This is a genomic window from Lelliottia wanjuensis (assembly GCF_030238365.1).
GTDB lineage: Bacteria > Pseudomonadota > Gammaproteobacteria > Enterobacterales > Enterobacteriaceae > Enterobacter > Enterobacter wanjuensis.
In genome coordinates this window covers 57672-115342 of sequence record NZ_JASSOT010000051.1, presented here as the reverse complement: position 1 = coordinate 115342, position 57671 = coordinate 57672, and the positions used below count along the sequence as shown (strand labels likewise).

Here is a 57671-nt window from a genome sequence, read left to right as displayed (position 1 = left end):
GCGTCTGCATCGTCATTACGGTCTGGCCACCCACATCGATGAGAGCCTGTTTGACGCGCTTACCTCAGCTTGCCTGCTGCCGGATACCGGGGCGCGCAACGTCGATAGCCTGCTCAACCAGCAGATTTTGCCGGTGCTGAGTCAGCAGTTGCTGAGTCACATGGCGGTGAAACAGAAGCCGAAAACACTTCGGCTCGAATGGAGTGAAGAAGAGGGTATTGTGATGGATTTTGAGGATAACATCTGATGAACAGCGGACTGATATTCAACCACAGCCACCACCTGTTAAAGGTGCGCGGCAGTACGTCACTACTTGATGTGCTGAGCTTTGAAGGCGAGGAAGCGCTGAGCACCCCGTTCCGCTATGCCATCCGCTTCACCAGTACTGACAGGGCTATCCGGCCGGAGTCGATGCTGATGCAGGACGGCTCGCTGACGTTACAGGCCCCGGCAGACCAGGGGTTCGGCATTAAAGTCCAGCAGCCAGTGCGGGTGATACAGGGTGTGGTGACGGGCTTTAAACAGCTCTCGACCTCGAAGGATGAAAGCCGCTACGAACTGACGCTGCAGCCCCGGCTGGCACTGCTGTCACGCAGCCATCAGAACGCGATTTACCAGGACATGTCGGTTCAGCAGATAGTGGACAAAATCCTGCGCGAGCGGCACAGCATGCGCGGGCAGGATTTTGTGTTCCGGCTGGCGAAAGAGTACCCGCGCCGTGAGCAGGTGATGCAGTACGGTGAAGATGACCTGACGTTCATTTCACGTCTGCTGTCGGAGGTGGGTATCTGGTACCGGGTGACGACGGACTCGCGGCTGAATATTGATGTGGTGGAGTTTTACGACGACCAGCAGTTTTATCAGCAGGGGCTGACGCTGCCGGCGGTGCCGCCTTCGGGGATGCATGACTCGGCGCGGGAATCGGTGTGGGAGATGAGCGGCTATCATCAGGTGGTGGAGCAGACGGTGAGCGTGCAGGACTATAACTACCGCACGGCGACGGAGGACCTGAGTGCCAGCGCCGATATCACACGCGGGGCGGCCACGACCTACGGTGAAGCGTATCACTATGCCGACAACTATCTGACGGCAGGGAGCGCAGGGCGCAGCCCGGCCGCGGAGAGCGGGGCGTTCTATGCGCGTATCCGCCATGAACGCTACCTGAACGGTCAGACGCAGCTGACGGGTATGACCAACTGCGCCACGCTGACGCCGGGCCAGGAGATGAAGGTGACCGGTGGCGGAGAAGGTATCCCGGAGGCGTTCGTCCGGGGGGCGGTGATTACAGCGCTCACCAGTTCAGCGCGGCGCGACAGCAGCTTTGAAATCCGTTTCAGTGCCATTCCGTATTCGGAGGACTACAGCTTCCGGCCGGTGGAGGTGGAGAGGCCAGTGATGGCGGGGACGATACCGGCGCGTGTGACCAGCACGCAGAAAAGCGATATCTACGGGCATATCGACAAAGACGGGCGCTACCGGGTAAACCTGCTGTTTGACCGTGACAACTGGGACACGGGGTATGAAAGTCTGTGGGTCCGCCAGGCAAGGGCGTATGCCGGAGACACCTACGGGCTGCACCTGCCGCTGCTGGCGGGAACGGAAGTGGCGATAGCCTTTGAAGACGGCAACCCGGACAGGCCGTATATCGCCCATGTGCTGCACGACTCGGCGCACGGGGACCACGTCACGATACAGAACTACAAACGCAACGTGCTGAGGACTCCGGCGAACAACAAACTGAGGCTGAACGACGAGCGGGGCAAAGAGCATATCAAGCTGAGCACGGAGTACGGCGGGAAGAGCCAGCTGAACCTGGGGCATGTGGTGGACGCCGGGAAGCAAAAGCGGGGCGAGGGATTTGAGCTGCGCAGTGACAGCTACGGGGCAATACGTGCGGGTCGTGGGATATTTATCAGCGCCGATGGTCAGACAGAGGCTCAGGGCCAGGTACTGGAGATGAAGTCTGCCCTCAGCACTCTACAACAGGCACAGGGACTGGCAAAAGCATTAAGTGATGCCGTAAAAACAGGGCAGGCCGAACTGGCGCAAATTGAAGATCAAAAGGCATTGCTTGAAGCGTCGCTAAAAGATCTCAAAGACTCCGTTTTACTGATGAGTGCGCCAGCGGGTATTGCTCAGGTGTCACCACAAAGCATTCAAATCAGTACCGGTAATAACTTCATCCAGACCTCAGCTGAAAACAGTGATTTTACGGTATTTAAAAAATTCACCGTCGCGGCGGGGGAAATTATCAGCCTGTTTGCTAAAGCGCTGGGAATTAAAATTTTCGCAAACCAGGGGAAGGTGGAGATTCAGGCGCAGAGTGATGCCATGGCGCTGACCTCATTAAAAGATATGAAAATTATCAGCAAAGATGATGAGGTCTATATCCAGGCGGGCAAAAAAATCACCCTGGCTTGCGATAAAACAGCGCTGGTTATTGAAAGCTCTGGTGTGACAGTAATGACACCCGGTGAGTTCAATCTCAAATGCATGACCTTTAATCGTCAAATGGCACAGTCCTTTAAGTCTTCACCGGTCAAACTTCCGCCTAATGCAATCTGTGTGGAGATGGCAAAATAATGGTGAGTGATATGTCCAACCTGGTACCAGTAAACACCATGAAAGCCAATACGCTGGCGGATATTATGGAGCTGAAGCGCGATGAGTACCGCTACTTACTTATCGATCCCCTTAAAGCCGTCTGCGATGTGCGCCCGATTCATTTAAGCCATCTGCAAAAAACATTGGGCGACCAGGCAATACGTCCCGTACTGCGTCAGGATCTGGCTTACTCGCCACAGCATTGCCCACAACTGGTATTGCTGGCAACTCCTGGTTGCGGGTGTGATGCTGCACTGCTTGAGTGTCTGGTGGATTATGCGGCTGAAGAGGCTCTGCATGAGAAGCGTTATCTTTGTGCATGGCTGAGCAGCCCTCAACCGCTTGAACAACTCGTCGTCACATTGGCTGACTGGTGTAACCACCTTGATAACAGTGCATTTTTCCCCTTTTTTGAGCCGCATCGGTTTGAATTACTACAGGCTACCAGTCCGGCGAAAAAACTGGGCGGCAGTATCTGGCCGGTAAGCCACTGGTGGTACATGAGTGCGGCAGGAAATATCACCGTTGTTGACGGAAATGAAGCAACGGATAAATGGCAGTTAACCTGGGGTGTTCAGCACGCCCAGCAGGCAGCCAGAATGATCTGGCAGCTTCTGTTTGCCTGGCAGCAGGTTTGCCCGACGTTACCGTCCGATGCGGTAAAGCTGGCTGCTGCTGCATGGCGAGAGGTCGAAAAAACTGAACTGACTCATGTTGAAGATCGCCTCTTTCTGGCGCTGAACCGTCTGACACTTCTGGTAAATATTGAGCTACATCCGCAGATTAATGCGCTATTGCAACAGGCTATAGCCAGTCCAGCTCTGCGTTTCACTCAGTTGCTAAATAGTTTGCCCGAATCGGTCTGGTTTGAACTGGACAACCTGTCATCCTCGTCATAATGGAAACCGCCATCATGAGACTCAAACAACAGATCACGCGGAATATTGCGGCCTCCAGGCAGACGAGTGAGATGCCCTCAGGGTGCAAAGCCTGTCATCGCAAAGGATTGCCGATACTGCCATTACGTGTTGCAGCAGTTCCTTTGCGGGTCGTGAGTTCATTCTGGCAACCCGAAGTGCCGCCTCAGGATGTGGTTCTGACCGGTGGAGAGTATAAATATGCCCTGCGCACTTTACGTGCAGGTTATCTGTATGTGCTGCTGGACAGGACAATCTGGCAAAGCTATCAGGTCATGAAAGAAGGCTACCTGCGGCAATTTAATCCGCTGGTGATGCCGGAAGATCAACAGATCGCGTCGTTAGGTGAAGAGTGCCTGGCACTGGGCCATGATATTCCCGCCAGTTTTATCAATGTTGATGATGAGAAATACAGCGAGGCCTGGCTGGCCTTCAGCAGCGATCCGTGGAGTGAAAGGGTGTTACGTGAATATGCCAGTGGGCAGCGTTCTGCCGCCCGGTTCACGCAAATCACCTTGTCAGCGCTGCGAGCGGCCCCGGATAAGATCCCGGAAGGGCTGGCTCTTGAACCCTCATTGCTCACATTACAGACTCAGGTTGTGGAATATGCGACTAGTCATTTTCCAGATCTGGAAAGAGTCATGGAGGAGCCGGGAGGCGGGGCGCATGGATTTTATTCGCGCACTGAAAGGGGGGCGGCATTGAGCAGTTATATTGCTCAGCTTACCGCGCAATATGGCTGTCAACCCGGTGCGATTGCAGTGAATGACCTGACGGGGGTGGTACAGGAACTGAATGCGGGTCGCCTGCAAATTGCCCGATCCCGGCAGGCTTATCTCACACAACCTGCCATAAAACATCAGCATCTGATTTCTGATGCGATAGAAAATTATCTCCTTGAACTGCAAAAAATGGTCGCTCAAACGACTCTGCCTGCGGGTGCAGGGATGGCACATTTCACCCGCCTACAGACCTGTTATAACGAGCCGGCGCGAGCTGAGTTTGCACAGACATATCAGCGTAAACGAGGGGAATACCAGCAGCGGATCTCGGCGACAGGATGCGATTTGGCAGCCTGGTATCAATCAGCAACATGGCTGGCTGAGTGTCAACAGGACTATGCGGCTGAAAGCAGCCCAATGAATCGGTTTTTCCAGTTGCGCACGCTAAACGCCTGCATTGAAGGTGGGGGTATGGATGAGGCCACTGAAGCCGTATGGCTGGCATGGTTGCAAAGTGAAAAAGGTCTGGTGTTTGACGGAATACTGAACTCTTCGGATGTGATGCAAAAGTCAGTGGTGAAGTCTGATGGCATGAGTGAATGGCTTACTGCTCAGCCGATCCGAATGGCGATTATCCAACGGACACAGCTATTACGTAAGGTTGTACGCCACCTCCAGACACGACTCACGCCATCCGCCCAGGAGAGGGTTATGCGTGCGATGCAGGAAGCAATTGATTTGGTAACCGACAAGAACTTGGCCCAGGTTTCACAGGACAGCGGGCTGGAGACTTTTTTGGTGAATTACCAGACATTGCTGGAGACACACTTCGATGATGTTGTCAGCAATCGTGAGCCAAAGGCCGACATCCCGCTTCAGGTAGTGCGAATATCTCCCGTTATGCTGGCCGAAAATACCCCGAATGCCGCATTTGAAGTGTGGCTGCGTTGTTGCTGCTTTGGCATCGCTATTAAGCGTAGCAGTGAGGATCCGGTATGGAATGCATCCAGCCAGGATGACCTGAATAAGGCGCTGACTGCCTACAACGCAATAATGAACGACACTGCCACTGTTTAACCCGGTTGCCCATTTAAAGGACTTTTCAGCTATGGGAATTAAAGACCAGGTCGGCCAGAATACGGCCGCAACTCAACAGGCTGCCAGCACCCCATCAGGATGTAAGGTGTGCCAGCGGCAGGGTATTCCGGTTTTTCCGCTGCGGGTAGCGGCAGTGCCGAAAGCGGTGGTAAGTACGGGCTGGAAGTCTAGGGTTCCAGAGCAGGATGTTGCCCTCACGGGGGGAGAATTTAAATACGCGCTACGTACCCTGCGCATGGGTTATCTGTATGTGCTGCTGGATAAAACAGTCTGGCAGGGTTACATGGTGACAGCGGAAGGTTACCTGCGGTATTTCAATCCGCTGGAGAAGCCGGAAGGTGAAACGGTAGAGCCGATAACGGAGGCGTGCCGGCAGCAGGGGCACTGTATCAACGCCAGTTTTATCAACATTGATGTGAACCCGGCCACGGGCCAGGATTACGAGCAGGCCTGGCTGGCCTTCAGCGGTGATGCGTGGAGCAAAGAGGTACTGAATGAATACCAGAGTGGCAAACGGCCCGCCTCGCGGTTCACGCAGATTTCACTGAGTACGCTGAAAAAAAGCCCGGCAAGCATACCCGAAGCACGGGTACTGGATATGTCACTGTCAGCCCTGACGCCAGATGTGGCGGAGTTTGCGACAGAACTTTTCGGCAACGTGCAAACTATCACGGGGGAGCCGAACGGTGGTGCACACGGTTTTTACCCGCGTCAGGGTGACAAAGCGGCGCTGGGTGCACGGGTTGTGACCCTGACGGCCCAGTATGGGTGTCCGATATCGGCGCTGATACTGGAAGATGCTGTAGGGGTGGTGCAGGAGCTGAATATCGGGCGCCTGCAGGTGGTAGAGGCCCGGCAGATATACAATGAATTGCCCGTTATCAGGCATAAACACATGATTTCGGAGGCAATAAAGCAGTATCTTGATTCACTGAAAAAGACGATAGACGCTAACAGCAAGCCCCGCCACCATGAGGCAACCCCCAGCGGCTATCCTGCAGCAGGGGGAGTAACGATTTCTGCTGAGCAGGTAGCATTCGAGACTTACGCTGAAAAAGTAGCCCGTCTTTCTGAATATTATAAAGAGCCGGAGCGCGCTGAGTTTGCCCAACAATATCAACAGCAGCAGGAAGACTACCAGAAGCGGATAGCCGCCATCGGTAAAGATTTGGCCGTCTGGTATCAGTCTCAAAAATGGCTGGCACTACTCACCGATGACTACGCCCCGGAACCCTGCCCGCAGAGCTGGGCGGCCCGCTTATCGACGGTGGCATCCTGCATCCAAGGGGGATGCACTGATGATGAGACGGAGAAAGTCTGGCTGGACTGGTTGCAGGACCCGACCAGCCCGGCATACCAGGGGATCCTGGGCAACATCCCGTCAGTCTCTGAAGCGATCTACAGTGGTACAGCCGGATATACCAATCTGAAGGTCGTACTGGGCTCGAAGGAAGTGAGTGATCTGATTGATTCAAAAAGAGTTCAGCAGGCAACGGCCCATATTGCGCTGGCGATGAGCGGAGGCGTCTCAAGGCTGACAACCAGACTGGCGCGGTCTGCCCAGGACGGTTACAGCCGGGTGGTTCAGGGAGTGATTTATCTGGCCTCCAGACAGAAGGTGACGGTTTTTACGCTGGATATGACGGTGCATCAGTATCAGACGCTGAGCCGAAATATTGCCCGCGCACAGCTTACCGCCACGGGAAAACCTGCTCAGTTCAGCGGTGAGTTGCAGAACGGTAAACGGCTGAAGCGGAGTCTGTCAGGCGGGAGCTTTTTACAAATAACCGATCCGAAAATACTCGAACAGCGGATAGCGGTCACGCTGGTGAGCGAGATGGACCCTGAAAAATTCGCTTCACACTGGGAAGCTGGACCGATAAAGGGTGTTCCGGATTTCTCCAGCTTTGCTGAGCTACGCATTTCAGCGGTCACCCTGGAAGGGGCCGCTAGTAAATCCATCAGGCTGCTACCAAAGCAGGTGCAGCAGGTGCTTGACGAGCAGGTTCAGCTGTCTCGGCGGCTGGTGAGCAGCAACACTATGGGCGGTCTGCTGGGTGGCGGGATGCTGTTTCTGCAGGTCGGGGCGCTGGCAGGTAACATGCAGGCCGTGATGGATGCGATAGGACATGAAGTGGATGCACAAATCGTGTTGCTCTCCAATATGACCATGGTGGCCAGTTCAGCGGTGGAGACCAGCGGTTTTGTTCATATGCTGGTGCGGGCGAACCCCTGGGATTTAGCGCCTAATGTTATTGTGAAAGGTGTACCTGAGTATGTACATCCGCTGATACGTATGGGCGGTGTGCTGGCCGGGGTTTCGGCGATTTTTGATGGGGTTGGGATGATTGTTAAGGCTTACACTTCCAGCAAAAAAGGGGATACTGAAGCCTCTATATGGTATTCGACAGCGGGGGTCGCCACTGGTATAGGTGGGGGAGTTGCCATTTATGCCGCTTTAGCCTGCCAATTTGCCTTGTTAGGTCCCGCAGGAATAGCAGCTGTGCTGATTGTGGCCGGTGCGATGATGGCTATCCAGGCCGCCAATGCCGTCAGCAGCGCGTTTGAAGTCTGGCTGCGCTGTGGCTGTTTTGGTGTGGAGAGTAAGCGGGGAGATAATGACCGGATATGGAATGTCTCAGTCCTGGAAGACCTGAGCGATGCCCTGATGGCGTATGAAGTGATCGTCAGCGGGATGGAGGCCGAGGTGGACTACCAAGATATTATCGGTGAAATCGCGAACGATGAGGATGTGATAAAAATGCGCGTGCGGTTGCCGTGCTGTAATGGCACGTTGTCCGCATGGGATCTGAAGCTCACTGCAAAGGGCAGTGGCGGCAGCGTTCAGCTGTTGAGCAGTCGCTACCCGATTTCCGGCAGTGCCGATACACCGGTGTCCCCGGGGGATGGATCTTCATTGCCGCGCCACCCGCGCCATCCCAATTACCCACTGAATAACACCCTGACGGAGCGCTGGGACGGCAACAGTCTGGTGCTGGAAGGCGAGGCGTGGGTTACCCCTTCCCGTTACAATTTCGCCTCATTGTCAGTGGATTACTGGACAGACCGTGACGATCCTGAATGTCAGATGATATTAAACCTGACTGTCGCAGATTAGCCCTTTAAGGAATGGAAACAAGAATGAAAGAACAGGAAAAACAACCCGGTGCTCCGTGGCCCGCGGATGCGCAAACCGTGCGGGATGCGGTGAATGCGTGCTTTTCACGCAAACCTCGCCTAACACCTCCCTTAAAGGGATGGCAGGAAGATTTACCCGGAAATCAGGAGTCACAAACGGCCATTGGCCAATTAATTCGCGTGACACAAATCAATGATACCTGGCTGGAAATACCTCGTTATGAAAATATACTGTGGGGGGGAGCATGGTTTGGGGGGGTATTTTCGTTGTTTTTCTTTCTTTGTGCTTCTTCTTTGATTTTTGTTCAGGGTTTTTTTCATAATACAGGTATGTTTTTTTTCCCATTCTATATTTTTTGCCTGTTTATTGCGTTTTCTGTGTGCTTGCTTCAGTTAAGAATGGCATTATTCGTCCCCCGCGATCAACCCATTCGATTAAATAGAAAACGACAAAAGATCTATCTATTCGACTACCACAGAAATCACTGGAACCCGTGGGGGAAATGGCCTGCGACGGTCCAGGTATTTGACTGGGCTGATATCCACGGCGAAATAGGCCACGAATCCGATCGTTACGATCAGGGCTTTCGTTTGTATTGTGCTGTTTGTAACCCCGGCACCCATGAAGTGATCGAGCGCTTTATCCTGAACCAGGCCATGAGCCACCCGGAACCTCAGCGCAGGTTGTGGAGCCACCTCTGTCAGTACATGCAGCACAAGCCGGTGGTGATGGATCCGGTCTATCCGGGAAGGCCGGATAACTGGAAACCCCGCAAAAATATGTGCTGGCCGGAAGACCTGGAACATGAATCAACCACGGCTCCATATAAAAATCAGCTGCTCAAGGAATGGAGGTCAGAATGAAAGAACAGGATAAACAGCCCGACAGCGTGTGGCCTGCGGATGCGCAAACCGTGCGGGCTGCGGTGAATGCACGCTTCTCCAGTAAGCCTCGTCTGACCCCGCCCTTAAAGGGTTGGGAGGAAGACTTAGCGGGAAATCAGGAACCGCAGGAAGTGATTGGGCAATTAGTTAGGGTGACAGAAATTAATGACACCTGGCTTGAAATGCCGCGCTATGAAAATATTATTTGGTGGGGTGGGGGGGTGTTGATTGTAATCATATTAATTATTGTTATTCCAATGAGCCTATTTATTCTCATCGATTTTTTTTGCGACTTTTTAAAAACAGGTGATGGCTGGGGTTTTTTGTTGGGTTTTGTTGCGTTTTTTTTCGTTTCATTGTCAATGCTAATTTTGAATTTAAGAATGGTTTTATTCGTCCCTCGAGACCAACCCATCCGCTTCAATCGCAAACGCCAGAAAATTTATATATTTGACTACCACAGAAACCAATGGAACCCATGGGGGAAATGGCCTGCAACGGTCAAGGTATTTGACTGGGCAGATATCCACGGCGAAATCGGTCATGAATCGGATCGTTACGATCAGGGCTTTCGTTTGTATTGTACTGTCTGTAAACCCGGCACCCATGAAGTGATCGAGCGCTTTATCTTAAACCAGGCAATGAGCCATCCGGAGCCTCAACGCAGGTTATGGAGCCACCTCTGCCAGTATATGCAGCACAAGCCGGTGGTGATGGATCCGGTCTATCCGGGAAGGCCGGATAACTGGAAACCCCGCAAAAATATGTGCTGGCCGGAAGACCTGGAACATGAATCAACCACGGCTCCATATAAAAATCATCTGCTCAAGGAATGGAGATCAGAATGAAAGCACAGGATAAACAGCCCGACAGCGTGTGGCCTGCGGATGCGCAAACCGTGCGGGCTGCGGTGAATGCACGCTTCTCCAGTAAGCCTCGTCTGACCCCGCCCTTAAAGGGATGGGAGGAAGATTTACCGGGAAATAAGGAACCACAAACGGTCATTGGGCAATTAATTCGCGTGACGGAAATTAATGATACCTGGCTTGAAATGCCTCGCTATGAAAACATAATGTGGGGAGGGGCATGGCTGGGGATAATGGCTTCATTGGTATCTATTATTTGTGCTTCCTTTTTTATTTTCGTTCCGGGATATTTGAACCACTTAGGGATATTATTTTCTATTTTCTATTTTCTATTTTCTATTTTTATTTTTTTTTGTTTCAATGCTTCTTCTGAATTTACGAATGGCATTGTTCGTCCCCCGCGACCAACCCATCCGATTAAATAGAAAACGCCAAAAGATCTATCTATTCGACTACCACAGAAATCACTGGAACCCGTGGGGGAAATGGCCTGCAACGGTCAAGGTATTTGACTGGGCAGATATCCACGGCGAAATAGGCCACGAATCCGATCGTTACGATCAGGGCTTCCGTTTGTATTGTGCTGTCTGTAAACCCGGCACCCATGAAGTGATCGAGCGTTTTATTCTGAACCAGGCGATGAGCCATCCGGAGCCTCAACGCAGGTTATGGAGCCACCTTTGCCAGTATATGCAGCACAAGCCGGTGGTGATGGATCCGGTCTATCCGGGAAGACCGGATAACTGGAAACCCCGCAAAAATATGTGCTGGCCGGAAGACCTGGAACATGAATCAACCACGGCTCCATATAAAAATCATCTGCTCAAGGAATGGAGATCAGAATGAAAGCACAGGATAAACAGCCCGACAGCGTGTGGCCTGCGGATGCGCAAACCGTGCGGGATGCGGTGAATGCGCGCTTCTCCAGTAAGCCTCGTCTGACCCCGCCCTTAAAGGGATGGGAGGAAGATTTACCGGGAAATAAGGAACCACAAACGGTCATTGGGCAATTAATTCGCGTGACGGAAATTAATGATACCTGGCTTGAAATGCCTCGCTATGAAAACATAATGTGGGGCGGAGCGTTGTTTAGTAGTGCAGCTTTGCTAGCACCACTGATGATGTTTTTTTACTCCATTTTTATAGTTAGTTCAAATTTACTCTTTTTGATTGTTTCTATTGTTGTATTTTTTATTGTTCTATCAATTTTTTGGTTAAATTTGCGAATGGCATTATTTGTTCCTCGAGACCAACCGATTCGCTTTAATCGAAAGCGGCAAAAAATCTATATATTTGACTACCACAGAAATCACTGGAACCCGTGGGGGAAATGGCCTGCAACGGTCAAGGTATTTGACTGGGCAGATATCCACGGCGAAATAGGCCACGAATCCGATCGTTACGTTCAGGGCTTCCGTTTGTATTGTGCTGTCTGTAAACCCGGCACGCATGAAGTGATCGAGCGTTTTATTCTGAACCAGGCAATGAGCCACCCGGAACCCCAGCGCAGGCTGTGGAGTCACCTTTGCCAGTATATGCAGCACAAGCCGGTAGTAATGGATCCAGTCTATCCAGGAAGGCCGGATAACTGGAAACCCCGCAAAAATATGTGCTGGCCGGAAGAGCTGGAGCGGGAATCCACAATGGCATTATAAATGCCATTAATTGTGAAATAGTAAAATTCAGGGTTTGACTATTTATTAAAAATTAATTTTTTGCTTCTGATTTATTTAAATACACATCACTGTTTTATTTCAATAGGGATTGGAATCCTCTATGCCTGTAAATCTGAATATTATACCTGGCCTGGCGGTGCGCCCTTCGCCACCCAGGAAAATACGCTGGTTAGGTGCATTGTTTTTCTTTATCGCAATAGGGTGGGGAGTTATTCGTTTTTCAGGATGGGCGTCAGAATGGACGGAATTCTGGCTCTTTGTCGCAGGTATCCCTTCCGTTGTCTGGTTAGTGCTGATGATTTGTCGTCAGGGGGTATACCTGCTGGAATGCATTCATGCCAGTGCATGGGATCAACGGCGTGAAGAAGTCATACTACAGGAAACACGGCGTGGACGCCGGGCGTTGCAGATACTCGGCGTTGAATGTTTTACCGCGCACTCAGCCATGATTAATGCACAGTTTTCTGCGTCGAGTCAGGAACTGTTTCGTGGTGAAAATAAATTAACTCCGCAAACTTCCTGGGAGGGACATCATCATATTCGCCATAGCCGCCTGCCTGTTACGCCCGGCCAGACGAGTGAGGATTTGCTGTTAAATTGTTTTACTGAAATTTTGAAAAAGATAGCGCCAAAATTTTCATCGCTTCCTCCCGGCAACCCGGTCGCAATTTTGCTGGAATATTCCTCGACTCTTTCTGGCGAAAAGATTCGAGATGTGTGGCGTTTTGCCTGGCAAAAAAGAGCGTTCCAACAGCCCGTTGAATTCGTAAAAGGAAAGGGGCTGGGGTATGTAGATGACTGGCTCGATTATCGAATTAAAGATAACGCAGTATTGCTGGTTATTGCTTTACAGATTGCACCTGAGCAGCCAGAAATGACGACAGAAACCGTCGTGGCGTTATTACTGGCAAACCGGCTCACTCAGAAAACATTGTCGCCCCTGGCATTACTGCATCGTCCCGAAAAAAGTGGCGCCGAGGACCTTGAACGCGGTGTATTGCAGGCGGGCGAATGGGTTCCCGTGCGTCCTGACACGTTAAAACACCTCTGGTTGACAGGGTTGCATGCCGAAGGGGCTCAGAACGCGATTACCTTGCCAGGCAAAGCCCCTTTCGTGGGAATTGACAATGTTTCCGCTATACACCACCCCGACATGACTCTGGGCCACGCAGGTTGTGCCTCGCCATGGCTGGCTGTCGCCGCTGCGGCTCAGGCCGTACAACTCAGGGATGAAGCGCACATGATTATCAGCAGTGAACAAGGACAGGATGACATCTGGAGCGTAGTCGTTGCGCCCTGTGTTATTCAACAGGAGAGCGTGACGTGAGGCTTTTTTCAATACCTTCAATTCCTTTTATCAGCTTCAAAAAACCAGAGAACCGGTTCCTGGCGGCGTTGCTGCTGTTGTTAATCGTCGGCGGAACGCTGTGCTGGTTGGTATGGCAACATCCCGAACGTCTCGGCCTTGTCGGTGGAACGCCGGCACGTGAGCACTGGCTGCTGGGACTGTGTACCGGTACCGGTATGCTGCTACTGGGCGGGCTGGTGATGTATTTTTCCCTGCGCTCGGCAGGCCGGAAAAGTTTTGATGCCACCCGGCATCAGGCCGCAGGAGATGATATTCCGGTTGCGGTGAGCACGGCAACAGATCATCAGCCACAACATACTGAGTTCACGCGCCTGAAACAGCACCTGCGTTCCCGCTATGGGTTTTTCTGGCGCTATAAAGTCCGGATGTTGCTGGTGGTGGGGGAGGACAGCCTGGTTTCATCGCTTGTTCCGACGCTGAAACAAAAGCAATGGCTGGAAGGGGAGCGCACGGTGCTTATCGACGGCGGGAGTCTGCACGGCAGTCTCGACGTGCCCCGTTTTGCGGCCCTGCGCCTGATCCGTCGCAGTCGCCCGTTTGATGCAGTGGTCTGGGCGCTGTCTCCGGAGCAAAGTCAGACGCCGGGCTGGATGGATAACGGCCTGCGCACGTTACAGCAAATGGGGGCGGTGCTGCGTTTTCAGCCCTCCGTCTGGCTCTGGCAGGTGTGCGACAGCCTCTGGTCACAGGATGAACGCGTGGTCCAGCCCGTTGGCGTGCAGTTTCCTCAGAATGTCACGTCGGAGAAAGTGGTACAGCAGTTACAGTTGCTGTTGCCTGCGCTGCGCGAACAGGGTTTACAGCAGGTATTTCAGTCACAGTCCCATGATTTTTTACTGCGTCTGGGACACGAACTGGCTCAGGGCGGTATTGCACAATGGCGTCAGCAATTGGCCCCATGGCTAGCGGAGTACGCCAGACGAATCCCACTGCGCGGCTTGATGTTCAGCCTGCCACTGGCAACCCCGACTCCGGCCGTTGCCGGGCTGCATGAGCACCGTCACGAACATTCTGTCCTCTGGCAGTGCGTAGCTGACGACAGCCCGCGGGCATACGGTAAACATATTGGCCTGCCGTGGGAGCAGGGTGTGTATCACGGCCTGCTGGTATTGATATTGCTGTGGGGGCTGGGGAGCGTGGTTGCGTTTACCACTAACCGTCACCAGATGGTGGCATCGGCCCTGCGGGCGCACTCCCTGGTCAACAGCCGTCAGGTGTCGGATGCACAACTGATGGCCTTGCAGGCTCTGCGCAACGATATCGGGCGGCTGCAACAACAGAACATTGAGGGGGCCCCCTGGTATCTGCGCTTTGGCCTGAATCATAATCCGCAACTGCTGGAAAGGCTGTGGATGTGGTACGGCCCGGCCAGCCAGCGCCTGATCCGCGATGCCGCCGCCCAAAGCCTGCACCAAAAACTGACCCAACTGGCGAATCTGCCCCCGGATAGTCTGCAACGCGCCACGATGGCAAAAACCGGCTACGACCAGCTCAAAGCCTACCTGATGATGGTACATCCGGAAAAAGCACAGGCTGATTTTTTCAGCCAGGTGATGAAGTCTGTTGCACCGCAGATCAAGGGGATTTCTCCAGGCCTGTGGCAAAGCCTGGCACCGGATTTATGGTCCTTTTACGCCGCTAATCTGCCCACCCGTCCCGACTGGAAAATCAGCCCAGATAACGCTCTGATTGCCCAGACTCGTCAGGTTCTGCTGGGGCAGATAGGCCGCCGGAACGCCGATAACACCGTTTACCAGGCTATCCTTACGCAGGCGCGACGCAACTATGCGGATATGACGCTTGAGGAGATGACCGGCGACACCGATGCCCGGCAGCTATTTACCACCGATGAGTATATTCCGGGCGTGTTTACCCGCAGGGCGTGGGAAGAGGCAGTTCAACCGGCGATTGAAAAAGCGGTAACCGCCCGACGGGATGAAATTGACTGGGTGCTGAGCGATAACCGTCAGCAGGTCAGTCAGGATGTGCTGCCTGAAGTGCTGCAACAGCGCCTCACTGAGCGCTATTTCTCGGATTTCTCGGCCACCTGGCTGCGGTTTCTGAACAGCGTACGCTGGAACAAAACGCAGAACCTGTCGGATGTGACCGACCAGCTCACCCTGATGAGCGACGTACGCCAGTCACCGCTGATAGCGCTGATGAACACGCTGGCAGAGCAAGGGCAGACCGGACGGCAACATGCCGCCTTATCGGACTCGCTGATAAAATCCGCCAAAGAGCTGCTTGCGGATAAACAAGAAGAGGCTCCGGTGATTGACCAGAAAAGCGCAGAGCTGACTGGCCCACTGGATAAAACCTTTGGTCCGCTGCTGATGCTGATGGGGAAAGCGCCATCCACGACGGCCTCCTCCGGCGATAATATACTTAGTTTGCAAACCTATCTGACCCGCGTGACGCGTGTGCGGCTGAAGCTTCAGCAGATTGCGGATGCCGCCGAACCGCAGGAAATGATGCAGCTACTGGCCCAAACAGTCTTTAGAGGCAAAAGCGTTGACCTCACAGACAGCCAGGAATACGGCAGCCTGGTTGCCGCCAGTCTCGGAGCGGAGTGGAGTGGCTTCGGCCAGACGATGTTTGTCCAGCCGCTGAAACAGTCCTGGCAGGCGGTGCTGGAGCCCGCTGCCGCGAGCCTGAACGACCAGTGGCGTGACAGCGTCGTGAACGAATGGGACGAAACTTTCGCCGGGCGATACCCGTTTGCCGACAGCGACAGCGATGTTTCCCTGCCCGCGCTGGCTGATTTTATCCGTCAGGACAGCGGACGGATTGACCAGTTCCTCACCCGCGAACTGGATGGTCTGTTGCATAAAGAAGGTCATCGCTGGGTGGTCAATACGCTGAACACCCAAGGGCTGACGGTCAATCCAGCCTTCCTGAAGGCGGTTAATCAGTTAGGTGAAATCTCCGGCATTTTATATCCAGCAGGCAGTCAGGGGATCCACTTTGAACTGCGGGCGCGTCCGGCTCCGGATGTGGTGGAAACGATGCTGACGATTGACGGGCAGAAACTGCATTACTTTAATCAGATGGAAAGCTGGCAGGGGTTCCGCTGGCCAGGAGACACCTACCAGCCGGGCACACAGCTGACATGGACCAGCATTGATGCAGGCGCACGGCTGCAGGGGAATTACCCCGGTTCGCTGGGGCTCATCCGCTGGCTGGCACATGCTGAAACAAAACAACTGGACGAAAGTCGCTGGCAGCTCACGCTCACCATGCCGGACACTCGAAAGATACGGTGGATATTACGTACTGAGCGCGGTAGCGGGCCGCTGGCGTTGCTGAAGTTACAGAACTTCCGCCTACCGGCGCAGATATTTGGTGCAGACACGTCATCACAAACCGAAGGCTCTGCTGACGAACCGGATGAGGTGAATAGCCTGCTCAGTGAGGAGGCGACTAAAAAATGACTAAGCAGACCCCTCCTCATCATGCCCAACGGGTGATGGCGCTTGTGAGTTCCCATAATTCTGGCGTATTCAAGAGTGTGGATACCTGCGTGAGCCCGATGCCGCGGCCCCGTGGCAGTTCTTATCGTTTTTACCGTGCAGGGAGTGGCTGAGCCATTATCTGACTCACCATCACGCCAGTATCCACGATGAAAGTTCGCTTTCCGCTCGGGCGCTAGCTCGACATCAGCCGTACATCGAGTTTATGACCCTGGCGGAATGGCGTACCGATTTGCTGGCGCTGGTGGTTTCTGAATGAGTGCAACGCAATGGTTAATCGCTCGTATGTTCTCTGACGCTGCCGCTTTATGACGCGCTGGAGCAGACGCTGAACGCGATAAACATCGACAGGCAGAAGGGCTTCTGGCTGGCCGTCCTGCCGGTGCTGTTTTATCTCTGCTCAGAAAATGCTGACTGGGGCACGCGGCAAGCCCCCGTCCGGCCGGTTCCCAAAAAAGTGCGTCACGAGGGATTGCGCCTGTTTGAACCCCCCGGTGGTGGATTACCAGGATGTGTGCCTGTGGGTGGGCTGTGCCCTACGCCAGCTTGAGCAACGGCGGCAGGCGTTATCTGATGAGCTGAACCGGTCTGGTTCCGGGGCCCGTCGGGTGTGCCCGCATATTCGCCGGGCGCACCGGCAGGGATACTGGCGGGGTAAACGGCAGCCGGAGACCGAGCGGCAGTGTGTAATGAAATGGATAGCGCCGGTGTTTGTCAATGCCGGCGATGATGAACTGCTTCAGGCGGTGGTTCGCAGCCTGAAATAACACCGACAGGGATAACGCTGAGATGGGCACATTATCAACGCTGCTGATGGCCGCAGGTTGTGAACAACAGGTATTACTGCAACAGGCCCAATGCCGGCTTGCACTCTGGGATAACTGGTTAATTCCTGTCACGGATGACCACCCAACGGGGAGCGACCCCGGTTACGATGACGACTTTCAGCGTATGCGCGAAGAGGTGAATAAACTCTCCGGCGTGGATACCGGGCTGGTGTGCCAGTCCGCAGAAAAACTGCTGACGGAGGTCTGCAAAGATACCCGGGTGGCGACGTATTACATCTGGGCACGCTTACACCGGGATGGCGAAGCGGGGCTGGCCGAAGGACTGGAACTACTGGCGGCGCTGCTGACCCGCTACGGTGACACGCTCCATCCACAACGTGCCAACAGCCGCAAGCTGGCGCTGGAATGGCTGGCTGGACAACGGATGCTGGACAGCCTGTTGCGCTACCCAGAGGTCACCCGCCCCGATTTTGAACGCATCGCCGGGGCGCTGGCGCTGACGGAGCAGTGTCTGAGCCTGTGGGATGAATCCGCCCGCCCGCATTTCACTGCCCTATACAGTGCGCTTGAAAACCGGCTGGCACAGTCGGGCGGGCTGAACGCGGTCGTGCCGCAAAACAGTACCACGGGCAGCCAGCCTGCGGCGGATCAGGGCTCCACTCCCCAGCTCCAGGCCGTACAGTCAGGGCGCGAACTGTTGGAACAAAGCAAGCTGCTCGCCCAATATCTCAATGACCAGCCTCAGGGCTGGCTCTCGGGTCACCACCTGATGAAATGCGTGCGCTGGGATACGGTGCATCAGTTACCCCCTCTGGATGCAGCCGGTCGTACCCGATTAATCGCGCCTCGCGGCGACTATCGCGCCCAGCTCAAGCGTTTGTATCTGCAACAGAACTGGCAGGAACTGCTGGAGCAGGCCGACAGCATGTTCAGTGAAAGTGTTAACCACTTCTGGCTGGACGTGCAGTGGTACCTGTATCAGGCGCTGACGAAACTGCCCTCACCCTGTGACCGCTGGGCAGAAATCATTAAGCAGGACTTACGCCTGCTGCTGATGCGCCTGCCGGGGCTGGAGGGGCTGGCGTACAACGACGGTATGCCGTTTGCCGATGAGGTGACGCAAAACTGGATAACTCAGGAGGTGCTGGATGCGCCAGCAGACTGGAACCAGAAGCAGAGCGGTACGGCGGTGCAGACCGGTGAGGACGATATTCTGCAACTGGAGCCTGAAGCCCTGCTGCTTGCCGACAGCGAAGGAACAGAAGCGGCGCTGAACTGGCTACAGCAGCGGCCCGGAATGACAACCCCTCGCCAGCAATGGTTGCTCAGGCTGCTGATGGCACGTGTGGCGGAACAGTACGGTAAAAATGAGATGGCACTGCATTTACTGGGTGAACTCAATGAACGGGCAGGTCAACTGACGCTGAACCAGTGGGAGCCTGGGCTGTTGTTTGAAGTAAAAGCACGCAGGCTGAAATTGCTGCGGATGAAGTCCGGGCGCAGCGAGGCGGATAAAGCACGATTAGGCCCGGAAATGGATGCGCTGCTGGCGGGGCTTATCGCCCTTGATCCGGCACGGGCGACGGTGTTGTGTGGCTAATCAATGGAGAGAAAAACATGCCAATGGGCTATTACCTGGTCATGGGTGACAAAACGACCTGCGGGGGAGTGATCCTCGAAGGTGACCCTACGCATCTGATTATGGGCAAACCAGTGGCGAGAGAACTGGATCGCGTGACATGCGGCAAGTTACCGCCCTATATACAATTTCCCATATCCGGGAGCATTCCCGGCGACGTGGTGAATATGCGCAATTTTGCCGGGACTTTGCACAGCAAAAGTACCTGCCCGTGTCAGTCAAGGTTTATTCCGTCGATGGTGAATGATTTTTATGAGATGGCCCCAGCAGGCGGCGGAGCTGGTAATAGTGCTAGTGCACAGGATGAGCCGGATCAACACGCACAATCTGCAAAAAAAGATCAGTTTGGCAATCGGAATGGCAGTGATAGTGAAGCCCCAAATGACGACGATTCAGATAACGACAATAAAAAATTATCCTACACCATAGAACTGTCCGGTAACAAAATTCTTACGCCTCTTAATATTCCTGATTTTGAGGAGATGATATCTGGAGGCGATACAAAGAATACAGAAAAAATTGATTTTGTAATCACAAATACTGGCGATGAACCCGGGGGGCTCGCTTTGGAAGTTGTGAACGGTAACACATTGTTATATTCAGAGTATAAACTCAGTGAGTTTTATGAGCCTGGTGCTCATCACTGGTCCTGGGATGGATACAGTAATAAAGGCATTCTTGATACTAAAATGCTAAAAAGCCCAGATCTATTAGTCAGATTGATTGCAGTGTCGGATGAACAGAAGATTAGGATTGATTATGTTCTGAATAATTCTGCTGAACAAGAAGACTGGGTGGATGTGAAGGTCAATAAGAATACGCAGTCAGTAGATATTGAATGGCGGGTAGGGTTCGAGGACGGTGGAATATCGGGTTCCAATACAACATTAAAACCCATTGGCTATGCGGGTTTACAGAGCCTAGCCAAAAGTGGCATTGAGTTTTATTGGTCAAGGAATGGCACAAGGGGAGGAGGGATAGGTGATGGTATTGTTACTGACAAGGGTAACTATAAGGCCTCAGTAGTCGCCATTATCAATGCCGAACCTATGATGTCAGAGTTCGATTTGATTGAAAATCTGGATAATGAATATGGGCGTTCTACGAGTCTCGTAGGATTAAGGAAAGTGAATCACAACTTGGGTTATTATTATGATAGATATCTTCAGGGGAAGGAGAAAGACGGTTATATCGCGACTGAAAATCAGTTTAAGCTAGACTCAGCTCATGAGATGGGGCATATAGTGCTTAATAAATATGCGCCGCATTCATCCCCTGATTATTCATGGAGTCATAAAGGGACTTCGACGGTGTTTACACAAGAATCTCTTTCGAATAATAAAATGCCAAGAACTGGAGAGGTTGATTTAATGAAATATTCTGATGATCATGCATCAGCTATGGTTCAGTATTTTAACTCGGTAGCGGCTAGTGAAGATGTTAATGGTTTAATATGGCTCAGTAGGGTGAAGTTTAATGCGTAAATTTTTGATGGTAATTATTTCTATTGGTATGATCTCTGGATGTACATCACAACGTTTATATGGAGGGGCGATTTATATCGTCAATTCTTGTGAGAAAACAATTCATGTTGTCGCAGATAGTTACACTTCAAGAATATCACCCGTTGGAGGGGGGGATGTAACTCAGTTTGAACTTGCTACATCAAATCGTGAAATTATTGCTGTTTTCATTCTTGCGAAATCTGACCAAAATATAGCGCATATTTTCTCCGAGGAAGGTGCTGATTTCAGGGTGATAATATCTGATGGAAAAAAAGAGAAAGTCTTTCACGGCCAGGAAGTCTACCGTCTTTCTGAGAATGTAACGAGTAGCAGGGATCGAAAGCATGACGATGTTAATTATGAAATACGCAGTAAAGAAATATGTCCATAGTTGATATTTAAAAAGCATGGACGTGCTTATTTCACTAAGATGCATATTAACGTAATTAAAATGTAATTCAGGATCCTCACCGTATCTATATCCTCTAAAGAAGAAACCATGGACGACTTAACCCTGCGTTATTTTGACGCCGAAATGCGTTACCTGCGTGAAGCCGGTGAAGAATTTGCTCGCGCGCATCCCGACCAGGCTGCCGGACTAAATCTGGATAAAACCGGTGCACGTGACCCCTATGTTGAGCGACTGTTTGAAGGGTTTGCTTTTCTGATGGGACGCCTGCGTGAAAAACTTGATGATGATCTGCCGGAACTCACTGAAGGGCTGGTCAGCCTGCTGTGGCCGCATTACCTGCGGACCATTCCTTCTCTGTCGATTGTGGAATTTATGCCAGAGTGGACAGGGATGAAAGAGTGTCTGCTGATGCCCCGGGGGTTTGAAGTACTCTCCCGGCCGATTGGTGAACGCAACACTCGGTGTCGTTACACGACGACTCAGGATATCACGCTGTTACCCCTGTCGATGCAGCGTGCTGAACTGGACACGGAATCGGATGGCCGCTCAGTGATTCGTCTGCGTTTTCAGTGCGGGGATCTGGCGGACTGGAGTCAGGTTGATTTACAGCGCCTGCCGCTTTATCTGGACGCTGATGCTCCGTTGGCCTGCGCGCTACATGAAGCGCTGACTCTCAATGCGACACGCCTGTGGATACGTCTGCCGGGGCAGCCCGATCGCCAGCCGTTCGATGGCCGTTTTGCCCCTCAGGGCTTTAGCGAACAGGATGGCCTGTGGCCGAAAGGTGACAGCAGTTTTAGCGGTTACCAACTGCTGCTGGAATACTTCACCTTCCGCGAAAAGTTTATGTTTGTCGCACTCCACGGCCTGCAAAACGTGGTTCTGCCAGCCCAGTTGCCGTGGTTTGAGATTGAAGTGGTGCTGGAAAAACGCTGGGAGTATGACTTCACCTTCTCGGAGCGAAATCTGCGGCTGCACAGTGTCCCGGTTATCAATTTGTTCTCGCTGGAATCCGATCCGCTGCGGCTGGATTCATTGCAAACCGACTATCTGCTGCGTCCGATGCGTATCCAGGACGGGCATACCGAAATTTACTCGGTCGATTCGGTCACCTCGTCGCGCCATTCAGGGCAGCAGGTGTATGTTCCCTTTAGCAGTTTCCGTCATAAGGGCGGCATGTTGCGGCATGAAGCGCCGGAGTATTACTACCACACGCGGGTCAAGCGTGGTCCATCAGGGTTGCACGATACCTGGCTGATACTGGGCGGTGAGGCGTTTGATGACCATAGCGTACCAGAGGATGAAAACCTGTCCCTGAGTCTGACCGGGACTAATGGTCAGCTCCCGCGCAAGGCGTTGCAGAGCACGGTGCTGGACACCGTCGTGAAAACGACGGCGGCCAACGTGCGGGTGCGTAATCTGTGCGCGCCGACGCAGCCTTGTTATCCACCGAATCGCGATCGCTTCCATTGGCGGGTGCTGAGTCATCTGGGCAGTAGTTTTCTGTGGATGATGGATAACCCGGAAGTACTGCGCGGCACGCTGGCGCTCTATGACTGGACGGACAATGAGATGAACCGCCGCAGGCTGGCGGCGATTGTTGATGTGAAACACCGTGAAATTGAGCGTTTTGAGCAGGGCTATCTGCTGCGCGGCGTAGAAATCGATATCACTCTCGACAGCCATGGTTTTGCCGGGACCGGAGATATCTGCCTGTTTGGCGAAATGCTCAACCACTTCTTTGCGCTATACACCGATATCCACCTGTTTAACCGCCTGATTTTAACACTGCAACCCACCGGAGAACGTCTCGAATGGAACGAGAATCACAACCGGCGCATACCCGGTTAACCCAGCGACTGAGCCACGATATCGGGCGTATCAATTTTTATCGCTTTTGCCAGTTGCTGGAGCGCGATGCGCCGGAAAGTCCCGCGCTGGGTAGTACTTCGGACCCTGCCGATGACCCGATACGTTTTCGTCCGCACCCTGGAATGGGGTTTCCGGTCAGTGAGCTGAAAGCGATTGAGCATGACCTTCAGCAGCCCGACGCCCGCCCGACGGTGCGCACAACGTTTATGGGACTGTACGGTGTCGATTCGCCTCTGCCCACCGGCTACCTCGACGACATTACGCAGCAGCGGGAAGGACACGAGTCGCTTGAAGCCTTTCTCGATATTTTTAATCACCGTATTCTGACGCAGTTCTATCGTATCTGGCGTAAATACTCGTATCCGGCGACGTTTGAGCCTGGTGGTCAGGATAAAACCTCGCAATGCCTGCTGGGGCTCATCGGGCTGGGGATCCCCGGAACGGCGAACCATGTTGCCACGCCGGTATCACGGTTCCTGGCCCTGCTGGGGATCATGCGACAGCCCGCCCGGACAGCCGAAGGGGTGCAGGCGCTGGTAAAACTGCTGGCCCCTTTTACTCAGGCGCAGGTCGTGCCGCATTGTCTTCGCCGGGTACCCATCGCCTCGCCAGCGGGGTTTTATGACGACATGCCGCTGTGGCTGGACGGGCGAACGGTTCTGGGGGATGAAGCGCTGGACGTGAACAGCCAACTGCTGATCACGTTATTTACCGAAAATCAGTCCGAGGCGCAGGGCTGGCTACCTGAAGGGCAGTGTTATCGCGATTTTTTGGTGCTGCTGCGGGTCTACCTCGGCTGGCGCTACAAAGCCCGGACAGAATTGACGCTACCAACCCGGCTACTGCCAACTCCACTACTGGGGAATGACACGCTCCTGCTGGGATTCAACGCTGTTCTGGGTTTATCCGGGGACGATGTTCCCGCATCGATGCCGTCATACTATACCGTTGAACTGGGCCATTACTGCGGCCTGTCACCCGCAAAGTCAACACAAGGAAACCGTCGTGTTAACTATTACCATCATCCGTCTCTGTAAATCTCTGCTTCCGGTGCTGGTTTTCTGTCTGGTAGGTTGCGGACTGACGCAGAGTGTATCGGATAGCGTCTCATCCACCACCAAATCGCTATTTTTCAAACAGATTAAGACCCTGCATCTGGATATTACGGCCCGCGCCGTGCTCAATACAGACAGCCAGGAAGCTGATCCTTCGCCGGAGGCGGTGATGGTCCGGGTTTATCAGCTCAAAGACCGGAGCAATTTTGATAAAGCCAGCTATGAGCAACTGGTTCATGAGGGTGAAACGTTACTGGCTGCCGATCTGCTGGCCAGTAACAGTCTGGTGGTGACACCGGGAAGCGCCAAACCGCTCGATGTTCCGATGAACAAAGACGCTAATTATGTGGCGGTTGTCGGCCTCTTCCGTGCCCCGGATATCGAGCAAAATAGCTGGCGTCTGGTTCTGAAACGAGACGAACTGGATGCCGATAAACCCTGCACCATTGAACTGAGCACTCATACCCTGAAATTGCTGTCTGAGGAGAAATAATGCCAGGTTCTTTTTCGCCTTCGCTTTACGAACAGTTGCTCGGCAGTTTTTCCGGTGGATTGGCGCTACAACAGGTCAGTGAAAAAAATCAGCTGATATTGTCGGTGCTCGACAATATGCAACGCATCCTGAACTGCCGGGCGGGTACGCTGGCGCATCTCCCGGATTATGGTCTGCCGGATATGAGTATCATCCTGCACGGGATGCCTGGCACCGCACATGAATTGATCACACAACTCTCGGCGGTATTACTGAAGTACGAACCGCGTCTGAAAGCCATTAACGTAGTGTTGCTGACTCAGGTCGAACCGGGAAAACTGGCTTATGGCATTGATGCGGAACTGAAGGGCGTCGGCCTGGTGCGCTACGGTACGGAGTTTATGCCGGAGGGCAAAATCCTGGTACGCCATCTGAAGCAGCAGCACTACCTCGATATGGAAATGATCTGACAGAAGGAGTCGCAATATGAATACGCTACCCAGGCAAAACCTGAAAACAGGGTCAGATCCCCGCTCGCTGGCGGACTTTATTGCTTTACGCGATGAAATCAGCAAGCTGACCCACCCGGCACGCCCGGATGTTGACTGGCACAGAGCTGAACAGCTTTCGCTGGCGCTGTTCCGGCAGAATGGTGTTGAGCTACAAACCTGTGCCTGGTACACCCTGGCTCGCACCCGTACCAGTGGGTTGCAGGGGCTCAATGAAGGGCTGTCTATACTAGCGGCACTGGTTCGCCATCAGTGGGGGGCAGTCTGGCCGCCGCAGGCCCATGCGCGGATGGATATCCTGAGTAACCTGGTTTCCAGGTTACAGCAGGTGCTGCGCGGTTTGCATTTTCAGTACGCTGACCTTGGTCTGCTGTATCAGATTGAGCAGCGATTGGGGCAGTTATGTGACACATTGCAACAGCTTGAGTTAAAGCACCTGAGCCAGTTTGACACGCTGCGCACGCTTATTCATGCCGCTGCGGCACGCCTGGAAAGCATGGACAGCCATGGCGATGCGGGAGGATTATCGTCACTTTCGCCCGCAATGAGCAATCCTCCCGTGCTGGAGACCACGCTGACCCCGTCCACACAGTTTGTCTATGTGGTCGATGGCAGCGATCATTCGTTACCTCCTGTACCTCATGGTCGTCGGAGATGGGGGGCTTTTATCACGGGTGCGCTGACAATGGCGCTGATCGGCGGCGGGGGACAGTGGGGTGTGAAGCAATGGCAGCAACGCTCACTCGATACTCGTCTGATGGCAACGGTGCAGGCGCTTCCTGTCGTATTGAGTGATGCAGAACAGAAGCAGCTTATCGCGCAACAACCCGACAAACTGACCTCGCTGGCAACGCCTGTGTTGACTGCCACCCGTCAGCAACTTGATCAGGTCTCACCTCTATGGGGTATCTATTACCGCCAGCAACTGGTGCAACAGGCGTTGACGCTATGGCCTGAATCAAAACAAACCAAAGCCCTGACTCAGGCGTGGCAACAGCAACTGACCAGTGAAGCGGCAAGCGAGGCGTCGCTCAATGACTGGCATCAGGCGCAAGAACGATTACAGCAACTGACGGCCCAGCTTAACGCCCTGGATGGTGTAAAAGGGCGCTATATCACCGGTTCGGAGCTGAAAACGCAGGTCTTTGCCATTCGTCAGTCGCTGGAGCGCACGCCACCTCTTGAGGAGTTGCTCCGTCAGTTAGAAGCACAACAGAAGGCCGGGGAGGTGCCCGCCGCACAGATGAAAGAAATTGAAAGGCGGCTGGAGCAGTTGGTCCAGCGCTATACGCTTATTCGGGGTGCTGGGGGGCAATAACTTCAGGAAGGGCGAAAAAAAGCGAAATGTCTCTGGATAGTGCTTTGAAAGGATGACGATTTGTAAGCTACGTTGTCAGGTTCGATTGTTAGCTTTGCTAATTGCTAAGCGTTTCCAAAATGGACTATGGTATGGCCCAGTGCGATAAGGGGGGATCTTGAATTCGATTAATTATCAGTTTGTTACAGATATGAAATAGAATTCCGTCCGTTCCGCCACTTATTAAGAGAGCCCTGAGCTAACGCTCAGGGCTTTTTCTTGTCTGCAGTTTAATTATTGCTGTAAACGCAAAAATCCTCTGCATTTTTCGCCCTTTTTCAACATACCGATAACACGCGATAATCATCCTCAGTTAACGAACACTATGATTAAAGAGGAATTATGACTATCCCTGCATTCGGTCTCGGCACCTTCCGCCTGAAAGACGACGTTGTCATCGCATCTGTCAAAACCGCGCTTGAGTTAGGCTATCGCGCCGTGGATACGGCTCAAATCTATGGCAACGAAGGTGCTGTAGGTCAGGCGATTGAGGAAAGCGGTGTGCCGCGCAAAGAATTATTCATCACGACAAAGATCTGGACTGAAAACCTCAGCAAAGACAAATTGATCCCAAGTCTGAAAGAGAGTCTGGAAAAGCTGCGTACTGACTATGTCGATCTGACGCTGATCCACTGGCCTTCTCCAGGTGATGCCGTGTCTGTTGAAGAGTTCATGCAGGCGCTGCTGGAAGCCAAAGAGCAAGGTTTGACGCGCGAAATCGGGATCTCCAACTTCACTATCCCATTGATGGAGAAGGCGATTGCCGCCGTTGGTGCAGAAAACATTGCGACCAATCAGATTGAGCTTTCCCCTTATCTGCAAAACCGCAAAGTGGTTGACTGGGCAAAAGATCACGGCATTCACATCACGTCTTACATGACGCTGGCTTACGGCAAGGCGCTGCAAGATGAGGTGATTGCGGGTATTGCTGACAAGCACAATGCAACGGCTGCGCAGGTCATCCTGGCGTGGGCAATGGGCGAAGGTTATGCCGTGATCCCATCTTCAACGAAACGTGAAAACCTGGCGAGTAATCTGCTGGCGCGGGATCTCCAGCTGGACGATGAAGATAAAAAAGCGATCGCCGCGCTGGATTGCAACGATCGCCTGGTGAGCCCGGAAGGCTTAGCGCCAGACTGGGATTAATTCAATCCACCCTCTGTAGCCTCAAAACCCTCTCACAGCTCCTTCGGGAGCTGTTTTATATGGTCGCTCAGAAAGTCGATAAACGCCCGAATCCGGGTACTGACGGCACGATCGCTGTAATACACCGCACTGAACGGCATCTCTACCGGCAGCCGTTTATCCTCCATCAACTCGACCAGTTCACCCCGCGCTATTTCTTTATTAATCATATAGTCAGACAGGCAGGCGATCCCATTCCCGCTGAGGCAAAGCTGTTTCAGTGTCTCTCCACTGTTAGAAGACAACCCACTGGTAACCTCATGAAGCTGACCGTCGCTGCAGGCAATCGGCCAGGTATTCAGCGATAACGGTTCGGTGAAGCCCAGGCAAAGATGGTTTTTCAGATCTTCTACCGTTTCCGGCTTTCCATACTGCGCAATGTAATCGGGAGAGGCGATGATTTTACGGTAGCTGGTAAAAAGCGGACGGGCACGCAGGCTGGAATCAGTCAGCGTTCCGGCGCGGATCGCCACGTCCACTTTACGCTCAATCAGATTGATGAAGGTTTCAGAAGAGACAAGCGACAGCGTCATCTCGGGATAGCGTTCCCGAAAGGGTTTCACCAGCGGCATCAGGAAATGCAATACGACGGGCGTCGCCGCATCGATACGCAAAAGTCCACGCGGTGTACTCCGCGTTTCCATGATCTCGGTTTCAGCTGCGGCCATCTCCTGCAAAATCGACTGCACGCGACGGAAATAGCGCTCTCCTTCCTCCGTCAGGCTGAGCTGGCGCGTTGTCCGGTTTAGCAAACTCACCCCAAGCTTCATTTCCAGCTTTTTGACGGAGCGGCTTATTGCCGAATTGGCCTGTCCCAGTTGCTCCGCAGCCCGGCTAAAACTCCCGCTTTCCACTACAGCCACGAAGATTGCCAGCTCTTCTGAGGTTGCTTTCATTGTTGCACCACCTGCAAAATTCTATTGAGATTTTGACCATTTTTGTTATTTAAACACTGGCGCATACTTCGTGTCATCTTAATCCTGATGACACGGAGTATTTTATGCCACTGGCGCTTCTGGCCCTGACGATCAGTGCCTTCGCAATCGGCACGACCGAATTTGTCATCGTAGGTCTGGTTCCTACGATTGCCGATCAACTTTCCATCTCTTTACCTTCTGCCGGTTTGCTGGTCTCTATTTATGCGCTGGGTGTTGCGATTGGCGCACCGGTTTTGACCGCACTGACCGGACGTTTTCCGCGCAAACAGCTGTTGATGGCGCTGATGGTGCTGTTCACTGCCGGTAATATTCTGGCCTGGCAGGCCCCGGACTACACCACGCTGGTGATTGCCCGCCTGCTGACCGGTCTCGCGCACGGCGTGTTCTTCTCGATTGGTTCAACCATCGCAACCAGTCTGGTACCTAAAGAGAAAGCGGCATCTGCCATCGCCATTATGTTCGGCGGTTTAACGGTTGCACTGGTGACGGGCGTTCCGCTGGGGACCTTTATCGGCCAGCATTTCGGCTGGCGTGAAACCTTCCTGGCCGTTTCGCTGTTGGGTGTGATCGCCCTGATTGCCAGCGCGATCCTTGTGCCGTCGAATATTCCGGGCCGTGCGAGTGCCAGTCTTCGCGATCAGGTGAAAGTCCTGACCCATCCTCGCCTGCTGATCATCTATGCCATCACGGCTCTGGGTTACGGCGGTGTGTTCACAGCGTTCACCTTCCTGGCCCCGATGATGCAGGACCTGGCAGGCTTCTCGCCGAGCGCGGTGAGCTGGATCTTGCTGGGATACGGCGTCTCAGTGGCGATCGGTAACATCTGGGGCGGGAAACTCGCCGATAAACACGGTGCTGTACCCGCGTTGAAATTCATCTTCGCGGCTCTGGTGGTGTTGCTGATGGTGTTCCAGTTTACCGCCTCCATGCAGTACGCGGCCCTGGGAACCATCCTGGTGATGGGTATCTTTGCCTTCGGTAACGTACCGGGTCTGCAGGTCTATGTCGTGCAGAAGGCCGAGCTGTACGCGCCTAACGCGGTAGACGTCGCCTCTGGTCTCAACATCGCAGCCTTTAATGTGGGCATCGCGCTGGGTTCCATTATCGGCGGGCAAACGGTTGAGCACTTTGGTTTAGCGCAGACGCCGTGGATTGGTGCGGTGATCGTTCTGGCTGCCTTCCTGCTGATTGGCCTGAGCGGTCGTCTGGATAAACCGGCTCGCATTGCCCTGGGATAAGCATGAGTTAGCGCTTGCTTACAAAACCAGACAGAGGTTTATGAGTAATTGCGTTGAAAGTGTGACCTAAAATCCCTATAACAGTAGAACCAGTCCGTTTTCCGGGCTGGTTCAATGCTATAGAGGTCGTTTCCAAAAGTGCGAAAAAATACCTATGCCATGCGCTATATTGCCGGACAGCCTGCGGAGAGAATTTTGCCTCCGGGTTCGTTTGCGAGTCTTGGCCAGGCATTGCCCGCTGGCGCACCCTTAAGCAGCGATGACAAAATTCGCGTGCTGGTGTGGAACATCTTCAAGCAGCAGCGCGCCGAATGGTTATCCGTCCTGAAGAATTTTGGTAAGGATGCGCATCTGGTGTTGTTGCAGGAGGCGCAAACCACGCCTGAACTGGTCCGGTTTGCGACCACTAACTATCTGGCCGCCGACCAGGTTCCCGCTTTCGTTTTACCCCAACATCCCTCTGGCGTCATGACGCTCTCCGCCGCGCACCCGGTTTATTGCTGCCCGCTGCGTGAACGCGAACCCATTTTGCGACTGGCTAAATCGGCTTTGGTGACCGTCTATCCGTTGCCGGATACTCGCCTGCTGATGGTGGTGAACATTCACGCCGTGAATTTCAGTCTGGGTGTAGATGTCTATAGTAAGCAGTTACTTCCCATTGGCGATCAGATCGCGCATCACAGTGGGCCGATTATTATGGCGGGGGATTTCAACGCCTGGAGTCGTCCGCGTATGAATGCCCTTTATCGCTTTGCGCGTGAGATGTCCCTGCGTGAAGTGCGCTTTACCGACGACCAGCGGCGTAAAGCCTTTGGTCGCCCGCTCGATTTTGTCTTCTACCGTGGTCTGAACGTGCACGAAGCTTCTGTGCTGGTCACGCGCGCCTCCGATCACAACCCACTACTAGTCGAATTCAGTCCCGGCAAACCTGATAAGTAATGGTGCGTCAGGTCTGCCGTCGGGCAGGCCTGCGCAGGTACTGCCCTTTATTTTTCTCACAACCAAAGGACAGTACGATGACAACACAATCCCATCATGACAACGTAGAAAAACAGTTCGGCTCTCAGGCAAACGCCTATCTGACCAGCGCGGTACACGCTTCTGGCCGCGATCTGGTGCGTCTTGGCGAGCGACTGGCCGCCTTCCCGCACGCGCAGGTCCTCGATTTAGGCTGTGGAGCAGGGCATGCCAGCTTTGTCGCCGCGCAGCATGTCGCGCAGGTCACGGCCTACGACCTGTCTGGTCAGATGCTGGATGTTGTCACCCAGGCCGCGAAAGACAAAGGGTTGAGTAATATTTCGACCCGACAGGGCTACGCCGAATCACTGCCGTTTGACGATGAATCCTTTGAGATTGTGATCAGCCGCTACTCGGCGCATCACTGGCATGACGTGGGCCAGGCATTACGCGAAATCAAGCGTGTGCTGAAGCCGGGCGGGATTTTTATCATCATGGATATCATGTCGCCGGGAAACCCGGTGCGCGATATCTGGCTGCAAACGGTCGAAGCCCTGCGCGATACGTCACACGTTCGCAATTATTCCAGTGGTGAATGGTTCGCGATGATCACCGAGGCAGGTTTAATCTCTCGCTCGCTGGTAACCGACCGCCTGCCGCTCGAATTCTCCTCGTGGATTGCGCGCATGCGCACGCCGGACGCGTTAAGCCAGGCCATTCGTTTGTATCAGGAGAGTGCCTCGGCGGAAGTGAAGGCGTATTTTGAATTGCAGGAAGAGGGATCTTTTACCAGCGATACGATTCTGGCCGAAGCGCAAAAAGCGGGATAAGCACAAACAAAAAAGGCACCGGGGGAATCGGTGCCTTTTTTTTATCGGACTGGCTGTCAGGAATCTGGCGTGATGCTGTTTTTCACAAACAGTGTCAGCTGATCGCCTGGCTGCAGATTGGCCGTATCGTCGTTCCAGCGCATCACATCTTTGATGTTCACGCCGTGCGTTTTCGCGATACTGGACAGCGAATCACCTTTGCGTACGCGATAGGTAATGCTATCGCTGTTGCGGGCGAGACGCTGCGCGCTGCTACCTGCGCCAACCGTCAGGTTCTGGCCCACTTTCAGGTTAGAACCGCGCAGATTGTTCCACTGCTGCAGATCTTTCGTGCTCACGCCGAGACGTGATGCAATGCCTGAAATGGTGTCGCCTGAGCGAACCTTATAGCTACGGCTGCTGACGGATGAAGCGTCTGCGATCAGCGTTGACTGAACGGCAGCGATTTCACCGGATGCCAGCGACTCACGTAGCTGCGCAGCATGCTTCTGCGGCACCAGTACGTACTGAGGCCCATTGGCACCCAGCGTTGAGCCTTTCACGCCTGCATTGAAGGTCTTCAGCTTCTGCACCGACATACCCGTCATATCAGCAACCTGTTTCATATCAACCGGGCTGCTGAGGCTCACTCTGGCCAGCGCACGACTTTCGTCGGACGTTGGCAGCTTGACGCCATAACGTTTGCTGTTCTTGAGAATATCGCTCAAAGCCAGCATCTTCGGTACGTAAAGCTTGGTTTCCTGTGGCAATGAGAGGGACCAAAAATCGGTGGGTTTACCACGCGCCTTGTTCGCTTTCATTGCCTTCAGTACACGACCTTCGCCGCTGTTATACGCTGCGACCGTTAATAACCAGTCACCGTCAAACATCTTATTCAGACGTTGCATCATGTCGAGAGCGGCAGTCGTTGAAGCGACCACATCCCGACGCGCATCGTAGCCGCGAGTCTGTTTCAATCCATAATTGCGCCCTGTGCTCGGTATGATCTGCCAAATGCCTGCGGCATTGGCGCCAGACGTCGCGTGCGGGTCAAAAGCGCTCTCCACTATGGGTAGTAGTACCAGTTCCATGGGCATGTTACGTTTCTTAACTTGCCCTGCTATCCAGTACATATACGGCTCTGCCCGTAAAGTTACATCGTGGAGATAGCTCTTATTACTTAAATACTTCTGTTTCTGATCGCGAATCCGGTTGTTTTCCGGAATTCCCATCTTCAGCTCGTCGCTAATGGAGGCCCACAAGTCCTGTTCCTGCGCGAATGATGTCCCATCGTCCATCCAGCGCGCCTGACTTGTAAACTTCCCTGCTTCCCCTTGACCAGCTGCAGAAAGGCTCTGTGCGTGCTGCTGAACGTTACCAGTATTCTGGCACCCCGCGAGCAGGACAGAGGCGAGTAATATCGCTTTTGCCTTCATGTGTGTGTCAATAGTTGCTTAAAAGACGAGCGATGATAACGGCGAATTTTTTAAAAGGCAACCCGCAATTGTCAGAAGTTATCTTTCTTTGACCGTAACCATGCAAAACGTTCTTCAGGTTGTTGCAAATTTGTTTCTTGGTTAATTTTATTAATTAAATCAACGTCATCGGTTCTTAAAAATAAATTTATTTTGCGCTCATTTTTCAGAATTACGGGCAGTGTATTTTGTTTTTTTACCCGTAACTCATTCACTTTGTGGTAATAATCCTGAATCGCAGGATCCTGTGGCAGGATGCTCAAAGCAAACTTCATATTTGCTAATGTATACTCATGCGCGCAACAAATAAGCGTCTCGTCAGGAAGGGCATTAATTTTCTGGAAGGATTGATACATCTGGGTTGGCGTGCCTTCGAACAGTCTTCCGCAGCCGCCGGAGAACATTGTGTCTCCGCAGAAAAGATAAGGGAAACTGAAGAAAGAAATGTGTCCGGAAGTGTGACCTGGTGTGGCAAATACAGAAAAATCGCATCCCAGTATGAGGATTTTTTCGCCATCTTCGACTACCCGCGTGGTTCCTTTATCTTGTGTCTCCTGGGGGCCGTATACCACTAAATGAGGAAATTTAGCCCGCAGAGCCGGAACGCCGCCAACGTGATCGTTATGATGGTGAGTCAGCAAAATGGCCTCAGGCTGCCAGCCGTTTTCCTCAATCGCCGTTAAAACCGGCGCAGCTTCACCCGGGTCGACAATAATGCAGCGCCGATCGTCGTCCACTAAAACCCAGATGTAGTTGTCCTGAAACGCGGGAATGCTGATAAGATTCATAAATTACCTCTCATAACGTAACGGGTGTGTTGATGAAGCCGGCAAGGATACCTCAGATTGTCTCAGCACCAGAACACTGGTCCCAGTTGCGATGGGGTGAATACTATCGCGAGGCGCTGGAGCGCCAGCTCAATCCCTGGTTTGCCAAAATGTATGGTTTTCATCTGCTTAAGATTGGCAACCTCAGCGCGGAAATCAACTCGGAAAGCTGCGCCATCTCTCATCAGGTGAATGTGTCGCTCAACGGCCATCCCCTTCAGGTTAAAGCCGATCCGCTCCATTTGCCATTCGCTGAGAAATCTGTCGATGCCTGTCTGATGGCCCACACCTTGCCCTGGTGCACCGATCCGCACCGTTTGCTGCGCGAAGCGGATCGCGTGTTGATCGATGACGGCTGGCTGGTGCTCAGCGGTTTCAACCCGATAAGCCTGATGGGGCTGCGCAAGCTGGTGCCAGTTTTACGCCGCACGCCACCTTATAATAGCCGCATGTTCACCTTCACCCGTCAACTCGACTGGCTGTCATTGCTGAATTTCGAAGTGATGTATTACAGCGGCTTCCAGGTTTTACCCTGGGCGGGGAAGGGCGGGAAAATGCTGACAACCCATCTGCCAGCACTCGGATGCATGCAGCTCATCGTGGCGCGTAAGCGAACGGTTCCTCTTACGCTCAACCCGATGAAGCAGAGCAAATCAAAAGCACACATTCGTCAGACCGTCGGCGCGACGCGACAGTACCGCAAACCCTGATCAGGATTCCGGCTGATAACCCACGTCGTCGTGGATCGGATTCATCGCCGCTTCGCGAGCCAGAACGTCACAACGTTCGTTTTCCGGATGTCCCGCGTGGCCTTTTACCCATTCCCACTTAATAGTGTGATGGCTCAGCGCCGCGTCCAGACGTTTCCAGAGATCGACATTCTTGACCGGTTTCTTATCGGCCGTTTTCCAGCCACGCTTTTTCCAGTTGTGGATCCACTGGGTGATGCCCTGACGCACATACTGACTGTCGGTGCTGATCACGATATCGCAATCTTCTTTTAATGCTTCCAGCGCAACGATGGCAGCCATTAGCTCCATGCGATTGTTGGTGGTCAGACGAAAGCCTTCATTAAAGGTCTTCTCATGCTCACGGTAACGCAAAATGGCGCCGTAGCCGCCCGGTCCTGGATTCCCGAGGCAAGATCCATCGGTGAAAATTTCTACCTGCTTAGTCATCTCTGGTAGACTTCCTGTATTTGAAAATGATCAGTAAAACGACGAGTCTGACATAAATGACCGATATGAGCACTGCAATTACACGACAGATCGTCCTCGATACCGAAACCACCGGTATGAACCAGATTGGCGCGCACTACGAAGGACACAAGATCATTGAGATCGGTGCCGTTGAAGTGATCAACCGCCGTCTCACCGGCAATAACTTCCACGTTTACCTGAAGCCCGATCGGCTGGTGGACCCGGAAGCGTTCGGCGTTCACGGAATTGCCGATGAGTTTTTGCTGGATAAACCGACCTTCGCCGAGGTTGCTGATGAATTCATGGACTACATTCGCGGGGCTGAGCTCGTCATCCATAACGCCTCGTTCGATATCGGCTTTATGGACTATGAGTTCAGCAAGCTCAACCGCGATATCCCGAAAACCAACACCTTCTGTAAAGTCACCGATAGCCTGGCGCTGGCGAGGAAAATGTTCCCCGGCAAGCGTAACAGCCTCGATGCCTTATGCTCGCGTTACGAAATAGATAACACCAAGCGTACGCTGCACGGCGCACTGCTCGATGCCCAGATTCTGGCGGATGTGTATCTGACCATGACGGGCGGTCAGACATCGATGGCCTTTAGCAATGAAAACGATACCCGCCAGGCGGGTGATACAAGTATTCAGCGCGTGGTGCGTCAGGCGAGCCGCCTGCGCGTCATTTTAGCCAGCGATGAAGAGGTTGCCGCGCACGAATCGCGTCTGGATATCGTGCAGAAGAAAGGCGGCAGCTGCCTCTGGCGCGCGTAATGCGCCCTGTTATGCTGCTAAAATCACCGTGTGGGCGAATTTTGCAGCAACTGATTCAAAAGTTGAGAAAAAGCGTTGACGGGATCGGAACCAAACCGTAATATTCGCCTCGTTCCCAAGGGAACAATGCGGAGCGGTAGTTCAGTCGGTTAGAATACCTGCCTGTCACGCAGGGGGTCGCGGGTTCGAGTCCCGTCCGTTCCGCCACATTAGAAAGCCTGAATCAGCAATGATTCAGGCTTTCGTCATTTAAGCCTCCTGCAATTCTTATCACGCCCTCATTCTTAGTTAACAAAAAGTTAATATTCGTAGTGCAATTAATTAACAATTGTTCAGTTTTGGTGCGTTTGTTGCACTTTCATTGTGCAAATTCAGTCTCTCCCTCCCCTTAAAACATTTCTGCTTGTAACAATCTTGTAAAAATAATCTCTCAAGAATCATTAGCTTACTTATCGTTTTCCAGAAAGTTCCTGAACCAATGATTTATTGGTTCAGGAATTGCTTAGCTCTATGTGCAATAAGACGTTATCTATATCAATAACTTATTGTTAATAAAAATAAAGCAATGATGAGAGCAGGCGAACCAATATGGAAAAACCGTCACGGTTTCTGGCTAATTCCAGCACCGCGCTTGAGCAGCTGCGCGGTCTAATCAATCAGCACGAGTCAACACCAGGCATTCCGCTGCCCACGGAACGTGAGCTGTCGGAAACACTCGGCGTAGGGCGACGCGAAGTCCGCCGTGCGCTGGACGTGCTGGAAGAAGAGGGACGCATCTGGCGTAAGCAGGGGAAAGGCACTTTTATTGGCCCCGCTGCACCGGTTGAACCTCTGGCGCTTCAGGGGCTGGTGCAACAGACCAACCTGCTGGAAGTGATGGAAGCCCGCCTGCAGCTCGAACCCGGCTTAGCCCGTCTTGCGGCACTGCGTGCCACCAGGGAAAACCTCGCGCTGATGCAGCGCATGCTGGAACGCATCGATAAGGTCAGCCCGGATGACCGCGATCTTAATGAACTGTGGGACAGCGCCTTTCACCGCGCTATTGCCGAAGCCGCAGGCAACCGCCTGATGCTGGGCTTGTTCGACGCCATTGATGCCGTCCGGCGCGAACCCGGCTGGCAGCATCTGCGTGAGCTGGCGCGAACGCCGGAGCGCGTCGACAGCTACAACGACCACCACCACAAAATCATGACGGCGATTATCCATCGTCAGCCCAATGAAGCAGCCGCCGCCATGCGCGAACACCTGCTCACCCTGCAAACTGCCCTGATTCAGGCCATCAACCTTGAGGATGATTCCCTGTTATGACGACGATCCCTTTTAAGGAGGCAGCGCCGGTCCTTCGCCTGCACAATCTGAATGTGAAATTCGCCGGATCGCCGGTGAGCGTGCTAGACGGCATCTCCCTGACCGTGAAATCCGGTGAAACGCTGGCGCTGGTGGGTGAATCCGGCTGTGGAAAAAGTATCACCTCGCTGGCACTGATGGGGCTGCTGCCCTCCAGCGCGCAAATCGTCAGCGGTGAAATGCAGTTCCGCCGTCACGACCTGCGCAAACTCTCTCCGCGGGAATACGCCGATCTGCGCGGCAGCGAGCTGGCGATGATTTTTCAGGAGCCGATGACGTCGCTTAATCCGGCGTTCACCCTGGGCGATCAGCTTAGCGAAGCGGTGATTCGCCACCAGAAAATGTCGAAAGCCGAGGCCATGAAGGTGGCGCTGCAGATTCTGGAAAAAGTGCAAATCCCGGCCCCGGAGATGCGTCTCAAATCTTATCCGCATCAGCTCTCCGGCGGGATGCGCCAGCGCGTGATGATTGCGATGGCGCTGATCAACCATCCGCGTCTGCTAATTGCCGACGAACCGACCACGGCGCTGGACGTCACCATTCAGGCGCAAATCCTGACGTTGCTGAATACCTTAAAAGCCGAAACCGGCACCGCCGTGCTGATGATCACCCACGATCTGGGCGTAGTGGCGGAAGTCGCCCAGCAGGTGGCGGTGATGTACGCCGGACAGGTGGTGGAGCAGGGCAGCGTCGAGAGTATCTTTGCCGATCCGCAGCATCCGTACACCATCGGCCTGATGGGATCTATCCCGTCCCTCGGCGCGCGGAAAGGCCAGCTGTCGACGATCCCCGGCAGCGTCCCGCTGCCTGAATCCATGCCGCAGGGTTGCCGTTTTGCCACCCGCTGTCCGTTCGCCCAGACGCGCTGCCACGATGAAAAACCGCAGCTTCACACCATGAGTGCGGGCCATCAGGTGGCCTGTTTCCGCGTACCGCTTGAGCAACACATTGCGCTGGGAGAAATCGCATGACCACCCCGATCCTTGAAGCTCGTGACCTGAGCAAACTCTTCCCCGGCCCGAAAAAGCTCTTTACTCCCGCCCGTTTTGTCACGGCCGTCGACCGGGTGTCACTTGCCGTGATGCCGGGCGAAACCCTGGCGATCGTCGGCGAGTCTGGTTCCGGGAAATCCACCCTCGGGCGGTTGCTGCTCCGCCTGCTGGCGGCCAGCGAAGGACGCGTATTTTATCAGGGCGAAGAGATCACCCACGCGTCCGGTTCGCGCCTGAACCAGCTCCGTCGTGAGCTGCAGATCATCTTCCAGGACCCCTTTGCCTCGCTAAACCCGCGCATGACCGTGGAGCAGATCGTCGGTGAACCCCTGTGGCTGCACCAGAATATGAAAAAAGCCGACCGCCAGTATCGCGTGGCGGAGCTGCTGAAAACCGTCGGCCTGCCAGCCGCCTGGGCCGGGCGCTATCCGCACGAATTTTCCGGCGGGCAGCGTCAGCGTATCGGCATCGCGCGCGCCCTGGCGTCCGGGCCAAAGCTTTTGCTGGGCGATGAACCGGTTTCGGCGCTGGACGTTTCCGTTCAGGCGCAGGTGGTGAACCTGCTGGAAAGCCTAAAGCATCAGCTGGGGCTGACGATGGTTATCGTCGCCCACGGCCTGGCGGTGATCCGCCACATGAGCGACCGCGTGGCGGTAATGTATCTCGGCCAGATTGTCGAGCTGGCGACCGTCGATGAAATCTTTGACGCGCCGCTGCACCCGTACACCCAGGCGCTGATTGCCTCTGCGCCGCAAATGCAGCCGGGCATGCAGCGTGAAACCCCGCTGCTGCAGGGCGATTTACCGAATCCGGCGAACCCGCCGTCTGGGTGCCGGTTCCACACCCGCTGCCCGTATGTCTCGGATGAATGCCGCCAGGTCGAGCCCATCGCTCAGGTTCTGGACGGCGGACGTCAGGTCTCATGCCACCGCTGGCAGGAGATCAACCGCGATCGCAGTGTTATCCAGATTGCACCGCCATCCGCCGCCTTTTTGCGCCGCCGCGCGCTGTTTGAACATGCGGCATCACTCTCGTCTCTTCCAGCAAGGAACTCATGATAATGACAATGCGTAATTCTCTTTTGACCGTACTGGGAAGTGTTATGTTGTTGGGCGCGGCGATCCCCGCGCACTCGGAAAGCGTTCTGCGAATCGGCCTCGGTGCGGATCCGGATATGCTCGATCCTCATCTGGCGCGCACCTATTACGGGCGTTTCGTCTTTGCCTCCCTGTGCGACAGGCTGGTGGACGTGGATGAAAACCTGAAAGTCGTGCCGGGCCTGGCAAAAGACTGGTCCTGGAGCGAAGACAACAAAACCCTGACCATGAATTTGCGTGAAGGGGTGACTTTCCACGACGGCGAAAAATTCGATGCCGAAGCGGCAAAATACAACCTCGAACGCGCCCTGACGCTGAAAGGCTCCCTGCGTAAAAGTGAAATCTCCTCCGTCGAATCGGTGGAAGTGAAAAGCCCGACGCAAATCGCCATCCACCTGAAAACCCCGGACGCCGCGCTGCTGATGCAGCTCACCGACCGCGCGGGCGCGATGATGGCCCCGGAAGCGGCTAAAAAGCCGGATTTCGCCGCCCATCCGGTCTGCTCGGGGCCGTACAAATTTGACAGCCGCGTCTCTCAGGACCGCATCGTTCTGAGTCGTTTCGACAACTACTGGAACAAAGAGGCCTACCATTTCGACAAAATCATCTATCTGCCGATCCCGGACGCCTCCGTGCGCCTGGCTAACCTGCGTGCGGGTGACTTGGATCTGACAGAAGGCATCGCTGCCAGCGACGTGAAAACCGTTGAAGCGGACAGCAAGCTGGCGCTGGCGAAAGTCACCGGCCTTGGCTATCAGGGCATCACCTTCAACATCAATAACGGCAAAGTCCCGGCTAACGATCCATTCAAAGACGCGCGCGTGCGCGAAGCCTTCTCCCTGGCGATCGACCGCGAGGCGCTGAACCAGGTGGTATTCGAAGGTTTGTACACCCCGGCAAACCAGGCGTTCTCCCCGGTCAGCCCGTATCACGTTAACGTCCCGGTTCCGGCGCGTGACGTGGAAAAAGCCAAAGCGTTATTGAAAGAAGCGGGCATCAACGGGCCGCTGAACGTCAATCTGCTGGTGCCGAACAACCCGACCTCACATCAGGTGGGCCAGGTGCTGCAGGCGATGACGGCGGAAGCAGGCATTAACCTCAATCTGCAGATGACTGAATTCGCCACGCTGCTCGACCGTCAGCAGAGCGGCGACTATCAGCTGAGCTTCTCCGGCTGGTCCGGTCGTCCGGATCCGGATGGCAGCATCTTTGGTTTCATCAACAGCAAAGGCAACCTCAACGACGGTCGCTACAGCAATGCGCAGGTCGACGAATGGCTGACCCAGGCGCGTCTGAGCACCGATCCCGCCGCCCGCCAGCCGCTGTACGACAAGGTCGTGAAGCAGCTGCAAACCGATATGCCGATCGCTTATCTCTACTTTGAGCCGCGCATTTTTGGTCTGAACAAGAGCGTGCAGGGCTTCAAACCGTATCCGGACGGCATCGTGCGTCTGGCGGGCTTGTCGCTTGCTAAGTAACTGAGGGCATGAGGAGAAACCATGCTGGAACTGATTTGCAAACGCCTGCTGCTGGCGATCCCGACCTTACTGCTGGTGAGCATGATGGTCTTCGGGCTGCAAAAATTGCTGCCCGGCGACCCGCTGATTGCGATGGCGGGTGAAGAGCGCGATCCGGCGGTGATTGCTCAGCTGCGCGCGGAACTGAATCTCGATGCGCCCCTGCCGGTGCAATATTTTGACTGGCTGACGCGCGCGCTGCAGGGCGATCTCGGTGTCTCTTTACGCACTCATGAGCCCGTCACGTCGCTGATTGCCAGCAAACTGCCGGTGACGATGGAGCTGTCGCTGCTGGCGATGATCATCGCGCTGGTGTTTGGCATCAGCATGGGGATCCTCGCGGCGGTCAACAAAAACAGCTGGGTGGATCACAGCGCCAACTTTGTGGCGATCTCCGGGATCTCGATACCGCACTTCTGGCTGGGGATCCTGCTGATTCTGGTCTTCTCGGTGAACTTACAGTGGCTGCCCGCCTCGGGCTACGTGCCGTTCAGCGAAGATCCGCTGCAAAACCTGCGCACGCTGCTGCTGCCTGCGTCGGTGCTCGGCACCGGGCTGGCGGCAACGCTGATGCGCCACACGCGCGCCTCGATGATCGCCGTGCTGAAAGCCGATTACATCCGCACCGCGCGGGCAAAAGGGCTGCTGCCGAAAGCGGTGATCCTTAAGCACGCGTTTCGCAACGCGCTGGTGCCAGTGATCACACTCACGACGTTGCTGTTTGGCGAACTGCTGGGCGGCGCGGTGCTGACCGAACAGGTCTTCACCATTCCGGGCTTTGGCAAAATGATCGTCGATTCCGTGTTTAACCGTGACTACGCGGTGGTGCAGGGCGTGGTGCTGATCGTCGCGATTGGTTTCCTGATGCTGAACCTGCTGGCGGACGTGCTCTACGTTCTCATCAACCCGAAAATGCGAGGCTAATCATGGCAGAACTGACGACCCAAACCGTGGTACCGGCGCTGCCGCGCGCGCAGAACCGGGTGCTGAAGAAATTTCTCGCCAACAAAAGCGCGGTAATTGGCGCGGTGATTGTCGGCATCTTTGTATTGATCGCCCTGATCGCCCCCTGGCTGGCGCCGTTTGACCCGGTGAAAGCCAACTTCCTGGCGGTGCGAAAGCCGCCGTCAGAACTCTACTGGTTTGGCACCGACGAGCTGGGGCGCGACATTCTCTCGCGCATCGTCTGGGGAGCACGAACCTCCCTGATGGCCGGGTGTATGTCGGTGGTGATCGCCGTGGTAATTGGCGTCCCGCTCGGGCTGGTGGCCGGTTACTTTCAGGGGATTTGGGACGGGGTGATCTCGCGCTTTATCGAAGCGCTGCTGGCCTGCCCGTTCCTGATCATGGCGATCGCGCTGGGGGCGTTTTTGGGCCCAAGTCTGACCAACGCGATGATCGCCATCGGGCTGTCGGCGATGCCGATCTTCGCGCGTCTGACGCGCGGCCAGGTGATCGCCATTCGCAACGAAGAGTACATCGACGGGGCGAAGGCGATTGGCCTGCCGGATCGCTGGATCATCGTGAAGTACGTTCTGCCTAACGTGATGTCACCGATTCTGGTACAAGCCACGCTGGCGATTGCCTCCGCCATTATCGCCGAGGCCAGCCTGTCGTTTCTCGGTCTTGGCCAGCAGCCGCCGAACCCTTCCTGGGGCTCGATGCTCAATACGGCAAAAGGTTTTCTGGAACAGGCACCATGGATGTCTGTTTTCCCCGGTATCGCCATTTTCCTCGCGGTACAGGGCTTTAATTTACTCGGTGACGGGCTGCGCGATGCGCTCGATCCGCGCCACGACTAAGGAGTCATGATGACCAAAGCGCTTGATTTTACGACCGGTTACGATTCACGACGCCCGCCAATGATGGGGCATAACGCGGTGGCCACCTCGCAGCCGCTGGCGGCGCAGGCCGGGATGCGGATGTTACAGCTGGGCGGCAATGCTGTTGACGCCGCGATCGCCACGGCGATGGCGCTCACGGTAGTGGAACCGACGGGCTGCGGCATCGGCAGCGACGCCTTTGCGATTATCTGGGACGGAGAAAAGCTGCACGGTCTGAACGCGTCAGGCCGTTCGCCTGCCAGCTGGCATGCGGATCTGTATGCGGGTCAAACCGCCGTGCCCGAGCTGGGCTGGGACGCGGTCACCGTGCCGGGCGCCGTCTCCGGCTGGGTGGCGCTGGCCGAGCGCTTCGGCACGCTGCCCCTGACGACCCTCGCGCAGCCGGCCATTGAATACGCGCGCAACGGTTTCCCGGTATCGCCGCTGATCGGTCATCTGTGGCAGCGCGGGTTTACCAAACTGAAAGATCAGCCGGGCTTCAGCGCCTGCTTCGCGCCAGAAGGGCGCGCGCCGCGCATCGGGGAGATCTTCCGTAACCCGGCGCAGGCAAATTCTCTGGAGCTGATTGCCAAAACCAACGGCGAAGCCTTCTATCGCGGCGAGCTGGCGCAGAAAATTGCCGCCTTTGCCAAAGAGCATGGCGCGCATCTGACGGCAGAAGATCTGGCGAACCATCGCGTAGACTGGGTGGAATTGTTATCGCGTGATTTCGCCGGCGGTTCGGTGCAGGAGCTGCCGCCAAACGGGCAGGGGATCGCCACGCTGATCGCGCTCGGTATTCTCGAGCAGTGCAGGATCGAAAAACATCATCCGGATTCTGTGCAGTCCCTGCATCTGTCGATCGAAGCGATGAAACTGGCGCTGGCGGATCTCGACCGCTACGTCGCCGACGAAGAGCATATGGAGTTTGCGGCGAAAGAGCTGCTGAGCGATCGCTATCTGAAGTCGCGCGCGGCGCTGATCGACCAGGATAAGGCGTCTGATTTCACCTACGGCGCGCCGACGCAGAGCGGGACGGTGTATCTCTCTGCTGCCGATTCCAGCGGAATGATGATCTCCTTTATTCAGTCCAACTTTATGGGCTTTGGTTCCGGCGTGGTGGTCCCGGATACGGGGATCAGCCTGCAAAACCGCGGCTGCGGCTTCGTGCTGGATCCAAAACACCCGAACGCGCTGGCGGGCAGCAAGCGTCCGTTCCACACGATCATTCCAGGCTTTGCGATGGACGGGCAGGGCAAACCGCTGATGTCGTTTGGCGTGATGGGCGGGCCAATGCAGGCGCAGGGGCACATGCAGATGGCGCTGCGCATTATGCTGCATGGGCAAAACCCGCAGGCGGCGATCGACGCCCCGCGCTGGCGCGTGGTGCAGGGCCGGGAAGTGATCGTCGAATCGACGTTTGATCGCAACACCATTGCAGCGCTGCGCGAACGCGGGCATCAGATCGTGGTGGAAGATCCGTTGCAGGATTACAACTTCGGCGGTGCGCAGGTGATCTATCGTATGCCGGAAGGGCATTACGTCGCCGCGACCGAAAGCCGCAAAGATGGACAGGCGTTAGTGAGTTAAACCGTGCGGTTGGAGCCCGGTGGCGCTGCGCTTACCGGGCCTACGAAAACAGATGCGAAAACAGATGTAGGCCGGGTAAGGCGTAGCCGCCACCCGGCTTTTTTTCATCCAATGCTAAACGGATCCGCATCCTGCCATGCCGGAAACTTCTCGCGGTACTCTTTCAACGCCGTCAACGACAGCTCGGCGTCAATGCGCGTCGCCTGATGTGGCTCGGCGGTCGCAATAATTTCCCCCTGCGGATTCACCACCCGGCTGTCGCCGCGATAGTGATGCCCGTTGCCATCCGTTCCCACGCGGTTACACCCCACCACGTACGCTTGATTCTCAATCGCGCGCGCCACCAGCAGCGCCTGCCAGTGCAACGAGCGCGGGGCAGGCCAGTTGGCGACGTACAGCGCCAGATCGTAATCGTTGCGGTTGCGGGACCAGACCGGGAAGCGCAGGTCGTAGCAGACCAGCGGCAGAATGCGCCAGCCGCGCCACTCAAACACCACGCGCTCGTTCCCGGCTTCGTAGTGATGATGCTCGTCGGCCATGCGGAACAGGTGGCGTTTGTCGTAGAAGTGTAGCGTGCCGTCCGGCTCGACCAGCAGGAAACGGTTCACCGGGCCGCGTTCGGTCTGCAGCGCGGCGCTTCCGGCGACGAGCGCGTTGGTTTCCTGCGCCTTGCTGTGCATCCAGGCGACCACTTCCTCCTGCGGCAGGGACTGCTTTGCCGCCTCCATGGCGAATCCGGTGGTGAACATTTCCGGCAGGACAATCACGTCGCGTCCGGCGATCTCTTCGAGCTGGCGATCAAAATGGCGCAGATTGGCGGGACCGTCCATCCACACCAGGGGTTGCTGTAAAAGGGTAATCTTCAGACCAGGCACAATCAGGACTCCTCGAAAGACGGCTTTTTGACACTGTAGCACGGGAAAAAGAGAAAATGTGGCAATAAAAAACCCCGCACGCGGCGGGGTTTGTGGAAGCGTTTCGTTTACGCCGCTTCAGGTTTGCGGACTTTCTCCGGCAGCTTTACCGGCTTAGTCGCCAGCTCGTCGTGCTCGAAATCATCCACGTTGATGCTGCGCAGACGGCTCTCTTCCGCTTTCACCAGCACGGCGGCTTCATTCTGATCGATGATGCCACCTGCCAGCGCCTGTTTCGCCAGTTCATCCAGACGGGTAAACGGCAGGTTTTTGCCCAGCTGTTTACAGATTTTCTGGTGAATCGGATCGGCGGCCATCACGTCCAGCAGCGCCTCTTCCAGCAGACCGACCGGGTTATGCGGCGTCGGTTTCAGGTATTGACCGCGACCGATACGGGAGCGGGTCGCGCTTGGCACCTGCAGGATCTTCGCCACTTTGTGATCCAGAATATCGGACGGTGCCAGATGATGACGACCGGTCGGGAAGATGACCGCGCGCAGAGCGCCTGCCACAAAGCGGTTCGGGAAGTTCGCCAGCAGATCGTCAATCGCCTGTTCTGCCTGATACAGAGCATCCTGAACGCCCCAGTGGACCAGCGGCAGATCCGCTTCATGACGGCCTTCATCGTCGTAACGCTTAAGTACTGCAGAGGCGAGGAACACCTGGCTCAGGACATCGCCCAAACGCGCAGAGATACGCTCGCGACGCTTCAGGCTGCCGCCCAGGACGGCCATCGACACATCTGACAGCAGCGCCAGGTTTGCACTCAGGCGGTTCAGATGCTGGTAGTAACGTTTGGTCGCATCGCCCGTTGGCGTGGAGCTGGTGAGACCGCGCGTCAGGCCCAGCCAGAAGCTGCGCATTTTGTTGCTGCCTACGTGGCCGATGTGTTTGAACAGCAGTTTATCGAACGCATCGACGTCGTTGTTTTGCGCCGCCGCCATCTCTTCCAGCACGTATGGATGGCAGCGAATCGCGCCCTGACCGAAGATCATCATGCTACGGGTCAGAATGTTTGCGCCTTCCACGGTAATGGCAATCGGTGCGCCCTGATAGCCGCGCGCCAGGAAGTTGCCTTCGCCGAGCATAATGCCTTTACCGCCGGCAATATCCATCGCATCAATAATTGACTGCTGTGCGCGGTGGGTACAGTGATATTTCACGATAGCCGACAGCACGGCCGGTTTTTCACCGAGCATGATGCCGTAAGTGATCAGCGAGGCCGCCGCGTCCATCACGTAGGCGTTGCCTGCGATACGCGCCAGTGGCTCTTCGATCCCTTCCATCTTACCGATGGAGATTTTGAACTGACGGCGGATATGGGCGTAAGCGCCAATCCCCATCGCGACGGATTTCAGGCCGCCGGTAGAGTTCGACGGCAGGGTAATGCCACGACCGACCGACAGACATTCCACCAGCATACGCCAGCCCTGACCGGCCATTTTCGGGCCGCCGATGATGTAATCTATCGGCACAAAGATATCCTGGCCGCGGGTCGGACCGTTCTGGAACGGTACGTTCAGCGGGAAGTGACGACGACCGATTTCAACACCTGGGGTAGAGGTTGGGATCAGCGCACAGGTGATACCCAGATCTTCCTCGTCGCCCAGCAGTCTGTCCGGGTCAGAGAGTTTGAACGCCAGGCCCAGGACGGTGGCGATAGGGGCCAGCGTAATGTAGCGCTTGTTCCATGTGAGGCGCATGCCCAGCACCTGCTGGCCCTGCCACTCGCCCATGCAGACGACGCCGGTATCCGGGATCGCACCGGCATCAGAACCCGCTTCGGGGCTGGTCAGCGCGAAGCACGGGATTTCCTGACCACGCGCCAGGCGCGGCAGATAGTGATCTTTTTGCTCTTCGGTGCCGTAATGTTGCAGCAGTTCGCCCGGGCCTAATGAGTTAGGTACGCCGACGGTGATCGCCAGAATGCCTGACACGCCAGCCAGTTTTTGCAGCACGCGAGCCTGAGCGTAAGCGGAGAACTCCAGGCCGCCGTACTCTTTCTTGATGATCATCGCGAAGAAGCGATGCTCTTTCAGGTACGCCCACAGTTCCGGAGGCAGATCGGCCATTTCATGGGTGATCTCGAAGTCGTTGGCCATGCGGCACGCTTCTTCTACTGGCCCATCGATAAAGGCTTGTTCTTCGGCGGTGAGGCGCGGCTGCGGGTAGTTATGCAGCTTTTTCCAGTCCGGGTTTCCCTGGAACAGATCGCCTTCCCACCAGGTGGTGCCCGCGTCGATCGCCTCTTTTTCCGTGCGTGACATCGGCGGCATCACTTTACGGAAGCCGCGGAACACCGGGGCAGAAATCATTGACTTACGCATCGCCGGGACGTTAAACGGCAGCAGGATGATGGCCAGCGGCAGGACAAGCCAGATATTCCACAGACCCGCGAGGCCAAGCGCGGCAGTCCACGCCAGCAGAATCAGGCTACTCAGAACTAAACTTACGCGGTGATAGAACAACACACCGAGCAGTACAACGGTTGCGATAATGCTCAAAATCATCATAAAGAAAAGCTCCCTTGCTTGTAGGAGGTCTGACCACTTGTGATGATATGGTTGTAGTGGATGTTATTTCTTTTAGCAATGCATTCACAAAATAATTACAACCTGGTTCACATTGTTCGGGTTTTCGCAGGCACGAATCATCAAAACGCCGGAGGATTTGCATGGCTTTAGCTTCTCGGTTTTACTGCTATCCGGTACACTCCGTTTGTTATTCATCAATACTGAAGGATTATCCTCATGTACCAGGATCTTATTCGTAACGAACTGAACGAAGCTGCGGAAACGCTGGCTAACTTTCTGAAAGATGAAGCCAATATTCACGCGATTCAGCGTGCGGCGGTTCTGCTGGCAGACAGCTTCAAAGCTGGCGGCAAAGTGCTTTCCTGCGGTAACGGTGGCTCCCACTGCGACGCCATGCACTTCGCGGAAGAGCTGACCGGTCGCTACCGCGAAAACCGTCCGGGCTACCCGGCGATTGCGATTTCTGACGTGAGCCACATCTCCTGCGTGGGTAACGACTTCGGTTACGATCATATTTTCTCGCGCTACGTTGAAGCGGTAGGCCGTGAAGGCGATGTTCTGCTGGGCATCTCGACCTCCGGTAACTCTGGCAACGTGATCAAAGCGATTGAAGCCGCGCGTGAGAAGGGGATGAAAGTCATCACCCTGACCGGCAAAGATGGCGGCAAAATGGCGGGGACGTCGGATATCGAAATCCGCGTGCCGCATTTTGGTTATGCTGACCGTATTCAGGAAATTCACATCAAAGTGATCCATATCCTGATCCAGCTGATCGAAAAAGAGATGGTTAAGTAAGTCTTCGCTGGGGGCATTTTGCCCCCGCTGTTGTGGAGGTGAAGTATGTGCGAATTGCTCGGGATGAGCGCCAATGTGCCAACCGATATCTGCTTTAGTTTCACCGGGCTGGTGCAGCGCGGTGGAGGAACCGGGCCGCATAAAGACGGCTGGGGCATTACCTTCTACGAAGGCAAAGGCTGTCGCACGTTCAAAGATCCGCAACCCAGCTTCAACTCTCCCATCGCCCGCCTGGTGCAGGATTATCCGATAAAATCTCGTTCGGTGATCGCCCATATTCGTCAGGCAAACCGCGGCGAAGTGGCGCTGGAAAATACCCATCCGTTTACCCGTGAGCTGTGGGGCCGCAACTGGACCTACGCCCATAACGGGCAGCTGACCGGGTATAAATCGCTTGAGACGGGGAATTTCCGTCCGGTGGGCGAAACCGACAGCGAGAAGGCCTTTTGCTGGTTACTGCACAAGCTGACGGAGCGTTATCCGCGCACGCCGGGCAACATGGAGGCAGTGTTTAAATACATCGGCACGTTGGCCCGCGAGCTGCGTGAGAAGGGCGTGTTTAATATGCTGCTGTCGGATGGGCGTTACGTGATGGCGTTCTGCTCGACTAATCTGTTCTGGATCACGCGACGCGCGCCCTTTGGTGTGGCCAAGCTGCTGGATCAGGATGTGGAAATTGATTTTCAAACCGAAACCACACCTGACGATGTGGTCACGGTTATCGCCACTCAGCCCCTGACGGGGAATGAAACCTGGCAAAAGATTATGCCAGGCGAGTGGGCGTTATTTTGTCTCGGGAACCGCGTAGTTTGACGCCAGCTGCGGGTGGACGACTTCATGACTCAGCGGTTTGCTGACGATGTAGCGACCATCCGCGACCGAGACGGTCGGCGGTTTGTGCGTCTGCTGGAAGTAGTCATACCCCGGTTTCAGCTGTTTCCAGAAATCCGCGTAGGTTGAGTACTTATGACGCTCCATGTTGGCATCGGTCATGCGGAACGGATAGATGCTGACCTGAACACCCGACTGGCCGAAGACTAACGCGCCGGTGACAAACTGGAAAATCTCATCAATACCGCTGTCCGTCATGGCGTAGCAGCCAATGGACACGCAGGCACCGTGAATCATCAGGTATTTACCTTCGTAACCATGCGCCCGATCGTAAGCGTTCGGAAAGCCGATATTGATGGCTTTATAGAAGCGGCTGTCGGGTTTGAGCTGATTGCGCTGAACGGTGTAGAAACCTTCAGGACTTTTAAAATCACCCTGACGTTGTTTCGGGCCGAGGCCACCGGAATAGTTACAGATTTTGTAGCTATCAAGCAGTTGATATGTCTCGCCCATTTTGACAAATAGATCGAGCGTGCGTTCTTCCTTGAAGATCTGAATATAAACCGGTGATCCCATTAATTGCTGTTTATATTCTTTGCTGACCGGTGTGGTTGAGCTGTTGCTGCCAAGCAGCCCTGCAAACGTGACACACGGGATCAGAAGCATCGCAATGAACAATGCGATTTTACGCATACTACAAGTTCCTTGATAAAGCCAAACCAACTTGCCAGGACGGCAAAAGAGACCCGAAATCAGAATACTCTGGATTAGGAGCGCTCACATTAGCATCGCTGCATTTTTTCGCAAGAGTGAACTAATGAGTTTACAAATTAGTTGGCATTTATAACTTATCCGGCGGCGTTTGAATCCAGGAACTTTGCGAAATTGTATGTGATGTGAACAGGGTGATACTTTTCAATTCTGATTCTTTAACTGTATACTTATCCAGTGAAAGGTGAGGGTTGAGTATGCGCAAAATAATCCATGTCGATATGGACTGCTTTTTTGCCGCAGTGGAGATGCGTGATAATCCGGCGCTGCGGGATGTCCCCATCGCCATTGGCGGCAGCCGCGTTAAACGTGGCGTGATCAGCACCGCCAACTATCCGGCGCGCAAATTTGGCGTGCGCAGCGCCATGCCGACCGCGATGGCCCTCAAACTCTGCCCGCATCTGATTCTTTTGCCCGGTCGCTTTGATGCCTATAAAGAAGCCTCGGTCCACATTTGCGAAATCTTCTCCCGCTATACGTCGCTCATCGAACCGCTCTCTCTCGACGAAGCCTATCTCGATGTCACGGACAGCGTGCACTGCCACGGCTCTGCCACGCTGATGGCGCAGGAGATCCGCCAGACCATTTTTAACGAGCTGAACTTAACGGCCTCCGCGGGCATCGCCCCGGTTAAATTCCTCGCCAAAATCGCCTCAGATCTCAACAAGCCGGACGGGCAGTACGTCATCACTCCCGATGAAGTTCCGGCGTTTTTGAAAACGCTGCCGCTGGGCAAAATTCCCGGCGTCGGTAAAGTCTCGGCCGCCAAACTGGAGACGCTCGGCCTGCGCACCTGCGAAGACGTGCAGAACAGCGATCTGGCGATGCTCCTCAAACGCTTTGGCAAGTTTGGCCGGGTGCTGTGGGAGCGCAGTCAGGGGATCGATGAGCGCAGTATTAATAGCGAGCGCCTGCGTAAATCCGTGGGAGTGGAACGCACCCTGGCGGAAGATATTCATGAGTGGAACGACTGCGAAACCATTATTGTCGAGCAGCTCTATCCCGAGCTGGAACGACGGCTGGCGAAGGTCAAACCCGATCTGCTGATTGCCCGTCAGGGCGTGAAACTCAAGTTCAACGACTTCCAGCAGACCACCCAGGAGCACGTCTGGCCGCGCCTGAATAAAGACGATCTGATTGCAACGGCCAAGAAAGCCTGGCAGGAGCGTCGAGGGGGAAGGGGAGTGAGGCTGGTGGGGTTGCACGTCACGCTGTTGGATCCGCAGCTGGAGCGGCAGCTGGTGCTGGGGCTGTAAAAAAGCCCGGTGGCAAGAAGGTAAATGCAAAACGGCAACCAGGTTGCCGTTTTTAGTGTTTGCGCCCTCTCCCGTGGGAGAGGGTTGGGGTGAGGGCATCAGACCGCACCCATCCCCATCCCCACTAGCAACTTACTTAGCCGGAATAGATTTCAGCAGTTCGGTCAGCAGCGTCCAGTAGTGGCCCACGCTTTCGATATGCACCTGCTCATCCGGAGAGTGCGGACCGGTAATGGTCGGCCCAATGGAGACCATGTCCATATCCGGGTACGGTTTCTTGAACAGACCGCACTCCAGACCCGCGTGGATCACCTGAATGTTCGGCGTGCTGTTGAACAGACGCTGATAGGTTTCACGCACCAGCGCCATGACCGGAGAGGTCGCGTCTGGCTGCCAGCCCGGGTAGCTGCCCTTGGCGGAGGTTTTCGCGCCAGACAGTTTGCCCAGAGATTCCAGCATGCTCACCACATACTCTTTACCGCTGTCGATAAGCGAACGGATCAGGCAGATGATTTCTGCGCTGTCGTCAGTCATGGTCACAACGCCGACGTTCAACGAAGTTTCTACGACGCCTTTCGCCACGTCAGAGTTGCGGATCACGCCGTTTGGCGTGGCGTTCAGCAGCTGAACAAAGCTGTCGCGAGACTGAGTGGTCAGCGCCGCTTTATCGCTGGTGACGGATTCCAGAACCACGGTCAGGTTTTTCTCTTTTACTGACAGTTCGTTTTTCAGGATATCCAGGTAGACGTTCGCCAGGTTTTTCAGCTCGTCGGCTTTATTCGCCGGGACCGCGATGGTGGCGAAGGCTTCACGTGGGATCGCGTTACGCAGCGTACCGCCGTTGAAGTCGACCAGACGCAGATCCAGCTCGGCCGCGTGACCGGCCAGGAAGCGCGCCAGCAGTTTGTTGGCGTTACCCAGACCCAAATGGATATCACCACCGGAGTGGCCGCCTTTCAGCCCTTTCAGCGTCAGCTTGAAGGTCTGGAAACCAGCAGGAATGGCTTCACGAGTCAGCGGCAGGGTAGAGATGAAATCAATACCACCGGCGCAACCCATGTAGATCTCACCCTCTTCTTCAGAGTCGGTGTTGATCAGGATATCCGCCTGCAGCCAGTTGGCCTGCAGACCAAACGCGCCGTCCATCCCGGCTTCTTCGGTCATGGTCAGCAGCACTTCCAGCGGGCCGTGCTCAACGCTATCGTCAGCCAGCACCGCCAGCGCGGAGGCCATACCGATACCGTTATCCGCACCCAGCGTCGTGCCGCGTGCTTTCACCCATTCGCCATCGATGTACGGCTGAATCGGATCTTTAGTGAAGTCGTGGTCGGTGTCGTTGTTTTTCTGCGGAACCATATCCAGGTGCGCCTGAAGCACAACCGGTTTGCGGTTTTCCATACCTGCGGTAGCCGCTTTACGAATCAGAATATTGCCTACCTGGTCACGCTCCGCGTGCAGGCCTTTTTCCTTCGCCCAGCCCATAATATGTTCGGCAAGCTGTTCTTCGTGATAGGAAGGGTGAGGAATGGAACAGATTTTGGCAAAAATATCCCACAGCGGCTGTGGAGATAATTGAGACAGTTCAGACACGATAAGTCTCCTTGTCGTGGCGCTGCAAACAAGCTTGCAGGTCACAGGGTTAGCAGGGTGATAGTCAGCACAAGTCGGGCTTGCGAGATGAGGTTGAGAATACCACTTTCTCCGTCCGCTGCTAGCATAAAGCAAGTAAAAACTCCCCGCTGGGCCGCTTAACACTGGTTTTTAGTGCGTCAGATCTCTATAATCTCGCGCAACCTATTTCCCTTCGAACACTTTTTAAGCCGTATATAAACAGGCTGGGACATCACATGAGCGAAAAATACGTCGTCACCTGGGACATGTTGCAGATTCACGCGCGCAAACTGGCTGCACGCCTGATGCCTTCTGAACAGTGGAAAGGCATTATTGCCGTGAGCCGTGGCGGTCTGGTACCGGGCGCACTGCTGGCGCGTGAACTGGGTATTCGCCATGTCGATACCGTCTGCATCTCCAGCTATGACCACGATAACCAGCGCGAGCTGACCGTGCTGAAACGCGCTGAAGGCGACGGCGAAGGCTTCATCGTCATCGACGATCTGGTGGACACCGGCGGTACTGCGGTTGCGATCCGCGATATGTATCCAAAAGCGCATTTCGTCACCATCTTCGCCAAACCGGCTGGTAAGCCGCTGGTTGACGACTACGTGATCGACATCCCGCAGGACACCTGGATTGAACAGCCGTGGGATATGGGCGTGGTCTTCGTGCCGCCGATTTCTGGCCGTTAATGACAGAACGAAATTATTTTTAACGCCCGGTGATGCCGGGCGTTGTTTTTTTTAGCCTCCAGCGCGTTACAATGGACTCTATGTGACGTAATCATGGAGGCAGCGCGCAATGACCCAGGCGAATCTTAGCGAAACCCTGTTCAAACCTCGTTTCAAACACCCGGAAACGTCGACGCTTGTTCGTCGCTTCAACCCTGGCAATCAGCCTGCTGTGCAGTCCGCCCTGGACGGCAAAAACGTCCCGCACTGGTATCGCATGATTAACCGTCTGATGTGGATTTGGCGCGGCATTGATGCCCGTGAAATTCTCGACGTGCAGGCGCGCATCGTCATGAGCGAGGCCGATCGCACCGACAGCGATCTCTACGATACAGTGGTTGGTTATCGCGGCGGCAACTGGATCTACGAGTGGGCCTCTCAGGCGATGATCTGGCAGCAAAAAGCCTCCCAGGAGCAGGACCAAACCCTCAGCGGCAAGCACTGGCTCCACGCCGCCAACCTCTACAGCATCGCTGCTTATCCACATCTGAAGGGCGACGACCTCGCTGAACAGGCGCAGGCGCTGGCGAACCGCGCGTATGAAGAAGCCGCCCAGCGTTTACCGTGCAACGTCCGCGAAATCGAGTTCACCATTCCCGGCGGCGCGCCGGTCACCGGATTCCTGCACATGCCGCCAGGCGAAGGCCCGTTCCCGACGGTGATGATGTGCGGTGGTCTGGACTCCCTGCAAATTGATTATTTCAGCCTGTTTGAGCGCTACTTCGCACCAAAAGGGGTCGCGATGCTGACGCTGGATATGCCTTCGATCGGTTTTTCCTCGAAGTGGAAGCTGACGCAGGACTCCAGTTTATTGCACCAGCATGCGTTAAAAGCGCTGGAGAATATTCCCTGGGTGGATCACACCCGCGTGGCGGCATTTGGCTTCCGGTTTGGTGCTAACGTCGCGGTGCGTCTGGCGTATCTCGAATCGTCGCGCCTGAAAGCGGTGGCCTGTCTGGGGCCGGTTGTCCATGCGCTGCTGAGCGATCCGACGCGTCAGGGAAGTGTCCCGGAGATGTATCTCGACGTCCTCGCCAGCCGCCTTGGCATGCATGATGCATCAGACGAAGCGCTGCGCGTGGAGCTGAATCGCTATTCCCTCAAAACGCAGGGTCTGCTCGGGCGCCGCTGTCCGACGCCGATGCTGTCCGGCTTCTGGAAGAACGATCCCTTCAGCCCGGAAGAGGAGTCGCGTTTAATCACCTCGTCATCTTCGGATGGCAAGCTGCTCGAGATACCCTTCAGCCCGGTGTATCAGAATTTTGACAAAGCACTGAACGAGATTACACGCTGGATCACCCAGAGATTGTGTTAATAGATTGCTAAATTTTGATGGTTTGGTAAAACAGTGGCTTCACAAAAGGAGATCGCAATGACGTTACCGAGTGGACACCCGAAAAGTAGACTGATTAAGAAGTTCATGGCTCTTGGCCCGTATATTCGAGAAGAGCAGTGTGAAGAGAATCGCTTTTTTTTCGACTGCCTGGCTGTTTGCGTCAACGTGAAGCCTGCACCCGAAAAACGGGAGTTCTGGGGCTGGTGGATGGAGATGAACGCGGAAGAGAAGCGTTTTACCTATAGCTATCACTTTGGTTTGTTTAACAAAGATGGCCACTGGGAAGCGACAACTATCAAAGATCAGGAAGTGATCGATCGTCTGGAGTTGACCCTGCGTGGTTTCCACGACAGAGCGCGCGAACTGCTGGCGACGCTGGATTTAAAGCTCGAACCCGCTGATGACTTCACTAACCAGCAGGTTAAGCTCTCCGCTTAACGCTTTACCCGCCTAAGCGACAGACAATAAAAAACCCGGCCACTTTTGCGCCGGGTTCTTTTTTATCCAATATCAGAACTGGTAGGTCATACCGACGGCAACGATATCATCGCTGCTCACGCCCAGTTTATTATCGTCGTCCAGCTGGTTGATTTTATAATCAACAAACGCGGACATATTTTTGTTGAAATAATAGGTCGCGCCGACGTCGATGTATTTCACGATGTCTTCATCGCCGATACCTTCAATATCCTTACCTTTAGACTGGACATAGCCCAGGGAAGGACGCAGACCGAAATCGAACTGATATTGTGCGACCACTTCGAAGTTCTGCGCTTTATTGGCGAAGCCACCGGAAATTGGGGTCATATTACGGGTTTCAGAATACATCGCCGCCAGGTAAATATCGTTGGCGTCATATTTCAGACCGGTTGCCCAGGCTTCCGCTTTATCGCCTTCGCCGCGCGCCAGCAGGTTCTGTGCGTTGGTACGGTCAGAGTTGGTGTACGCGCCGCTGACGGCGAAATCGCTGCCACCGAAGTCGTAAGTCAGAGAGGTACCGAAGCCGTCACCGTTCTGTTTCTTAGGATCGCGACCTTCGTTTTTGCCCTGATACTGGAGGGTCATGTCCAGGCCATCGATCGCGCCGAAGAAGTCGGTGTTGCGATAGGTCGCAAGACCAGTGGCACGCTTAGTCATGAAGTTATCGGTCTGCGCGGAAGAGTCGCCGCCGAATTCCGGGAACATATCGGTCCAGGCTTCCACGTCATACAGTGCGCCGAGGTTACGGCCATAGTCGAAAGAGCCGAAGTCTTTCAGCTTCACACCCGCAAAGGCCAGACGGGTTTTCTGCGTGGAATCGCTCTCGGCTTTGTTGCCGGAGAATTCAGCTTCCCAACGGCCATAACCGGTCAGCTGATCGTTAATTTGGGTTTCGCCTTTAAAACCAAAACGGACGTAAGTCTGGTCGCCGTCTTTAGTATCGTCATCACTCAGGTAATGCATTGCTTTTACTTTGCCGTACACGTCCAGTTTATTACCGTTTTTATTATAAACTTCAGCTGCGTGTACAGATGCGGAAGCCACTACGCCCATTACCACTAATGCCAGAGTGCTCTTTTTCATTTTCAATCCTGATGTTTTATAAAACGCGCTAATATTCGCTGAGCAATAAGATTCGGCTTATTACCCCGTGAAAAACAGGAAGGGTTTTATCGTCTGCGGGTGAAGGTTTTATGACAAAGTAAGAATATGTTTAAAAAAGTATGTTTTATTTTTTCAGTCATAAATCTGTCAAAATCTGCCGCTACGCTTCCTGATCCCGCGCAACAAAGTGGCGTGCTCAGTGCGCCAGCAGTTGGCAACGGCGCTGAGTCCTGTTAAAACGTCTGATTGACATCATTTTCCCTTATTGTTGAATGGCAGAGAATCATGAGTGACAGCCAGACGCTGGTCGTAAAACTCGGTACCAGTGTTTTAACAGGCGGATCGCGCCGCCTTAATCGCGCCCACATTGTTGAACTTGTCCGCCAGTGCGCACAGCTTCATGCCGCAGGTCATCGTATTGTGATTGTTACGTCAGGGGCGATTGCCGCCGGGCGTGAACATCTGGGCTACCCCGAACTCCCCGCCACCATCGCCTCTAAACAGCTGCTGGCCGCGGTCGGGCAAAGCCGTCTGATTCAACTGTGGGAACAGCTGTTCTCTATCTATGGCATTCACATCGGGCAGATGCTGCTGACTCGCGCCGACATGGAAGACCGGGAGCGCTTCCTGAACGCGCGCGACACCCTGCGTGCGCTGCTGGATAACAACATCGTTCCGGTCATTAACGAGAACGACGCGGTGGCGACGGCTGAAATCAAAGTCGGCGATAACGATAACCTCTCGGCACTGGCGGCGATTCTGGCCGGTGCGGATAAACTGCTGCTGCTCACGGATCAGCAGGGTCTGTTCACTGCCGACCCGCGTAATAATCCGGAAGCACAGCTGATTAAAGATGTGCACGGCATCGATGACGCCCTGCGCGCCATCGCCGGAGACAGCGTTTCCGGGCTGGGCACCGGCGGAATGGGTACCAAGCTGCAGGCCGCCGATGTGGCGTGCCGTGCGGGTATCGACACTATCATCGCTGCGGGCAGCCGTCCGGGCGTGATTGGCGACGTGATGGAAGGCCTCTCCGTCGGCACCCGTTTCCACGCTCAGGCTTCTCCCCTGGAAAACCGCAAACGCTGGATCTTTGGCGCACCGCCAGCCGGTGAAATCACCGTGGATGAAGGGGCGACCTCGGCGATTCTGGAAAGAGGGAGTTCATTACTTCCGAAAGGAAT

General features: G+C 54.6%; 47 protein-coding genes, 1 tRNA gene and 3 pseudogenes (2 of these 51 cut by a window edge). 42 read left to right on the top strand and 9 right to left on the bottom strand.

Annotation, left to right across the window (positions count from 1 at the left end; translation table 11 throughout):
- The 22 genes and pseudogenes from QQF33_RS06500 to dkgB all read left to right on the top strand — a co-directional run.
- A pseudogene (locus tag QQF33_RS06500) lies at window positions 1–247 on the top strand (type VI secretion system ATPase TssH) (its annotated part extends 141 nt beyond the left edge of the window); the annotation flags it as partial.
- Window positions 247–2583 carry a type VI secretion system Vgr family protein gene (locus tag QQF33_RS06495; protein ID WP_285157594.1) on the top strand — a complete coding sequence of 779 codons (2337 nt, stop codon included), beginning with the start codon at window positions 247–249 and terminating at the stop codon, window positions 2581–2583. The pseudogene QQF33_RS06500 and the gene QQF33_RS06495, both read left to right, overlap by 1 nt.
- Window positions 2584–2594: 11 nt before the next feature.
- Window positions 2595–3503, top strand: a complete 909-nt coding sequence (locus QQF33_RS06490) for a hypothetical protein (protein WP_285143717.1) — start codon at window positions 2595–2597, stop codon at window positions 3501–3503.
- Between the two features lie 14 nt (window positions 3504–3517).
- Entirely contained in the window at window positions 3518–5320 is a 1803-nt protein-coding gene (locus QQF33_RS06485; protein WP_285143716.1) for a T6SS effector BTH_I2691 family protein, read from the top strand.
- Between the two features lie 31 nt (window positions 5321–5351).
- Window positions 5352–8459 carry a T6SS effector BTH_I2691 family protein gene (locus tag QQF33_RS06480; RefSeq protein WP_285157593.1) on the top strand — a complete coding sequence of 1036 codons (3108 nt, stop codon included), beginning with the start codon at window positions 5352–5354 and terminating at the stop codon, window positions 8457–8459.
- A gap of 23 nt (window positions 8460–8482) precedes the next feature.
- Window positions 8483–9343 (top strand): DUF6708 domain-containing protein, encoded by an 861-nt coding sequence (locus QQF33_RS06475; protein ID WP_285145362.1) that lies wholly within the window; start codon window positions 8483–8485, stop codon window positions 9341–9343.
- Entirely contained in the window at window positions 9340–10212 is an 873-nt protein-coding gene (locus QQF33_RS06470) for a DUF6708 domain-containing protein (RefSeq protein ID WP_285145359.1), read from the top strand. The genes QQF33_RS06475 and QQF33_RS06470 overlap by 4 nt, the downstream gene beginning before the upstream one ends.
- Window positions 10209–10655, top strand: coding sequence for a hypothetical protein (locus QQF33_RS06465; protein WP_285157592.1), 447 nt, complete (start codon window positions 10209–10211; stop codon window positions 10653–10655). Before QQF33_RS06470 ends, QQF33_RS06465 begins: the two co-directional genes overlap by 4 nt.
- The gene (locus QQF33_RS06460) at window positions 10612–11076 is read left to right on the top strand and encodes a DUF6708 domain-containing protein (protein WP_285157591.1); all 465 of its coding nucleotides are present in this window, start codon (window positions 10612–10614) and stop codon (window positions 11074–11076) included. The genes QQF33_RS06465 and QQF33_RS06460 overlap by 44 nt, the downstream gene beginning before the upstream one ends.
- A complete protein-coding gene (locus QQF33_RS06455) occupies window positions 11073–11885 on the top strand; it encodes a DUF6708 domain-containing protein (protein ID WP_285145357.1) in 813 nt (270 codons plus the stop codon). The genes QQF33_RS06460 and QQF33_RS06455 overlap by 4 nt, the downstream gene beginning before the upstream one ends.
- 121 nt (window positions 11886–12006) lie before the next feature.
- Window positions 12007–13233 carry a hypothetical protein gene (locus QQF33_RS06450; RefSeq protein WP_285145356.1) on the top strand — a complete coding sequence of 409 codons (1227 nt, stop codon included), beginning with the start codon at window positions 12007–12009 and terminating at the stop codon, window positions 13231–13233.
- The gene (locus QQF33_RS06445; RefSeq protein WP_350319008.1) at window positions 13230–16706 is read left to right on the top strand and encodes an ImcF-related family protein; all 3477 of its coding nucleotides are present in this window, start codon (window positions 13230–13232) and stop codon (window positions 16704–16706) included. The genes QQF33_RS06450 and QQF33_RS06445 overlap by 4 nt, the downstream gene beginning before the upstream one ends.
- 521 nt (window positions 16707–17227) lie before the next feature.
- Window positions 17228–17512: a hypothetical protein gene (locus QQF33_RS06440; protein ID WP_285157590.1), complete on the top strand. Its 285-nt coding sequence runs from the start codon at window positions 17228–17230 to the stop codon at window positions 17510–17512.
- Window positions 17513–17534: 22 nt separating this feature from the next.
- On the top strand, window positions 17535–19133 hold the full coding sequence (gene tssA, locus QQF33_RS06435) for a type VI secretion system protein TssA (protein ID WP_285145353.1): 1599 nt from the start codon (window positions 17535–17537) through the stop codon (window positions 19131–19133).
- Window positions 19134–19150: 17 nt separating this feature from the next.
- Complete coding sequence (locus QQF33_RS06430) at window positions 19151–20656, top strand: PAAR domain-containing protein (protein WP_285149833.1); 1506 nt, start codon at window positions 19151–19153, stop codon at window positions 20654–20656.
- The gene (locus tag QQF33_RS06425; protein WP_285149834.1) at window positions 20649–21068 is read left to right on the top strand and encodes a hypothetical protein; all 420 of its coding nucleotides are present in this window, start codon (window positions 20649–20651) and stop codon (window positions 21066–21068) included. Before QQF33_RS06430 ends, QQF33_RS06425 begins: the two co-directional genes overlap by 8 nt.
- A 108-nt stretch (window positions 21069–21176) precedes the next feature.
- On the top strand, window positions 21177–22940 hold the full coding sequence (tssF, locus tag QQF33_RS06420) for a type VI secretion system baseplate subunit TssF (protein WP_285149835.1): 1764 nt from the start codon (window positions 21177–21179) through the stop codon (window positions 22938–22940).
- A complete protein-coding gene (gene tssG / locus QQF33_RS06415) occupies window positions 22904–23998 on the top strand; it encodes a type VI secretion system baseplate subunit TssG (protein WP_285149836.1) in 1095 nt (364 codons plus the stop codon). Before tssF ends, tssG begins: the two co-directional genes overlap by 37 nt.
- Window positions 23967–24509 (top strand): type VI secretion system lipoprotein TssJ, encoded by a 543-nt coding sequence (tssJ, locus tag QQF33_RS06410; RefSeq protein ID WP_285145347.1) that lies wholly within the window; start codon window positions 23967–23969, stop codon window positions 24507–24509. Before tssG ends, tssJ begins: the two co-directional genes overlap by 32 nt.
- On the top strand, window positions 24509–24958 hold the full coding sequence (tssE, locus tag QQF33_RS06405) for a type VI secretion system baseplate subunit TssE (protein ID WP_285149837.1): 450 nt from the start codon (window positions 24509–24511) through the stop codon (window positions 24956–24958). The genes tssJ and tssE overlap by 1 nt, the downstream gene beginning before the upstream one ends.
- Window positions 24959–24974: 16 nt before the next feature.
- Window positions 24975–26315 (top strand): VasL domain-containing protein, encoded by a 1341-nt coding sequence (locus tag QQF33_RS06400; RefSeq protein ID WP_285149838.1) that lies wholly within the window; start codon window positions 24975–24977, stop codon window positions 26313–26315.
- Between the two features lie 381 nt (window positions 26316–26696).
- Window positions 26697–27500, top strand: coding sequence for a 2,5-didehydrogluconate reductase DkgB (gene dkgB, locus QQF33_RS06395; RefSeq protein WP_285149840.1), 804 nt, complete (start codon window positions 26697–26699; stop codon window positions 27498–27500).
- A 21-nt stretch (window positions 27501–27521) separates the two neighbouring features.
- Here dkgB and yafC read toward each other — a convergent pair.
- Window positions 27522–28435: pseudogene (gene yafC / locus QQF33_RS06390) on the bottom strand (DNA-binding transcriptional regulator YafC).
- A gap of 104 nt (window positions 28436–28539) precedes the next feature.
- Here yafC and QQF33_RS06385 point away from each other — a divergent pair.
- The 3 genes from QQF33_RS06385 to QQF33_RS06375 all read left to right on the top strand — a co-directional run bounded on the left by QQF33_RS06385 (window position 28540) and on the right by QQF33_RS06375 (window position 31502).
- On the top strand, window positions 28540–29715 hold the full coding sequence (locus QQF33_RS06385; protein ID WP_285157589.1) for an MFS transporter: 1176 nt from the start codon (window positions 28540–28542) through the stop codon (window positions 29713–29715).
- Between the two features lie 138 nt (window positions 29716–29853).
- Entirely contained in the window at window positions 29854–30654 is an 801-nt protein-coding gene (locus QQF33_RS06380) for an endonuclease/exonuclease/phosphatase family protein (protein ID WP_282492767.1), read from the top strand.
- 77 nt (window positions 30655–30731) lie between these two features.
- Entirely contained in the window at window positions 30732–31502 is a 771-nt protein-coding gene (locus QQF33_RS06375) for a class I SAM-dependent methyltransferase (protein WP_285157588.1), read from the top strand.
- A gap of 56 nt (window positions 31503–31558) precedes the next feature.
- On the opposite strand, the gene mltD is transcribed toward QQF33_RS06375, so the two are convergent.
- A complete protein-coding gene (gene mltD / locus QQF33_RS06370) occupies window positions 31559–32917 on the bottom strand; it encodes a murein transglycosylase D (RefSeq protein ID WP_282492765.1) in 1359 nt (452 codons plus the stop codon).
- Between the two features lie 71 nt (window positions 32918–32988).
- Window positions 32989–33744: a hydroxyacylglutathione hydrolase gene (gloB, locus tag QQF33_RS06365; RefSeq protein ID WP_285157587.1), complete on the bottom strand. Its 756-nt coding sequence runs from the start codon at window positions 33742–33744 to the stop codon at window positions 32989–32991.
- A gap of 32 nt (window positions 33745–33776) precedes the next feature.
- Here gloB and QQF33_RS06360 point away from each other — a divergent pair, with 32 nt between their 5' ends.
- On the top strand, window positions 33777–34493 hold the full coding sequence (locus QQF33_RS06360; RefSeq protein ID WP_282492763.1) for a class I SAM-dependent methyltransferase: 717 nt from the start codon (window positions 33777–33779) through the stop codon (window positions 34491–34493).
- Here QQF33_RS06360 and rnhA read toward each other — a convergent pair.
- Window positions 34494–35073: pseudogene (gene rnhA / locus QQF33_RS06355) on the bottom strand (ribonuclease HI). It lies immediately after the preceding gene.
- On the opposite strand from rnhA, the gene dnaQ reads away from it, so the two are divergent.
- From dnaQ to QQF33_RS06310, 9 genes are all read left to right on the top strand, one after another.
- Window positions 35027–35755, top strand: a complete 729-nt coding sequence (gene dnaQ, locus QQF33_RS06350) for a DNA polymerase III subunit epsilon (RefSeq protein ID WP_282492762.1) — start codon at window positions 35027–35029, stop codon at window positions 35753–35755. The pseudogene rnhA and the gene dnaQ overlap by 47 nt on opposite strands.
- Window positions 35756–35885: 130 nt before the next feature.
- Window positions 35886–35962: transfer RNA gene (locus tag QQF33_RS06345), tRNA-Asp, on the top strand.
- Window positions 35963–36343: 381 nt separating this feature from the next.
- The gene (locus tag QQF33_RS06340) at window positions 36344–37063 is read left to right on the top strand and encodes a FadR/GntR family transcriptional regulator (RefSeq protein ID WP_282492761.1); all 720 of its coding nucleotides are present in this window, start codon (window positions 36344–36346) and stop codon (window positions 37061–37063) included.
- Complete coding sequence (locus QQF33_RS06335; RefSeq protein WP_285154679.1) at window positions 37060–38073, top strand: ABC transporter ATP-binding protein; 1014 nt, start codon at window positions 37060–37062, stop codon at window positions 38071–38073. Before QQF33_RS06340 ends, QQF33_RS06335 begins: the two co-directional genes overlap by 4 nt.
- A complete protein-coding gene (locus tag QQF33_RS06330) occupies window positions 38070–39152 on the top strand; it encodes an ABC transporter ATP-binding protein (RefSeq protein ID WP_285157586.1) in 1083 nt (360 codons plus the stop codon). The genes QQF33_RS06335 and QQF33_RS06330 overlap by 4 nt, the downstream gene beginning before the upstream one ends.
- 2 nt (window positions 39153–39154) lie before the next feature.
- Window positions 39155–40669 carry an ABC transporter substrate-binding protein gene (locus QQF33_RS06325; protein WP_285157585.1) on the top strand — a complete coding sequence of 505 codons (1515 nt, stop codon included), beginning with the start codon at window positions 39155–39157 and terminating at the stop codon, window positions 40667–40669.
- Between the two features lie 21 nt (window positions 40670–40690).
- Window positions 40691–41632, top strand: coding sequence for an ABC transporter permease (locus tag QQF33_RS06320; RefSeq protein WP_095280881.1), 942 nt, complete (start codon window positions 40691–40693; stop codon window positions 41630–41632).
- 2 nt (window positions 41633–41634) lie between these two features.
- The gene (locus QQF33_RS06315) at window positions 41635–42510 is read left to right on the top strand and encodes an ABC transporter permease (protein WP_100777517.1); all 876 of its coding nucleotides are present in this window, start codon (window positions 41635–41637) and stop codon (window positions 42508–42510) included.
- 9 nt (window positions 42511–42519) lie between these two features.
- Window positions 42520–44121 carry a gamma-glutamyltransferase family protein gene (locus tag QQF33_RS06310; protein WP_285157584.1) on the top strand — a complete coding sequence of 534 codons (1602 nt, stop codon included), beginning with the start codon at window positions 42520–42522 and terminating at the stop codon, window positions 44119–44121.
- Between the two features lie 104 nt (window positions 44122–44225).
- Here QQF33_RS06310 and QQF33_RS06305 read toward each other — a convergent pair whose 3' ends face one another.
- Window positions 44226–44996 carry an amidohydrolase gene (locus QQF33_RS06305; protein ID WP_285149848.1) on the bottom strand — a complete coding sequence of 257 codons (771 nt, stop codon included), beginning with the start codon at window positions 44994–44996 and terminating at the stop codon, window positions 44226–44228.
- 107 nt (window positions 44997–45103) lie between these two features.
- Window positions 45104–47548, bottom strand: a complete 2445-nt coding sequence (gene fadE, locus QQF33_RS06300) for an acyl-CoA dehydrogenase FadE (protein WP_285145332.1) — start codon at window positions 47546–47548, stop codon at window positions 45104–45106.
- A gap of 237 nt (window positions 47549–47785) precedes the next feature.
- Here fadE and lpcA point away from each other — a divergent pair, with 237 nt between their 5' ends.
- Complete coding sequence (gene lpcA, locus QQF33_RS06295) at window positions 47786–48364, top strand: D-sedoheptulose 7-phosphate isomerase (RefSeq protein ID WP_282492754.1); 579 nt, start codon at window positions 47786–47788, stop codon at window positions 48362–48364.
- Between the two features lie 45 nt (window positions 48365–48409).
- Complete coding sequence (locus QQF33_RS06290; protein WP_285154680.1) at window positions 48410–49177, top strand: class II glutamine amidotransferase; 768 nt, start codon at window positions 48410–48412, stop codon at window positions 49175–49177.
- Here the strand turns inward: QQF33_RS06290 and dpaA are convergent.
- Window positions 49148–49888, bottom strand: a complete 741-nt coding sequence (gene dpaA, locus QQF33_RS06285) for a peptidoglycan meso-diaminopimelic acid protein amidase (protein ID WP_285157583.1) — start codon at window positions 49886–49888, stop codon at window positions 49148–49150. The two genes, QQF33_RS06290 and dpaA, sit on opposite strands and share 30 nt — an antisense overlap.
- Window positions 49889–50163: 275 nt before the next feature.
- Between dpaA and dinB the strand changes: the two genes are divergently transcribed.
- A complete protein-coding gene (gene dinB / locus QQF33_RS06280; RefSeq protein WP_285157582.1) occupies window positions 50164–51222 on the top strand; it encodes a DNA polymerase IV in 1059 nt (352 codons plus the stop codon).
- 132 nt (window positions 51223–51354) lie between these two features.
- Here the strand turns inward: dinB and pepD are convergent, their stop codons facing one another.
- Window positions 51355–52812 (bottom strand): cytosol nonspecific dipeptidase, encoded by a 1458-nt coding sequence (gene pepD / locus QQF33_RS06275; protein WP_285157581.1) that lies wholly within the window; start codon window positions 52810–52812, stop codon window positions 51355–51357.
- 257 nt (window positions 52813–53069) lie between these two features.
- Between pepD and gpt the strand changes: the two genes are divergently transcribed.
- The 3 genes from gpt (at window position 53070) to crl (ending at window position 55341) form a co-directional block, all read left to right on the top strand.
- The gene (gene gpt / locus QQF33_RS06270) at window positions 53070–53528 is read left to right on the top strand and encodes a xanthine phosphoribosyltransferase (RefSeq protein WP_282492749.1); all 459 of its coding nucleotides are present in this window, start codon (window positions 53070–53072) and stop codon (window positions 53526–53528) included.
- A 109-nt stretch (window positions 53529–53637) separates the two neighbouring features.
- Window positions 53638–54882 (top strand): esterase FrsA, encoded by a 1245-nt coding sequence (gene frsA / locus QQF33_RS06265; RefSeq protein ID WP_285157580.1) that lies wholly within the window; start codon window positions 53638–53640, stop codon window positions 54880–54882.
- 57 nt (window positions 54883–54939) lie between these two features.
- A complete protein-coding gene (gene crl, locus QQF33_RS06260) occupies window positions 54940–55341 on the top strand; it encodes a sigma factor-binding protein Crl (protein WP_282492747.1) in 402 nt (133 codons plus the stop codon).
- A gap of 72 nt (window positions 55342–55413) precedes the next feature.
- On the opposite strand, the gene phoE is transcribed toward crl, so the two are convergent.
- Window positions 55414–56466: a phosphoporin PhoE gene (gene phoE / locus QQF33_RS06255; RefSeq protein ID WP_282492746.1), complete on the bottom strand. Its 1053-nt coding sequence runs from the start codon at window positions 56464–56466 to the stop codon at window positions 55414–55416.
- A 306-nt stretch (window positions 56467–56772) separates the two neighbouring features.
- Between phoE and proB the strand changes: the two genes are divergently transcribed.
- A protein-coding gene (gene proB / locus QQF33_RS06250) for a glutamate 5-kinase (protein ID WP_285145324.1) crosses the window boundary here: on the top strand, window positions 56773–57671 show its 5' portion. 205 nt of this gene lie beyond the right edge of the window; only the first 899 of its 1104 coding nucleotides appear in the window; it begins with the start codon at window positions 56773–56775; its stop codon lies off the right edge, out of view.

Coding starts and splice junctions, on each gene's coding strand:
- QQF33_RS06495 (WP_285157594.1), top strand. CDS start 247: ATGAACAGCGGACTGATATTCAACCACAGCCACCACCTGTTAAAGGTG.
- QQF33_RS06490 (WP_285143717.1), top strand. CDS start 2,595: ATGTCCAACCTGGTACCAGTAAACACCATGAAAGCCAATACGCTGGCG.
- QQF33_RS06485 (WP_285143716.1), top strand. CDS start 3,518: ATGAGACTCAAACAACAGATCACGCGGAATATTGCGGCCTCCAGGCAG.
- QQF33_RS06480 (WP_285157593.1), top strand. CDS start 5,352: ATGGGAATTAAAGACCAGGTCGGCCAGAATACGGCCGCAACTCAACAG.
- QQF33_RS06475 (WP_285145362.1), top strand. CDS start 8,483: ATGAAAGAACAGGAAAAACAACCCGGTGCTCCGTGGCCCGCGGATGCG.
- QQF33_RS06470 (WP_285145359.1), top strand. CDS start 9,340: ATGAAAGAACAGGATAAACAGCCCGACAGCGTGTGGCCTGCGGATGCG.
- QQF33_RS06465 (WP_285157592.1), top strand. CDS start 10,209: ATGAAAGCACAGGATAAACAGCCCGACAGCGTGTGGCCTGCGGATGCG.
- QQF33_RS06460 (WP_285157591.1), top strand. CDS start 10,612: ATGGCATTGTTCGTCCCCCGCGACCAACCCATCCGATTAAATAGAAAA.
- QQF33_RS06455 (WP_285145357.1), top strand. CDS start 11,073: ATGAAAGCACAGGATAAACAGCCCGACAGCGTGTGGCCTGCGGATGCG.
- QQF33_RS06450 (WP_285145356.1), top strand. CDS start 12,007: ATGCCTGTAAATCTGAATATTATACCTGGCCTGGCGGTGCGCCCTTCG.
- tssA (WP_285145353.1), top strand. CDS start 17,535: ATGGGCACATTATCAACGCTGCTGATGGCCGCAGGTTGTGAACAACAG.
- QQF33_RS06430 (WP_285149833.1), top strand. CDS start 19,151: ATGCCAATGGGCTATTACCTGGTCATGGGTGACAAAACGACCTGCGGG.
- QQF33_RS06425 (WP_285149834.1), top strand. CDS start 20,649: ATGCGTAAATTTTTGATGGTAATTATTTCTATTGGTATGATCTCTGGA.
- tssF (WP_285149835.1), top strand. CDS start 21,177: ATGGACGACTTAACCCTGCGTTATTTTGACGCCGAAATGCGTTACCTG.
- tssG (WP_285149836.1), top strand. CDS start 22,904: ATGGAACGAGAATCACAACCGGCGCATACCCGGTTAACCCAGCGACTG.
- tssE (WP_285149837.1), top strand. CDS start 24,509: ATGCCAGGTTCTTTTTCGCCTTCGCTTTACGAACAGTTGCTCGGCAGT.
- QQF33_RS06400 (WP_285149838.1), top strand. CDS start 24,975: ATGAATACGCTACCCAGGCAAAACCTGAAAACAGGGTCAGATCCCCGC.
- dkgB (WP_285149840.1), top strand. CDS start 26,697: ATGACTATCCCTGCATTCGGTCTCGGCACCTTCCGCCTGAAAGACGAC.
- QQF33_RS06385 (WP_285157589.1), top strand. CDS start 28,540: ATGCCACTGGCGCTTCTGGCCCTGACGATCAGTGCCTTCGCAATCGGC.
- QQF33_RS06375 (WP_285157588.1), top strand. CDS start 30,732: ATGACAACACAATCCCATCATGACAACGTAGAAAAACAGTTCGGCTCT.
- mltD (WP_282492765.1), bottom strand. CDS start 32,917: ATGAAGGCAAAAGCGATATTACTCGCCTCTGTCCTGCTCGCGGGGTGC.
- gloB (WP_285157587.1), bottom strand. CDS start 33,744: ATGAATCTTATCAGCATTCCCGCGTTTCAGGACAACTACATCTGGGTT.
- QQF33_RS06360 (WP_282492763.1), top strand. CDS start 33,777: ATGAAGCCGGCAAGGATACCTCAGATTGTCTCAGCACCAGAACACTGG.
- dnaQ (WP_282492762.1), top strand. CDS start 35,027: ATGAGCACTGCAATTACACGACAGATCGTCCTCGATACCGAAACCACC.
- QQF33_RS06340 (WP_282492761.1), top strand. CDS start 36,344: ATGGAAAAACCGTCACGGTTTCTGGCTAATTCCAGCACCGCGCTTGAG.
- QQF33_RS06335 (WP_285154679.1), top strand. CDS start 37,060: ATGACGACGATCCCTTTTAAGGAGGCAGCGCCGGTCCTTCGCCTGCAC.
- QQF33_RS06330 (WP_285157586.1), top strand. CDS start 38,070: ATGACCACCCCGATCCTTGAAGCTCGTGACCTGAGCAAACTCTTCCCC.
- QQF33_RS06325 (WP_285157585.1), top strand. CDS start 39,155: ATGACAATGCGTAATTCTCTTTTGACCGTACTGGGAAGTGTTATGTTG.
- QQF33_RS06320 (WP_095280881.1), top strand. CDS start 40,691: ATGCTGGAACTGATTTGCAAACGCCTGCTGCTGGCGATCCCGACCTTA.
- QQF33_RS06315 (WP_100777517.1), top strand. CDS start 41,635: ATGGCAGAACTGACGACCCAAACCGTGGTACCGGCGCTGCCGCGCGCG.
- QQF33_RS06310 (WP_285157584.1), top strand. CDS start 42,520: ATGACCAAAGCGCTTGATTTTACGACCGGTTACGATTCACGACGCCCG.
- fadE (WP_285145332.1), bottom strand. CDS start 47,548: ATGATGATTTTGAGCATTATCGCAACCGTTGTACTGCTCGGTGTGTTG.
- lpcA (WP_282492754.1), top strand. CDS start 47,786: ATGTACCAGGATCTTATTCGTAACGAACTGAACGAAGCTGCGGAAACG.
- QQF33_RS06290 (WP_285154680.1), top strand. CDS start 48,410: ATGTGCGAATTGCTCGGGATGAGCGCCAATGTGCCAACCGATATCTGC.
- dpaA (WP_285157583.1), bottom strand. CDS start 49,888: ATGCGTAAAATCGCATTGTTCATTGCGATGCTTCTGATCCCGTGTGTC.
- dinB (WP_285157582.1), top strand. CDS start 50,164: ATGCGCAAAATAATCCATGTCGATATGGACTGCTTTTTTGCCGCAGTG.
- gpt (WP_282492749.1), top strand. CDS start 53,070: ATGAGCGAAAAATACGTCGTCACCTGGGACATGTTGCAGATTCACGCG.
- frsA (WP_285157580.1), top strand. CDS start 53,638: ATGACCCAGGCGAATCTTAGCGAAACCCTGTTCAAACCTCGTTTCAAA.
- crl (WP_282492747.1), top strand. CDS start 54,940: ATGACGTTACCGAGTGGACACCCGAAAAGTAGACTGATTAAGAAGTTC.
- phoE (WP_282492746.1), bottom strand. CDS start 56,466: ATGAAAAAGAGCACTCTGGCATTAGTGGTAATGGGCGTAGTGGCTTCC.